Annotated in this window: 53 protein-coding genes, 14 tRNA genes and 3 rRNA genes (1 of these 70 only partly in view); 13 read left to right on the top strand and 57 right to left on the bottom strand. The window is 37.2% G+C overall.

Annotated features, from left to right (window positions below; translation table 11 throughout):
- On the bottom strand, positions 1-364 hold the 5' end (the start) of the coding sequence (locus A6J68_RS01995) for a DUF2207 domain-containing protein (RefSeq protein ID WP_000710510.1). The gene continues 1,520 nt to the left of window position 1, outside the view; only the first 364 of its 1,884 coding nucleotides appear in the window; it begins with the start codon at positions 362-364; the stop codon falls past the left edge of the window.
- A 135-nt stretch (positions 365-499) separates the two neighbouring features.
- Here A6J68_RS01995 and A6J68_RS01990 point away from each other — a divergent pair, with 135 nt between their 5' ends.
- The 4 genes from A6J68_RS01990 to A6J68_RS01975 all read left to right on the top strand — a co-directional run bounded on the left by A6J68_RS01990 (position 500) and on the right by A6J68_RS01975 (position 3,856).
- On the top strand, positions 500-2,050 hold the full coding sequence (locus A6J68_RS01990) for an ABC transporter substrate-binding protein/permease (protein ID WP_000722379.1): 1,551 nt from the start codon (positions 500-502) through the stop codon (positions 2,048-2,050).
- Between the two features lie 9 nt (positions 2,051-2,059).
- Positions 2,060-2,800, top strand: a complete 741-nt coding sequence (locus A6J68_RS01985; RefSeq protein WP_000189496.1) for an amino acid ABC transporter ATP-binding protein — start codon at positions 2,060-2,062, stop codon at positions 2,798-2,800.
- Positions 2,801-3,141: 341 nt separating this feature from the next.
- On the top strand, positions 3,142-3,372 hold the full coding sequence (locus A6J68_RS01980; protein WP_000768368.1) for a hypothetical protein: 231 nt from the start codon (positions 3,142-3,144) through the stop codon (positions 3,370-3,372).
- A gap of 367 nt (positions 3,373-3,739) precedes the next feature.
- On the top strand, positions 3,740-3,856 hold the full coding sequence (locus A6J68_RS01975) for a putative metal homeostasis protein (protein ID WP_000818733.1): 117 nt from the start codon (positions 3,740-3,742) through the stop codon (positions 3,854-3,856).
- A 91-nt stretch (positions 3,857-3,947) separates the two neighbouring features.
- On the opposite strand, the gene A6J68_RS01970 is transcribed toward A6J68_RS01975, so the two are convergent.
- The 4 genes from A6J68_RS01970 to rpmB all read right to left on the bottom strand — a co-directional run bounded on the left by A6J68_RS01970 (position 3,948) and on the right by rpmB (position 7,329).
- Positions 3,948-4,832: an SPFH domain-containing protein gene (locus A6J68_RS01970; RefSeq protein ID WP_000052520.1), complete on the bottom strand. Its 885-nt coding sequence runs from the start codon at positions 4,830-4,832 to the stop codon at positions 3,948-3,950.
- Positions 4,833-4,979: 147 nt separating this feature from the next.
- A complete protein-coding gene (locus A6J68_RS01965) occupies positions 4,980-6,644 on the bottom strand; it encodes a DAK2 domain-containing protein (RefSeq protein WP_000036700.1) in 1,665 nt (554 codons plus the stop codon).
- Positions 6,644-7,009: an Asp23/Gls24 family envelope stress response protein gene (locus A6J68_RS01960; RefSeq protein ID WP_000216444.1), complete on the bottom strand. Its 366-nt coding sequence runs from the start codon at positions 7,007-7,009 to the stop codon at positions 6,644-6,646. Before A6J68_RS01960 ends, A6J68_RS01965 begins: the two co-directional genes overlap by 1 nt.
- A 131-nt stretch (positions 7,010-7,140) precedes the next feature.
- Positions 7,141-7,329, bottom strand: coding sequence for a 50S ribosomal protein L28 (rpmB, locus tag A6J68_RS01955; RefSeq protein ID WP_001140949.1), 189 nt, complete (start codon positions 7,327-7,329; stop codon positions 7,141-7,143).
- A gap of 238 nt (positions 7,330-7,567) precedes the next feature.
- Between rpmB and A6J68_RS01950 the strand changes: the two genes are divergently transcribed.
- Positions 7,568-8,485 carry an L-lactate dehydrogenase gene (locus tag A6J68_RS01950; RefSeq protein WP_000197055.1) on the top strand — a complete coding sequence of 306 codons (918 nt, stop codon included), beginning with the start codon at positions 7,568-7,570 and terminating at the stop codon, positions 8,483-8,485.
- Between the two features lie 84 nt (positions 8,486-8,569).
- Here A6J68_RS01950 and A6J68_RS01945 read toward each other — a convergent pair whose 3' ends face one another.
- From A6J68_RS01945 to A6J68_RS01915, 7 genes are all read right to left on the bottom strand, one after another.
- Positions 8,570-9,451: a class II fructose-bisphosphate aldolase gene (locus A6J68_RS01945; RefSeq protein WP_001018987.1), complete on the bottom strand. Its 882-nt coding sequence runs from the start codon at positions 9,449-9,451 to the stop codon at positions 8,570-8,572.
- A 139-nt stretch (positions 9,452-9,590) separates the two neighbouring features.
- Complete coding sequence (argH, locus tag A6J68_RS01940) at positions 9,591-10,979, bottom strand: argininosuccinate lyase (RefSeq protein ID WP_000164580.1); 1,389 nt, start codon at positions 10,977-10,979, stop codon at positions 9,591-9,593.
- Positions 10,980-10,997: 18 nt separating this feature from the next.
- Positions 10,998-12,188, bottom strand: a complete 1,191-nt coding sequence (locus A6J68_RS01935) for an argininosuccinate synthase (protein ID WP_000514053.1) — start codon at positions 12,186-12,188, stop codon at positions 10,998-11,000.
- A 153-nt stretch (positions 12,189-12,341) separates the two neighbouring features.
- Positions 12,342-13,421: a sensor histidine kinase gene (locus tag A6J68_RS01930; RefSeq protein ID WP_001879097.1), complete on the bottom strand. Its 1,080-nt coding sequence runs from the start codon at positions 13,419-13,421 to the stop codon at positions 12,342-12,344.
- Positions 13,405-14,076, bottom strand: coding sequence for a response regulator transcription factor (locus A6J68_RS01925; RefSeq protein ID WP_000590687.1), 672 nt, complete (start codon positions 14,074-14,076; stop codon positions 13,405-13,407). Before A6J68_RS01925 ends, A6J68_RS01930 begins: the two co-directional genes overlap by 17 nt.
- 30 nt (positions 14,077-14,106) lie before the next feature.
- Positions 14,107-14,793 carry an ABC transporter ATP-binding protein gene (locus tag A6J68_RS01920; RefSeq protein ID WP_001274148.1) on the bottom strand — a complete coding sequence of 229 codons (687 nt, stop codon included), beginning with the start codon at positions 14,791-14,793 and terminating at the stop codon, positions 14,107-14,109.
- Positions 14,793-15,881, bottom strand: coding sequence for an ABC transporter permease (locus A6J68_RS01915; protein WP_000017576.1), 1,089 nt, complete (start codon positions 15,879-15,881; stop codon positions 14,793-14,795). The genes A6J68_RS01920 and A6J68_RS01915 overlap by 1 nt, the downstream gene beginning before the upstream one ends.
- A gap of 181 nt (positions 15,882-16,062) precedes the next feature.
- Here A6J68_RS01915 and A6J68_RS01905 point away from each other — a divergent pair, with 181 nt between their 5' ends.
- Genes A6J68_RS01905 through A6J68_RS01880 form a run of 6 tightly spaced genes read left to right on the top strand, consistent with a single transcriptional unit; the run spans position 16,063 to position 21,784 of the window.
- Positions 16,063-17,049 (top strand): LacI family DNA-binding transcriptional regulator, encoded by a 987-nt coding sequence (locus A6J68_RS01905; protein ID WP_000104360.1) that lies wholly within the window; start codon positions 16,063-16,065, stop codon positions 17,047-17,049.
- Complete coding sequence (gene rbsK, locus A6J68_RS01900; protein ID WP_000065861.1) at positions 17,042-17,953, top strand: ribokinase; 912 nt, start codon at positions 17,042-17,044, stop codon at positions 17,951-17,953. Before A6J68_RS01905 ends, rbsK begins: the two co-directional genes overlap by 8 nt.
- Positions 17,928-18,326, top strand: a complete 399-nt coding sequence (rbsD, locus tag A6J68_RS01895; RefSeq protein ID WP_000750738.1) for a D-ribose pyranase — start codon at positions 17,928-17,930, stop codon at positions 18,324-18,326. The genes rbsK and rbsD overlap by 26 nt, the downstream gene beginning before the upstream one ends.
- Positions 18,327-18,341: 15 nt before the next feature.
- Positions 18,342-19,820 (top strand): sugar ABC transporter ATP-binding protein, encoded by a 1,479-nt coding sequence (locus tag A6J68_RS01890; RefSeq protein WP_000687218.1) that lies wholly within the window; start codon positions 18,342-18,344, stop codon positions 19,818-19,820.
- Position 19,821: 1 nt separating this feature from the next.
- On the top strand, positions 19,822-20,763 hold the full coding sequence (locus A6J68_RS01885; protein ID WP_000794187.1) for an ABC transporter permease subunit: 942 nt from the start codon (positions 19,822-19,824) through the stop codon (positions 20,761-20,763).
- A gap of 52 nt (positions 20,764-20,815) precedes the next feature.
- Entirely contained in the window at positions 20,816-21,784 is a 969-nt protein-coding gene (locus A6J68_RS01880) for a substrate-binding domain-containing protein (RefSeq protein WP_000668255.1), read from the top strand.
- 39 nt (positions 21,785-21,823) lie between these two features.
- Here A6J68_RS01880 and gltX read toward each other — a convergent pair whose 3' ends face one another.
- Positions 21,824-23,278, bottom strand: a complete 1,455-nt coding sequence (gene gltX, locus A6J68_RS01875; RefSeq protein WP_001284498.1) for a glutamate--tRNA ligase — start codon at positions 23,276-23,278, stop codon at positions 21,824-21,826.
- A gap of 285 nt (positions 23,279-23,563) precedes the next feature.
- Between gltX and A6J68_RS01870 the strand changes: the two genes are divergently transcribed.
- Positions 23,564-24,730 carry an IS30-like element ISSag9 family transposase gene (locus A6J68_RS01870; RefSeq protein ID WP_000160598.1) on the top strand — a complete coding sequence of 389 codons (1,167 nt, stop codon included), beginning with the start codon at positions 23,564-23,566 and terminating at the stop codon, positions 24,728-24,730.
- A gap of 202 nt (positions 24,731-24,932) precedes the next feature.
- On the opposite strand, the gene A6J68_RS01865 is transcribed toward A6J68_RS01870, so the two are convergent.
- The 9 genes from A6J68_RS01865 to tig all read right to left on the bottom strand — a co-directional run bounded on the left by A6J68_RS01865 (position 24,933) and on the right by tig (position 34,165).
- Positions 24,933-26,252 (bottom strand): FAD-containing oxidoreductase, encoded by a 1,320-nt coding sequence (locus A6J68_RS01865; protein ID WP_000759712.1) that lies wholly within the window; start codon positions 26,250-26,252, stop codon positions 24,933-24,935.
- Positions 26,253-26,405: 153 nt separating this feature from the next.
- Positions 26,406-26,903: a beta-class carbonic anhydrase gene (locus A6J68_RS01860; protein WP_000214741.1), complete on the bottom strand. Its 498-nt coding sequence runs from the start codon at positions 26,901-26,903 to the stop codon at positions 26,406-26,408.
- Between the two features lie 135 nt (positions 26,904-27,038).
- Positions 27,039-28,403, bottom strand: a complete 1,365-nt coding sequence (radA, locus tag A6J68_RS01855) for a DNA repair protein RadA (protein WP_001085195.1) — start codon at positions 28,401-28,403, stop codon at positions 27,039-27,041.
- Between the two features lie 161 nt (positions 28,404-28,564).
- A complete protein-coding gene (locus A6J68_RS01850) occupies positions 28,565-29,011 on the bottom strand; it encodes a dUTP diphosphatase (protein ID WP_000049182.1) in 447 nt (148 codons plus the stop codon).
- Positions 29,012-29,073: 62 nt separating this feature from the next.
- Positions 29,074-29,159, bottom strand: a tRNA-Leu gene (locus A6J68_RS01845).
- Between the two features lie 46 nt (positions 29,160-29,205).
- A complete protein-coding gene (locus A6J68_RS01840; RefSeq protein WP_000723857.1) occupies positions 29,206-30,132 on the bottom strand; it encodes an alpha/beta hydrolase in 927 nt (308 codons plus the stop codon).
- A 108-nt stretch (positions 30,133-30,240) separates the two neighbouring features.
- Positions 30,241-31,845, bottom strand: coding sequence for a CTP synthase (locus A6J68_RS01835; protein ID WP_000170433.1), 1,605 nt, complete (start codon positions 31,843-31,845; stop codon positions 30,241-30,243).
- A gap of 272 nt (positions 31,846-32,117) precedes the next feature.
- Entirely contained in the window at positions 32,118-32,693 is a 576-nt protein-coding gene (rpoE, locus tag A6J68_RS01830; RefSeq protein ID WP_000418430.1) for a DNA-directed RNA polymerase subunit delta, read from the bottom strand.
- 188 nt (positions 32,694-32,881) lie between these two features.
- Positions 32,882-34,165 carry a trigger factor gene (gene tig, locus A6J68_RS01825; protein WP_000107752.1) on the bottom strand — a complete coding sequence of 428 codons (1,284 nt, stop codon included), beginning with the start codon at positions 34,163-34,165 and terminating at the stop codon, positions 32,882-32,884.
- A 156-nt stretch (positions 34,166-34,321) separates the two neighbouring features.
- Between tig and A6J68_RS01820 the strand changes: the two genes are divergently transcribed.
- Positions 34,322-35,164, top strand: coding sequence for a mechanosensitive ion channel family protein (locus A6J68_RS01820; protein WP_000631143.1), 843 nt, complete (start codon positions 34,322-34,324; stop codon positions 35,162-35,164).
- Positions 35,165-35,200: 36 nt separating this feature from the next.
- Here A6J68_RS01820 and A6J68_RS01815 read toward each other — a convergent pair whose 3' ends face one another.
- The 35 genes from A6J68_RS01815 to A6J68_RS01640 form a co-directional block, all read right to left on the bottom strand.
- The gene (locus A6J68_RS01815; protein ID WP_000599671.1) at positions 35,201-35,770 is read right to left on the bottom strand and encodes a TIGR01440 family protein; all 570 of its coding nucleotides are present in this window, start codon (positions 35,768-35,770) and stop codon (positions 35,201-35,203) included.
- Complete coding sequence (locus A6J68_RS01810; protein ID WP_001224405.1) at positions 35,767-36,231, bottom strand: ECF transporter S component; 465 nt, start codon at positions 36,229-36,231, stop codon at positions 35,767-35,769. The genes A6J68_RS01815 and A6J68_RS01810 overlap by 4 nt, the downstream gene beginning before the upstream one ends.
- A 9-nt stretch (positions 36,232-36,240) precedes the next feature.
- Positions 36,241-36,999, bottom strand: a complete 759-nt coding sequence (locus tag A6J68_RS01805; RefSeq protein ID WP_000857672.1) for a bifunctional hydroxymethylpyrimidine kinase/phosphomethylpyrimidine kinase — start codon at positions 36,997-36,999, stop codon at positions 36,241-36,243.
- Positions 36,962-37,738 (bottom strand): tRNA pseudouridine(38-40) synthase TruA, encoded by a 777-nt coding sequence (gene truA / locus A6J68_RS01800; RefSeq protein WP_000199170.1) that lies wholly within the window; start codon positions 37,736-37,738, stop codon positions 36,962-36,964. Before truA ends, A6J68_RS01805 begins: the two co-directional genes overlap by 38 nt.
- Before the next feature lie 70 nt (positions 37,739-37,808).
- Positions 37,809-39,056, bottom strand: a complete 1,248-nt coding sequence (locus A6J68_RS01795; RefSeq protein WP_000256869.1) for a PLP-dependent aminotransferase family protein — start codon at positions 39,054-39,056, stop codon at positions 37,809-37,811.
- A 117-nt stretch (positions 39,057-39,173) separates the two neighbouring features.
- On the bottom strand, positions 39,174-40,289 hold the full coding sequence (gene dnaJ / locus A6J68_RS01790; RefSeq protein ID WP_001066280.1) for a molecular chaperone DnaJ: 1,116 nt from the start codon (positions 40,287-40,289) through the stop codon (positions 39,174-39,176).
- A gap of 288 nt (positions 40,290-40,577) precedes the next feature.
- Complete coding sequence (gene dnaK, locus A6J68_RS01785; protein ID WP_000034648.1) at positions 40,578-42,407, bottom strand: molecular chaperone DnaK; 1,830 nt, start codon at positions 42,405-42,407, stop codon at positions 40,578-40,580.
- Between the two features lie 180 nt (positions 42,408-42,587).
- Positions 42,588-43,160 carry a nucleotide exchange factor GrpE gene (gene grpE / locus A6J68_RS01780; protein ID WP_001869793.1) on the bottom strand — a complete coding sequence of 191 codons (573 nt, stop codon included), beginning with the start codon at positions 43,158-43,160 and terminating at the stop codon, positions 42,588-42,590.
- A 2-nt stretch (positions 43,161-43,162) separates the two neighbouring features.
- The gene (hrcA, locus tag A6J68_RS01775) at positions 43,163-44,197 is read right to left on the bottom strand and encodes a heat-inducible transcriptional repressor HrcA (protein ID WP_001873813.1); all 1,035 of its coding nucleotides are present in this window, start codon (positions 44,195-44,197) and stop codon (positions 43,163-43,165) included.
- Between the two features lie 142 nt (positions 44,198-44,339).
- Positions 44,340-44,915, bottom strand: coding sequence for a glycoside hydrolase family 73 protein (locus A6J68_RS01770; protein ID WP_001231504.1), 576 nt, complete (start codon positions 44,913-44,915; stop codon positions 44,340-44,342).
- Complete coding sequence (locus tag A6J68_RS01765; protein ID WP_000739666.1) at positions 44,912-45,664, bottom strand: M15 family metallopeptidase; 753 nt, start codon at positions 45,662-45,664, stop codon at positions 44,912-44,914. The genes A6J68_RS01770 and A6J68_RS01765 overlap by 4 nt, the downstream gene beginning before the upstream one ends.
- Positions 45,661-46,353, bottom strand: a complete 693-nt coding sequence (locus A6J68_RS01760; RefSeq protein WP_000049277.1) for a histidine phosphatase family protein — start codon at positions 46,351-46,353, stop codon at positions 45,661-45,663. The genes A6J68_RS01765 and A6J68_RS01760 overlap by 4 nt, the downstream gene beginning before the upstream one ends.
- 121 nt (positions 46,354-46,474) lie before the next feature.
- The gene (locus A6J68_RS01755) at positions 46,475-46,954 is read right to left on the bottom strand and encodes a sigma-70 family RNA polymerase sigma factor (protein WP_001204193.1); all 480 of its coding nucleotides are present in this window, start codon (positions 46,952-46,954) and stop codon (positions 46,475-46,477) included.
- A 199-nt stretch (positions 46,955-47,153) separates the two neighbouring features.
- Positions 47,154-47,573, bottom strand: coding sequence for a YjdF family protein (locus A6J68_RS01750; protein WP_000784700.1), 420 nt, complete (start codon positions 47,571-47,573; stop codon positions 47,154-47,156).
- Between the two features lie 219 nt (positions 47,574-47,792).
- Positions 47,793-48,344: a nucleotidyltransferase family protein gene (locus tag A6J68_RS01745; protein WP_000161849.1), complete on the bottom strand. Its 552-nt coding sequence runs from the start codon at positions 48,342-48,344 to the stop codon at positions 47,793-47,795.
- A 789-nt stretch (positions 48,345-49,133) separates the two neighbouring features.
- Positions 49,134-49,478, bottom strand: a complete 345-nt coding sequence (locus A6J68_RS01740; protein ID WP_000073534.1) for a hypothetical protein — start codon at positions 49,476-49,478, stop codon at positions 49,134-49,136.
- Positions 49,471-49,911 (bottom strand): hypothetical protein, encoded by a 441-nt coding sequence (locus A6J68_RS01735; RefSeq protein ID WP_000716196.1) that lies wholly within the window; start codon positions 49,909-49,911, stop codon positions 49,471-49,473. The genes A6J68_RS01740 and A6J68_RS01735 overlap by 8 nt, the downstream gene beginning before the upstream one ends.
- Positions 49,912-50,061: 150 nt before the next feature.
- Positions 50,062-50,265, bottom strand: coding sequence for a hypothetical protein (locus tag A6J68_RS01730; protein WP_000840976.1), 204 nt, complete (start codon positions 50,263-50,265; stop codon positions 50,062-50,064).
- A gap of 69 nt (positions 50,266-50,334) precedes the next feature.
- Positions 50,335-50,766 carry a hypothetical protein gene (locus tag A6J68_RS11545; RefSeq protein ID WP_000761051.1) on the bottom strand — a complete coding sequence of 144 codons (432 nt, stop codon included), beginning with the start codon at positions 50,764-50,766 and terminating at the stop codon, positions 50,335-50,337.
- A 414-nt stretch (positions 50,767-51,180) separates the two neighbouring features.
- Positions 51,181-51,264: transfer RNA gene (locus tag A6J68_RS01715), tRNA-Leu, on the bottom strand.
- Between the two features lie 10 nt (positions 51,265-51,274).
- Positions 51,275-51,346, bottom strand: a tRNA-Gln gene (locus A6J68_RS01710).
- Positions 51,347-51,352: 6 nt separating this feature from the next.
- Positions 51,353-51,425: transfer RNA gene (locus tag A6J68_RS01705), tRNA-His, on the bottom strand.
- Between the two features lie 14 nt (positions 51,426-51,439).
- Positions 51,440-51,510 (bottom strand) — tRNA-Trp (locus A6J68_RS01700).
- Positions 51,511-51,516: 6 nt separating this feature from the next.
- Positions 51,517-51,597, bottom strand: a tRNA-Tyr gene (locus A6J68_RS01695).
- Between the two features lie 11 nt (positions 51,598-51,608).
- Positions 51,609-51,681, bottom strand: a tRNA-Phe gene (locus A6J68_RS01690).
- 2 nt (positions 51,682-51,683) lie between these two features.
- A tRNA-Met gene (locus A6J68_RS01685) sits at positions 51,684-51,757 on the bottom strand.
- Between the two features lie 10 nt (positions 51,758-51,767).
- Positions 51,768-51,857, bottom strand: a tRNA-Ser gene (locus A6J68_RS01680).
- 13 nt (positions 51,858-51,870) lie between these two features.
- Positions 51,871-51,942, bottom strand: a tRNA-Glu gene (locus tag A6J68_RS01675).
- A 10-nt stretch (positions 51,943-51,952) separates the two neighbouring features.
- Positions 51,953-52,026, bottom strand: a tRNA-Ile gene (locus tag A6J68_RS01670).
- A 36-nt stretch (positions 52,027-52,062) separates the two neighbouring features.
- Positions 52,063-52,133: transfer RNA gene (locus A6J68_RS01665), tRNA-Gly, on the bottom strand.
- 5 nt (positions 52,134-52,138) lie between these two features.
- Positions 52,139-52,211, bottom strand: a tRNA-Val gene (locus tag A6J68_RS01660).
- 3 nt (positions 52,212-52,214) lie between these two features.
- Positions 52,215-52,330: ribosomal RNA gene (gene rrf, locus A6J68_RS01655) — 5S ribosomal RNA — on the bottom strand.
- A 74-nt stretch (positions 52,331-52,404) separates the two neighbouring features.
- Positions 52,405-55,307, bottom strand: a 23S ribosomal RNA gene (locus tag A6J68_RS01650).
- 154 nt (positions 55,308-55,461) lie between these two features.
- Positions 55,462-55,534, bottom strand: a tRNA-Ala gene (locus A6J68_RS01645).
- Between the two features lie 54 nt (positions 55,535-55,588).
- Positions 55,589-57,137 (bottom strand): 16S ribosomal RNA (locus A6J68_RS01640).
- Together the 16S, 23S and 5S rRNA genes with 13 tRNA genes alongside form the textbook arrangement of a ribosomal RNA operon.
- Positions 57,138-57,671 lie beyond the last annotated feature (534 nt).

Here is a 57,671-nt window from a genome sequence, read left to right as displayed (position 1 = left end):
CATTGACTTTAACAGTATCACCTGCTTCACCACCATTAAACACTTTCAAACGGTAGCCATCCTCCAAATCTTCTATCTGGTAACTAACTTTCCTTACTTTACCATTAATTGAAACTTCAACCTGTGGCTTATTATTAATATCAAAATTGTCAGGTAACTTACCCGCCGTACCTAACGTGACATACTGTCCATTATAGGACGAATCAAATTGGTAAGTAACCTTCTCTGTAAAATCAGCACTATTATCATTGTGAATAGTTAGATTACCCTCATAATGAGGAATGTTATAGTCCACCTCATCTGCTTGAACTGAAACCATAAAAAAACTAAGAGCTAAACAAATAGCCAAAAAACATTTCTTCATTATCATCCTCCCTCCTTTGTTTGTATACCATTTTAACATAAAAATACAATTAATCGCTTTCAATAAGATAATGATATTGAAATCGACCTTGTTTTTCGGTAAAATAGGAGGAAGTAACTTATCGGAGGCTGTTGAATGAAAAAAATATTACTAAGTTTATTCACTGCTTTGCTTATCACCTTTGGAGGTATGACAAGTATACAAGCAGATGAATATCTACGTGTCGGTATGGAGGCAGCCTATGCGCCTTTCAACTGGACACAAAATGATAACACAAATGGTGCAGTTCCTATTGAAGGAACTGATCAATATGCTAATGGTTATGATGTACAAGTCGCTAAAAAGTTAGCTAAAAAGTTAAATAAAAAAGTTGTTGTTGTCAAAACAAAATGGGAAGGCCTTGTTCCAGCACTAACTTCTGGAAAACTCGATATGATTATTGCAGGAATGAGTCCTACCGAAGAACGTAAAAAAGAAATTAATTTTTCAAAGCCTTACTACATTTCAGAACCTACTCTAGTTGTTAACGCTGAAGGAAAATATACTAATGCTAAAAATATTAGTGATTTCAAAAATGCTAAAGTAACTGCCCAACAAGGAGTCTACTTATACAACCTCATTGATCAAATCAATGGTGTCAAAAAAGAAGTTGCCATGGGGGACTTTAATCAATTAAGACAAGCTGTAGAATCTGGTGTTGTAGACGCCTATGTTTCAGAACGTCCAGATGCAACTTCCGCTCAAACTGCTAATCCTAAATTAAAAATGATTGAACTGCACCAAGGGTTTAAAACATCTGATGCCGATACAAATATTTCCGTTGGGATGCGTAAAGGTGACAATCGTATTAATCAAGTCAATCAAGTTCTCGAAAGCATTTCTAGAGATAAACAAATCGCCTTGATGGATAAGATGATTAAAGAACAACCATCCGTTAAAAAAGAAAAAAATGGAAAACCAAACTTCTTTGAACAGATGGCAACTATTTTAAAAAACAATGGTTCTCAATTCCTCAGAGGAACAGCTACAACCCTCCTAATTTCTATGGTAGGAACTATCGTCGGATTATTTATCGGCCTTCTCATCGGTGTTTTCCGTACAGCACCAAAATCTGACAATAAGTTAAAGGCTGCCTTACAAAAATTATTAGGTTGGTTACTTAACATCTATATTGAGGTCTTCCGCGGGACACCTATGATTGTACAATCAATGGTTATCTACTACGGAACAGCACAAGCTTTCGGAGTTTCGCTGGACCGTACACTAGCAGCTATATTTATTGTTTCAATCAATACTGGTGCTTATATGAGCGAAATTGTACGTGGTGGTATTTTCTCTGTTGATAAAGGACAATTTGAAGCCGCAACTGCACTTGGTTTCACCCATGGACAAACCATGCGAAAAATTGTTCTACCACAAGTTGTACGTAACATACTCCCAGCTACTGGTAATGAGTTTGTTATCAATATCAAAGATACCTCTGTACTGAACGTTATCTCTGTTGTCGAACTCTACTTCTCTGGTAATACTGTTGCAACACAAACCTACCAATATTTCCAAACATTCACCATTATTGCGATTATTTACTTCATCTTAACCTTCACCGTAACACGTATCTTACGTTACATTGAAAAACGTTTTGATTCAGATAATTACACAACCGGTGCGAATCAATTACAAGTCTAGGAGGTTGGTATGACACAAGCTATTTTAGAAATTAAACATTTGAAAAAATCTTACGGAAGCAATGAAGTGTTAAAAGACATTTCGCTTTCGGTCAACAAAGGCGAAGTTATTTCTATCATTGGTTCTTCTGGATCAGGAAAATCAACTTTCCTACGTTCTATTAACCTCTTAGAAGAACCAAGTGGAGGAGAAATCTTATATCACGGTCACAATGTTCTTGAAAAAGGCTATGATTTAAATAATTATCGTGAAAAACTTGGGATGGTCTTTCAATCTTTTAACCTCTTTGAGAATTTAAACATCTTAGAGAACGCTATTGTTGCACAGACTACTGTTCTAAAACGTGAACGCCAAGAAGCTGAAAAGATTGCTAAAGAAAACTTAAATGCTGTTGGCATGACTGAGCAATATTGGAAAGCTAAACCAAAACAATTATCAGGTGGGCAAAAGCAACGTGTCGCAATCGCCCGAGCACTTTCTGTTAACCCAGAAGCTATACTTTTTGATGAACCAACTTCAGCCTTGGATCCAGAAATGGTTGGTGAGGTCCTTAAAACAATGCAAGATCTAGCTAAATCTGGATTAACAATGATAATTGTGACACACGAGATGGAATTTGCTAAAGAAGTATCAGACCGCGTTATTTTCATGGACAAAGGAATCATTGCAGAGCAGGGTACTCCTAAGCAACTTTTCGAAAATCCAACACAAGAAAGAACTAAGGAATTTCTACAACGCTTCTTAAAATAAAATTTATCCACATTTAAATATAGACTATTTATACCCCTACAGGTTTTGTCATTGTCATCATTACAATGGAACTGGAGGGGATTTTTTATTACCACATCTTTGATGAAATCTACGACTAGCCTCAACTATAGATCAAATTAGACAGTCGTTATTGGATTGTATACTATTAAATAAGTTACTAAATCTCATTTTTTAATTTTAATCGATATTTAATTAATTATATATTTGTTTAAAATTAAAAACATGTTGTTTTAATGAGCTTTTGATGATATAATATAGTATGCACAAAATGAACTAACCACTGTGCAAGAATAGTTTATTATCTTTGAAAGGATTTTATAATGAAACTTAAAATCAGTGTTTTAACAGCAGCTTCAGCTGTCACTCTATTATTAGCTACTTCAGCAAGTCTTGCGAAGGCAGACACAGTGTCTTATCCTTCACGTGATGCCGGATTTATCTACTCTCGTGGGTATGCGCCTTCTGAATCAAGCTATCCTTCACGCGATGCCGGGTTTATCTACTCTCGTGGATACGCTCCAAAACACTTCCTAAGTGCTTACGATAAATAAAAACTGACCTTATTAACTTAACCGATACACTTTCACAAGTATAAATTTTCATTCAATTACATTAAAAATAATTATTTAGTTTGCTGAAAAACGATCACTCATCGATCGTTTTTTTATATGCACAATGATAGCCATTAGCTACTTTCTCGTTGGGTATTTTCCTCATTCATCTTTCACTTAACATCACTTGTCAAATCTAAACCTCATTAATAAAGGTTTAATATATCTTTGAACTTATTACTTTTGATTGATATTTAATTACTTTGCTATTTATTTTTAAATTTATCAACAAAGTACTTTACCAGTTAATTTTTTTGTGGTATACTGGTGTCTGTTAACGTTAATAAATTGTCTATAGGAGGTAATCATGGCTGAAAAAACAGACCTATCGTCAGCCTATCGCAGACTTAAAAGTCCTAACATTAAAACTAGAAAACGTGCTCTGAAAATCATTCATGAGTACAAACGTTACGGTAAAAAATAACTTTTTTCCGTCTCTCCAATTATAATAAATAAGTCAGACACAAAATAACCAGAGCAAATGCTCTGGTTATTTTGCTTCTATAAAAAGTTCATTATCTTGTTTTAAGAGCAGATAAAACTTGTGTACGAATATCTTCAACACCTTCTGGGTTATTTGGTAAGAAAATCGTTTGATTACCATTAATAGCAAATGTATTTAAAGTATCTAAATATTGATTTGTTAACAAGATAGACATGATTTGTTCTTCTGTCAATGTCACGTTAGCATCTTTCAATTCTTGAATCGAATCAGCTAACCCATCTACAATTGCTTTACGTTGTTGCGCAATACCCACACCATGTAGACGATCTTTTTCTGCTTCTGCTTCTGCAGCAGTTACAATTTTGATCTTATCAGCATTCGCTAATTCTTGAGCTGCTACACGTTTACGTTGTGCAGCATTGATTTCGTTCATGGATTGTTTTACTTCTGCATCTGGCTCAACCTTAGTAATTAAAGTCTTAACAATGATGTAGCCGTATGTTGACATTTCTTCTGCCACTTGATGTTGAACTTCCAAGGCTATTTCATCTTTCTTTTCGAATAGCTCATCTAATGTAAGTTTAGGAACTGATGAACGCAAAGCATCTTCGATATAAGATTTAATCTGAGCTTCTGGCTTTATTAATTTGTAATAAGCGTCTGTAACGTTATTTTCATTGACACGATATTGTGTAGCAATATTTAAAGTGACAAAAACATTATCTTTTGTTTTTGTCTCAACTATAATTTCACTCTGTAAAAGACGTAACTGCACTCGTGCTGCAATCTTATCGATACCCAATGGTACACGAATATGAATACCGCTAGTAGCAGTCTTTTGATATTTACCAAAGCGTTCAATGATGGCTACCGTCTGTTGTTTAACAACGTATAAAGAAGTTATCAACAGAACAATCACTAAAACCAAAATAACCGTAAGAATAATTAATGACATCATAAATCTCCTTTGTATGAATGTTTTAAAACAATTCTAGCACAATTTGTCAAAATTTTCAAAATACTGATGCTTTATCATACTAAAATAGAAACTCTGATAAAATAAAAAATTAGAAGTATCTCTCCTAATTTTTTATTTTATCAATTATTCAACGCTCATGAGGTATGGATATACAGGTTGATCTCCTTGGTGGATCTCAACTTCAACATCTTCATAAGTCTCCTCAAGATATTCCGACAAGGTCTCGGCTAATGCTTGTTTACCATCTTCACCAACATAGATTGTCACGATTTCACTATCTTCATCAATCATTTTATCAAAAGTGTCTTTAAGTGCTTTTTCCATATCTGGTGTAGATACTAGAATTTTACCATCAACCATCCCAAGGATGTCGTTTTCATGAATTTCAAGGCCATCTATCGTTGTATCACGAACAGCTAAAGTCACACTACCACTAATGACATCTGAGAGGCTATTTGTCATATCAGCTACATTAGTTTCAAGAGACTTAGCAGGATCAAAAGCAAGTAAGCTAGTAAATCCTTGTGGAACTGTACGTGTCTCTACTACTGCTGCTGGAATATCAACGACATCTGCAGCTGACTGTGCAGCCATGAAGATGTTCTTATTGTTTGGTAAAATAATAACATTTCTAGCGTTTACTTTTTCAATCGCTTTTACAATATCTTCTGTAGATGGGTTCATAGTCTGGCCGCCAGAGATGATATAATCAACACCTTGTGATTTAAAAATCTCAGCTAGACCGTCACCAGCTACAACAGCAATAATACCATATTCTTTAGTTTCTTTGACAGTTTCTTCAACTTCAACCTTTTGCATTTGGGCATCATGTTGGTTACGCATGTTTTCAACTTTAACCTTCACAAGCGATCCATATTTCAAACCTTCTTGCATAACAAGACCTGGATCTTCTGTATGAACATGAACCTTGACAATTTCATCATCATTAACAACTAGTAAAGAATCCCCTAGATTGCTAAGATAACCTTGAAATTCTTCGTAGTTAAATTCCTTAACGTAAGTTGGTCCTTGCTTTAAACCAACCATGACTTCTGTACAATAGCCATATTTAATATCTTCTGTGGCTACGTGGCCTACTACAGCTTTATGGTGCTCTGCATTAACCATTTCAGTCATTGTTGCGGGAGTTGCTTTAAAATCTTCTGATGCGATATATTCCCCAGTCAGTGCTGAGAGGAAACCTTCGTAAATAAAGACGAGTCCTTGACCACCAGAATCAACAACACCAACCTCTTTAAGAACAGGTAGCATATCCGGTGTTTTAGCAAGAGCACGCTTAGCACCTTTGAGAGTTGCGCGCATAACTTCAACTGCATCATCAGTTTCTTCAGCTTTTTTTAGAGCAGCGGTAGCTGCACCGCGTGATACTGTCAAGATAGTTCCTTCAACTGGTTTCATAACGGCTTTATAAGCTACTTCAACACCATTCTGGAAAGCGTGTGCCAAATCTTGACCCGTTAATTCTTCTTTATCCTTGATACTTTGACCAAAACCACGGAATAATTGTGATGTAATTACACCTGAATTTCCACGTGCTCCCATCAATACACCTTTAGAAAGAATTTGACCAACTTCTCCAACAGTCGTCGCTGGTTTGTCCGAAACTTCCTTGGCTCCGTTTTCCATAGTCATCCCCATATTCGTACCAGTATCACCATCTGGAACTGGGAATACATTTAATGAGTTGACATACTCTGCCTGTTTACTCAGACGTGTACTGGCAGCTTGTACCATTTCTTGGAATAAACTTGTCGTAATCTTTGACACTAATCTTCTCCTACAACCTTAATACTTTGCACATAAACATTCACCATATCAGCAGATAAACCAAGCTGATTTTCGAGATTGAATTTCACTCGCTCTTGAATATTTTTTGAAACTTCACTAATTTTGACGCCGTAACTCATGACAGTATAAACATCTACTGCGATGCCCGCTTCACTAGACCTCACAACAACACCTTTTGCGTAGTTTTCCTTACGCAAAAGTGCTTGAAAGTTATCTTTGATAGCACTTTTACTTGCCATACCAACAACGCCAAAAATTTCCGTTGCTGAACCTCCAACGACAGTTGCAATAACGTCATCAGAGAGTTCAATTTGACCATCTCTTGTATTGATTTTTACAGTCATATCTACTACCTCAAAAAGTTTTTATCACTCTATTCTATCATATCTCACTATTATTGTAAAAAAATAGAGGTATCTAACTATCAAATCAGCCTTAGAAACACTAAAAAAAGCCCTAAGGCTTTCTCAGTTTATTAAACGCGTTCTACTTTACCAGATTTAAGCGCACGAGCTGAAACCCAAACTTTTTTTGGTTTACCGTCGATAAGAACAGTAACTTTTTGAAGGTTTGGTTTAACAGTACGTTTTGTTTGGTTCATCGCGTGTGAACGGTTGTTACCAGAAACTGTTTTACGTCCTGTGAAATAACATACTTTAGCCATTTTACGAGTTCCTCCTATATTGATCAATATTTACGGATGTGCTAGCACCACATACTAGACTATTCTATCACAACTTACTTCTTCTAGCAAGTTCTTTTCAAAATTACTTTTTCATTTGTTTTATCTAAATCGCTTACATATTTTTTATAATAAGACACACTTCCTTCTAATTCATTTTTTAGTTTACATTTTCTTTCAAAATATTATAATAGACAACAATAATCAAAGGAGGTTTCATATGACACGTAAAATTGGAATTATAGGCATGGGGCACGTTGGATCAACTGTTGCACACGCTCTTATTGCACAAGGTATTGGTGATGATTATGTCTTTATTGATACTAATGTTGATAAGGTTAATGCTGATATGATTGATTTTCAAGATGCTCTGGCAAATGCTACTTATCACGCTAATATAGTATTAAACGACTATGACGCGTTGTCAGATGCTGATGTTGTGATTTCAGCCTTAGGTGATATTTCACTACAGAATAACAAAGAAGCTAATCGCTTTGCTGAACTACCATTTACCAGTAAAGAAGTCTACGACGTTAGCCAAAAGTTAAAATCATCTGGTTTTAGAGGGATCCTTATTGTCGTTACTAATCCTGTTGATGCCATCACCCAGCTTTATCAAGAATATACTCAATTTCCTAAATCACGCGTTATCGGAACAGGAACCTTATTGGATACTGCTCGGATGAAAAGAGTGCTTGGTCAACGCCTACAAGTTGATCCAAGGAGTATCGGTGGTTATAATCTAGGAGAGCATGGTAACTCCCAATTTGTCGCTTGGAGTCAGGTAACTGTAAAAGGACAACCAGCTATATCACTATTAAAAGTAGAAGAATTAGAACAGATAAAAGAAGCTTCTTTAAAAGGCGGGCACACTGTCTTTTTTGGTAAAAAATATACTAGTTATGGTATCGCTACCGCAGCTGTCCGCATCGTTTTAGCTGTGTTAAATGATTCCCATGAGTTACTACCTGTATCTACCTTCTATGAGTCCGAAGGGGTTTACCTTGGATATCCAGCTATTATTGGTAGAGTAGGAATTGTAGAAAGAATTTCTCTTTCACTAAGCCCAAAAGAAGAGCAACAACTCACAGATTCAGCGGCATTTATTCGAAATTATCTTAAGCATATCAATCTTTAAAGAGTATCTATTTAATAAAAAGTCATATAATCCAAAAAAAGCTCACCATAAGTGAGCTTTTAACTATTATCTGTTTTATGTTAATTATGCTTTGTTTGCTGAACCAAACACGTCAATACGTTCTTCAACTGCTTCTGTAATTGCATCGAAACCAGGTTTCAAGAATTTACGTGGGTCAAAGAGTTTTTTCTTCATGTATTCAGCTTCGTTAGCGTTGAATTCAACAGCGTAGTCACGAGTTGCTTGACAGAAAGCTAATTGACATTCTGTGTTAACGTTAACTTTAGCAACACCAAGTTTGATAGCTTCTTGGATTTGATCATCAGGAATACCTGAACCACCGTGTAACACGATTGGGAAACCAGGAACAGCTTCAGTCAATTTCTTCAAGTGATCAAGGTCAAGTCCTTCCCAGTTTGCTGGGTATGGTCCATGAATGTTACCGATACCTGCAGCCAAGAAGTCAATACCAGTTTCAACCATAGCTTTAGCGTCTTCGATTGGTGCTAATTCACCTTTACCGACAATACCATCTTCTTCACCACCGATAGTACCAACTTCAGCTTCTACTGAAATACCTTTAGCATGTGCTTTAGCAACAACTTCGCGTGCTTTTTCAAGGTTTTCTTCAACTGGAAGGTGTGAACCATCAAACATAATTGAAGTGTAACCTACTTCAATACACTCAAGGGCATCATCGTAATGACCGTGGTCAAGGTGGATAGCAACTGGTACAGTAATACCCATTGATTCAACCAAAGTTTCAATAAGTTGTTTACAAAGTTTGTAACCACCCATGTATTTAGCCGCACCCATTGAAGTTTGGATAAGTACTGGAGCTTTTTTAGCTTCTGCTGCGCGCAAGATAGCTTGAGTCCACTCAAGGTTGTTTGTGTTAAATCCACCTACTGCATAGCCGTTATCACGAGCTGCTTGGACGAATTTTTCTGCTGAAACGATTGCCATTATTCAGGCCTCCTATTTATTTTTTGGGCGTTGCCCACTTACATGTTAATTCTAGCACAATTCTATAAAAAATGCTAGTTTTTTACTGAAAATACGTGAGAAACTTAACAGAGTTAAACGAGGTTTTTTCAGAAAGCAGTCATTCCGCTTTCAATTCTTTACGTGCCAACAGGATCTGTTCTTTAACCTGGTCAAACCCTGTTCCTCCTAATGAATTTCTTCGTTTAACTGCTGTCTTTGCAGTTAATATCTCATAGATATCGTTTTCTATCAACTCTGAAATTTCTTGATAATATTTTAAAGGTATATCCTGTAAATAAGAACCATTTTTACTGCATTCTAAAACCAATTTACCTACAATTTCATGTGCTTTTCTGAAAGGTACCCCCTTACTTGCTAAATAATCTGCTAATTCTGTTGCATTTGAAAAATCAGTCTCCGTTGAGGTCATCATTATGTGCTCATTCACAGTCATTTTCTCAAGCATATTAGCCATGATTTCAATAGCTATGCTGACTGTTTCTACGCTATCAAACATCCCTTCTTTATCTTCTTGTAAATCTTTGTTATAAGCTAACGGCAATGATTTCATAACAGTTAGTAAACTAAATAAATTTCCATAAACACGGCCTGTCTTCCCTCGAATTAATTCTGCCATATCAGGATTTTTCTTTTGAGGCATAATAGATGATCCTGTAGAGAAAGTATCTGATAATGTGATGAATTGATATTCATAACTGCACCAATTAATGATTTCTTCACAAAAACGTGATAAATGCATCATTAAAATGCTAGCATTGGATAAAAATTCTATGATAAAGTCACGATCTGAGACAGCATCAAGCGAATTACTATATGGTTTTTCAAAATCTAATAAACGAGTTGTCATATGGCGGTCAATAGGAAATGTTGTCCCTGCTAGAGCTGCTGCTCCTAATGGTGATAGATTGGTGTGTTTCATATTAAACTCTAATCGCTCTGTATCACGCGTAAACATATTATAGTAAGCCATTAGATGATGTCCAAATGAAATCGGCTGAGCATGTTGTAAATGTGTATATCCTGGCATAACAGTATAGATATGATTTTCTGCTAAATTAACTAAGGTTGTTCGTAAATGAAGCAATTTCTTCATCATTTCTTGCAATTTATCTTTCAAATAAAGGTGCATATCTGTAGCCACTTGATCATTTCGTGAACGTGCAGTATGAAGCTTACCTGCTACTTCTCCAATTTCAGCGGTTAATAAGCTCTCTATGTTCATATGAATGTCTTCATTTGATATGCTAAAAGTCAATTGACCTGCTCTGTATTTATCTTGCAGTATTTTTAAACCATCTTTTATCAAGCCTGCTTCTTCTTGACTAATAATATCCGTTTTGCCTAACATTGTGACATGGGCCATAGAAGCCTTCATATCATAGGGAGCTAACTTTTGGTCGAAACTGATTGATGCACCGAACTCTTCAACCCATTTTTCAAGACTACTTTCAAAACGACCACCCCATAACTTATGATTTTTTGTCATCCTCTTATCTTCCTTTATTTATCCTTTGTTTACTTGTGCATTAACTTGGGTTGGAAGTCCCCAGAGTTTGATAAAACCAACTGCTGCATCTTGATCAAAGTTATCAGCAGCTGTATAAGTTGCTAAGTTCTCATCATATAATGAATTAGACGAGTGGCGAGCAACGACTTTGGCAGAACCTTTATATAACTTAACTTTTGTAGTACCATTAACCACTTTTTGTGTTTCTTTGACATAGGCAATGATAGCTTTTGTAGCTGGACTAAACCATAAAGCATTATAAATAAGATTTGATAGTTCATTTTCAAGGATAGGTTTAAAATGAGACACTTCACGGACTAATGTTAAATCTTCAATTTCTTTATGAGCAGCTAACAGTACCATTGCCGCAGGACATTCATAAATTTCACGTGATTTGATACCGACTAAACGATTTTCAACATGATCAATGCGTCCAATACCATGTTTTCCTGCAATTTCATTTAGCGATAAAATCAAATCTGCTAGTGTCATTTCTTGATTGTTTATAGCTATAGGCTTCCCATTTTGGAACGTAATATCAATATATTCTGCACAATCAGGAGCTTCTTCTGGTGATTTTGTAATACCAAAAGCTTCTTCTGGCGCTTGATTCCAAGGATTCTCAAGCACACCACATTCATTGGCACGTCCCCATAAATTTTGGTCTATAGAATAAGGGTTATCTAAATCTGCTGGAATAGGTACGCCGTTAGCTTTTGCAAAAGTAATTTCCTCTTCACGATGCCACTGCCACTCACGAACAGGGGCAATTACTTTTAATTCAGGATCTAGTGCTGCAATTGCAACTTCAAAACGCACTTGGTCATTTCCTTTACCTGTACATCCATGTGCAATTGTGGTCGCACCTGTTTGATGTGCCATTTCAACTAATTTTTGGGCAATAATTGGACGACTAAGCGCTGAAACAAGCGGGTATTTTTGTTCATACATCGCATGTGCCTGTAAAGCTGGTAAAACAAAATGCTCAGCGAACTCATCTTTAACATCTAAAATATAAGATTCTATGGCACCTATTGTTAAAGCTTTATCGTGAATAAAATCAAGATCTTTACCTTCGCCAACATCCATACAGACAGCAATAACGTCATAATCTTTTTTTAACCAAGCTATAGCAACAGAGGTATCTAAACCACCAGAATAAGCTAAAATTAATTTTTCTTTTCCCATAAAAAATCCCCTTCCAAATTCCTATATTTTGTAATATTATACACTTGCTATATTTATTATCAAATATTTTTATAGTTTTTGTCTATTTTTAGTATATTTATTTCTAAACAAATAAAACAATAACTGCCAATTGGCAGTTATTGTTTTAAATAATTATGATAAAGGTAGTTCTACACAAAATTCTGTTCCAATTTCCAACTGACTGGAGACACTAATATGTCCCTTACAAAGAACAATTATACGTTTAACTATTGCTAGTCCTAATCCATTTCCTTGTTGATTATGCGACTGATCCGCTTGGTAAAATTTATCAAATATATGCTGAACATCATATTGAGAAATTCCCCTACCTTTATCAGAAATAATAACTCTCAGATAATGATTATTAGTTTCTTCCATTCGTACACTTAAGTCTACAATATCCTCGGAATATTTTATTGCATTATCTAAAAGGTTTATCCAAACTTGCATCAGCAAGTCAGAGTTTGAGTAAACAGTATATGGTTTTGAATCCAGTTGAAAATTTATCCTTTTAGCTTGCCAACGTTCTGTTAAACTAATCATTGCTTGACGAATTTGTTCATCTACACGAACAGAGGATAGCTCCCCAATAGTCTCCTGATTATCCACGCGCGACATTTGCAACATCGTATCACATAATCTTGTTAACCTTAGGCTCTCTGTTTTAACAAGACCTAATAACTCACTTTGTGTTTCTTCATCTAATTCTGGATCTTGTAATAGTTCTACAATATTAGCTACTGCAGCAATCGGAGTCTTTAGCTCATGAGAAACATTAGTGATAAAGTCTTTTCGCATATGATCCATATGAGATAAAGAAACAATCATCTGATTAATACTTTCAGATAGCTCATCCAATTCATTATAATACTCATAGGATTTACGACGATTACTGTTTCGATAAATATGCCCTTCAAAGTCACCGCCTGCAACATTGGACACAATATGGCTAATATCTAAAATTGGTTTTGTTAAATGATAAGAACCGTACCACATACTAATACTAGCTATCACAAGGCTTAAAAAAACAACAGCGAGAGCGCTAACTTGTAATACATGAGTAGTTAAGACTCCTTGAAAAAAAGTAAAAACTATTGCTGCAACTAGTAAAAGAGAAGCTAGGACTGAGAAAAGCATCGTTAACACAAACATTAATGTGAAATAAAATCTTAACGGAAACCGAAATCGCCTTAGCTTAGTCATTTTTTGCACGATACCCTACCCCTCTCACCGTTTCAATCTTAAAATCTGGTAAGTGTTCTACTTTTCGTCTAATTTTATTGATGCAAGCATCTACCACCCGCTCATCTAAATCAGTATCCATTCCCCAAATACTATCCAATAGTTCTAAACGTGTGAAAATCCTATTAGGATAGCTAAGTAAGTGGAAAAGAACCCTAAATTCTTTCTGAGGAAATACAATTTCTTGCTCAAAATATTTCAAGCTTAATTCATCTTCATTAAGACAAGTATTCCCAATAATTAGCTGATGTTGAGCTACAATATTAGCTCTCCTCAAGAGTGCCTTAATACGTAAAGCTAATTCTTGTAACTGCACAGGCTTAACCATATAATCATCTGCACCAAGGCCAAACCCTTTTGTCATATCTTCCATTTGTGATTTTGCTGTCATAACAATGATTGGGACATTGTAAGCAGCTGACCTGAGTTCTTGAATTAATTGATAACCATCCATCATGGGCATCATGATATCAGTTATAATCAATTGTACTTCTTCTGTATCTAGACAATTTAGAGCTTCTTGTCCATTTGAAGCAGTGATAAATTGGTAGCCCTCTTGTGTTAATTTTGTGGTAATGATTTTTTGTTGAACAATGTTATCCTCTACAACTAATATTTTAATCATTAAATCACCTCTAGCTTATTGTAACACAAGTTAGAAGTTTTCTTTAACTAATTTCCCGTCCTTTAAACGATAAACGGTATCTACTAAATCTAGAACGCGCTCATCGTGTGTCACCATAATAGCTGCAGTATTATGTGATTTAACTTCCTGACGAATAAGTTCTGTAACTTGACGCCCACGTTCTTCATCAAGGCTAGCTGTTGGCTCATCTGCCAAGATAACCTTAGGATGATTAATAAATGCTCTAGCAATTGCTGCGCGTTGCTTTTGTCCTCCCGATAATTGGTTAGGGTATTTATGTGCACACTGCTCTATTCCTAAATCTGATAATAATTTATTAATTTCTTCCAAGCTTGTTTTCTTATCATAGTGTTTTGCAAATCGAGCCTCTTGTTGCAACTGTTCTTGGATTGTTAAATAAGGAAGCAGTTGATGACTTTGAAATATAAAACCTAGTGCTTCACGGCGCAATTGTGTTCTTTGTCTTTGAGACAAATCCGTAACGTTCTCATGATTGACATACAAACTACCTTGATCTGCACCAAGAAGTAACCCTGCAATGGATAAAAGTGTGCTTTTACCTGAACCTGAGGGTCCCAGTATAGCTACAAACTCACCTGCAGAAACTGATAAATCTAAATTATCTAATATTGATAAAAGCTCATCTCCATCTGGATAGTGTTTTGAGATGTGTTTTAATTCTAAGATTGCTGACATTATTCTCCTCCCCCATTAATAACTTCGACTGGGTCGATTTTAGCAACTTTTACAATTGACAAAGCACTACTAATCATTGCAATGACTAAAAATACAAACGATACTAGAATAATATTTTGCCAATTAATAACAAATGGCATTTGAGCTGGTAATACATAAGAGAGAGCAATCGCCAATCGATCTCCAACAATGATACCAAACAGTGCCAATATGATGACTTGACTCAATTGAAATAGGGCAATCTCTGACATTTTTGTCCCAATAGCTTTCATGACGCTAAATTCATGACGTTTTTGAAGTGTGATGATGTAGAAAAAGACACCTAAAATACCAGCTGAAGCTACGACAAGGACCCATAAAATCATATTCAAAGTGGATTGTTCAGCACTATAACCAGGAATATGTTGAATGACATCTTTTTTACTAACAGCTTCTAATTGAGTTGGTAAATGAGATATACTTTTATCATTTTTCATAACTAATGCCTGAGGTAAGAACTGGTATTGAGGATTAATCTTTTTATTAATTTCGGTATAAATGTCTTTATCAATAAATGCCACAGGTCCGTGACCATACATACTATTATGGACAAATCCAACGACTGTTAGTGATATAGATGATGACTTATCAATCACTTTATCACCTAACTTTATCCCTTCAGCTTTTAAACTATCATTTAAAATAATAGCTTTTTTGTAACTTGTCAGTTGTTTTCCCTCAGAAAGTGTAGGTGCCATAAAAGAATCTTTATCAATAGCAAAATAAGAAATATCAATTTTCTTTTCATGTCCTTGTCGAGTTAAACTCGAACGTTGAATATTTAAAGTGGTACTATCTTTTAAATTCAAACTGTTTAAATCTGTCTGATCTTTAGTTGTCAATACAGATGATGTAATCACTTGTTCAGCACCTTCATTCAAAATATAGGTTTGAGCTGGGTTATTTTCAATAGCAGCACTAACAGCTCTACCTAAACCGTTTGCTAAACCTGATAAAAAAACTACCATGAACATCATAACAATGATTAGCAATTCAATCAGGAGGTATTTTTTCTTATAAAAGGTTAATTCTTTCCAAGCATGTGACATGGTTTTTCTCCTTTGATCTTTTGATGTGAACATAGTATCACAGCTTTATGACTTGAATATGACCTCTAAAAATAATGATATTTTATCATTAAATTATTTAAAAAATAGCTTGACAATTTTTTAGTAAGCGATTACAATTCTAATTATGAAACCGTTCCCACAATAAAAGAAAGGAGTTTCTATGAGTACGATTAGACAAGTCGCCGAGAAAGCTGGCGTATCAACATCTACTGTCTCAAGGTATATATCCCAAAATGGTTACGTTAGTCAAAAAGCAAGTCAAAAAATCGAGCAAGCTATCCGCGAACTCCATTATGTTCCAAATTTCCTTGCACAATCTCTGAAAACCAAAAAAAATCAACTTGTTGGATTACTACTTCCCGATATTTCAAACCCTTTCTTTCCAAGACTTGCTAGAGGAGTTGAAGAATTTCTAAAAGAACAGGGTTATCGTGTCATGCTTGGCAACACAAATAACAAGAGCCATTTAGAAGAAGAGTACTTAAATGTGCTATTACAAAGTAATGCTGCAGGGATTATTACAACACACGATTTCACCAAAAATCATCCTGAAATAGATATTCCAGTTGTAGTTGTTGACCGCGTTAATCAAGAAACACAGTACGGCGTTTTCTCTGATAATAAAGAGGGAGGAAAATTAGCAGCTCAAGCTATTTGGACAGCAGGTGCTACCAATATATTACTCATTCGTGGTCCGCTAGATAAAGCTGATAACCTTAATCAAAGGTTTCAAGGAAGCCAAAATTACCTATTAAACAAAGGGGCTCGTTTTGCTATCGAAGATAGTGCCAGTTTTGATTTTGCAGAGATTCAAATTGAAGCGAAAACTTTACTTGACCACCATCCAGATATTGATAGCATTATCGCTCCATCTGATATACATGCTATTGCCTACCTACACGAGATTCTTAATCGAGGGAAGCGAATCCCTGAAGATGTACAAATTATTGGTTATGATGATATTTTAATGAGCCAATTTATCTACCCTTCGTTGTCAACTATTCACCAATCATCATATATTATGGGACAAAAAGCAGCTGAATTAATTTTCAAAATTACTAATCAATTACCTATTACCAATAAGCGTATTAAATTACCCGTTCATTATGTCGAACGTGAAACCCTAAGGAGGAAAATAGATGAGTAACATTGTCATTATCGGTAGTATTTCCATGGACTTAGTTATGGAAACCAATCGTATCGCCAAAGAGGGAGAAACCGTATTTGGCCAACGTTTTTCAATGGTTCCAGGAGGTAAAGGTGCTAATCAGGCTGTCGCTATTGGGCGTCTTAGCCAAGATCGAGATAATATTACTATTCTTGGTGCCATTGGCGAGGATTCTTTTGGTCCCATTCTTTTGGATAATTTAAACAAAAACCATGTTACTACGGATTTTGTGGGAACGATACCATCTTCTTCAGGTGTTGCCCAAATCACTCTTTATAATAATGATAATCGAATCATTTACTGTCCTGGAGCCAACGGAAAAGTTGATACTAAAAAGTGGTCTCAGGAGTGGTCAATAATTAAAGAAGCTGATTTAGTTGTATTACAAAATGAAATTCCTCATCAAGCAAATATGAAAATTGCTAATTTTTGTAAAGAACATAGTATTAAATTACTCTATAATCCTGCACCATCTAGAAAGACTGATATTGAGATGCTCGATAAGGTCGATTATTTCACACCAAATGAACACGAATGTCAAGAGCTGTTCCCAAACCAAAAACTAGAGGATATATTAGCCACATATCCTGAAAAACTAATTGTAACACTCGGCACAAAAGGAGCCATCTACTCTGATGGAAAAGAAAGCCATTTAATTCCTGCCTTAGAAACTAAAGCTGTTGATACAACTGGTGCAGGTGATACTTTTAACGGTGCATTCGGTTATGCTATCTCGAAAAAATTTAAGATTGCTAATGCCTTACGTTTTGCAACTCTAGCTGCTCACTTATCCGTGCAAAAATTTGGTGCACAGGGTGGCATGCCTACAATTAAAGAAATGGAGGACAACCAACATTATGAAAAAGACTGGTATATTAAATAGTCATCTCGCTAAATTAGCAGATGACCTTGGGCATACTGATCAAGTTTGTATTGGAGATCTGGGTCTACCTGTTCCAAATGGCATTCCAAAGATTGATTTGTCTTTGACCTCTGGAATACCTAGTTTCCAAGAGGTACTTGATATCTATTTAGAGAATATCTTAGTTGAAAAAGTCATTTTAGCAGAAGAAATCAAGGAAGCAAATTCGGATCAATTATCAAGGTTATTAGCTAAACTTGATAACTCTGTTAACATAGAGTACGTCAGTCACAATCATTTAAAACAAATGACCCAAGATGTCAAAGCAGTTATTCGTACAGGTGAAAATACACCGTATTCAAATATTATTCTACAATCTGGTGTTATCATCTAGAAAGGAGTTTAGTCCATGAAAATTGACATGAGGAATATCTCCAAATCCTTCGGTACTAATAAAGTTCTAGAGAAGATTGATTTGGAATTACAATCTGGTCAAATACACGCACTTATGGGTGAAAATGGTGCGGGTAAATCAACCTTAATGAACATTCTAACAGGACTTTTTCCAGCAAGTACAGGAACTATTTATATTGATGGCGAGGAACGAACTTTTTCAAACCCTCAAGAAGCAGAGGAATTTGGTATTAGTTTTATTCACCAAGAGATGAATACTTGGCCGGAAATGACTGTCTTGGAAAATCTCTTTCTTGGACGTGAAATCAAGACAACTTTTGGCTTACTCAATCAAAAATTAATGAGACAAAAAGCACTTGAAGCTTTTAAAAGATTAGGTGTGACTATTCCCCTAGACATCCCGATTGGTAACTTGTCTGTTGGACAACAACAAATGATTGAAATCGCCAAAAGTCTCCTAAACCAACTCTCTATTTTGGTAATGGATGAACCGACTGCTGCTTTAACAGATCGTGAAACTGAAAATCTTTTCCGAGTTATCCGAGGTTTAAAACAAGAAGGAGTGGGCGTTGTCTATATCTCCCATCGAATGGAGGAAATTTTTAAAATCACTGACTTCGTAACCGTCATGAGAGATGGTGTCATTGTAGATACAAAAGAAACATCACTCACAAATTCTGACGAATTGGTTAAAAAAATGGTTGGCCGAAAATTGGAAGATTACTATCCTGAAAAACATTCTGAAATTGGGCCTGTTGCTTTTGAAGTTAGTAACCTCTGTGGAGATAATTTCGAGGACGTTTCCTTTTATGTCCGTAAAGGCGAGATTCTTGGATTTTCTGGATTAATGGGAGCTGGGCGTACTGAAGTTATGCGAACTATCTTTGGAATTGATAAAAAGAAGTCTGGTAAGGTGAAAATTGATAACCAAGAAATCACTATTACTAGCCCAAGCCAAGCTATCAAGCAGGGCATTGGTTTTTTGACCGAAAATAGAAAAGATGAAGGTCTCATCCTAGACTTCAATATCAAGGACAATATGACTCTCCCTAGCACTAAAGATTTTAGCAAACATGGTTTCTTTGATGAAAAAACAAGCACAACATTTGTGCAACAATTGATTAATCGCCTCTACATTAAATCAGGGAGACCAGATTTAGAGGTTGGAAATCTTTCTGGAGGTAACCAACAAAAGGTCGTTCTCGCTAAATGGATTGGTATTGCTCCTAAAGTCTTAATTCTTGATGAGCCAACACGTGGTGTTGATGTCGGAGCTAAACGAGAGATTTACCAATTAATGAATGAACTAGCAGACAGAGGTGTTCCAATTGTCATGGTATCATCAGACTTACCTGAAATTCTAGGTGTTAGTGACCGCATCATGGTAATGCACGAAGGTCGAATCAGTGGAGAACTCAGTCGAAAAGAAGCTGACCAAGAAAAAGTTATGCAGCTAGCCACAGGAGGTAAGTAAAGTGAAAAATATGATGAAATATATATCAGAGTTAACAACCCTGATTGCATTAGCTGGTTTAATGGTTATTATCACACTCATTAATCCTAATTTCCTCACAACCAATAATCTACTCAATTTATTATTACAAGTAACTGCAAATGGTTTTATCGCTTTCGGGATGACCTTCGTTATTTTGACTGGCGGTATTGATTTATCAGTCGGGTCCATATTAGCCCTATCTAGTGCATTAACAGCTGGATTAATCGGCCACGGAGTACCCGTTGGTATTGCTATCGTTTTATCTGTTGCCTTAGGTGGCATCTTGGGAATGCTAAACGGACTCTTCATTTCTTACGGAAAATTAACACCATTTATCGTTACACTGGCAACAATGACTATCTTTAGAGGAGCAACGCTAGTTTATTCAAACGGCAACCCAATTACCGCTGGATTATCCGATAGTTTTCTATTCCAATTTTTGGGACAAGGCTATATTGTTGGTATCCCATTCCCAGTCATTCTCATGTTTCTTACTTTTATTATTTTGTATATTTTGTTACATAAAACAGCCTTCGGGAAATCTGTTTACGCTTTAGGAGGTAATGAAAAAGCAGCGTATATCTCGGGTATTAAGTTAAACAAAGTTAAAATTATCATCTACACTATCTCAGGTATCATGGCTTCCATTTCTGGGTTAATTATCACATCACGCCTTAGCTCAGCACAACCAACAGCTGGAGCAAGTTATGAGATGGATGCTATTGCCGCCGTTGTCTTAGGTGGAACGTCTTTATCTGGTGGGAAAGGACGTATCATTGGAACATTGATTGGTGCTCTCATTATTGGTGTCCTGAACAATGGATTAAACATCATTGGTGTCTCTGCATTTTGGCAACAAGTTGTGAAAGGTATCGTTATTTTAATGGCTGTTTTACTTGATCGCTTTAAAGTAGCAAAATAGTCTTTACTCTAATTTCTATAAGTTCATTATATTTTATCTAAAGGAGTTTCAAATGAAATTTGGAAAAAAACTTGGCTTTCTAGCCTTATTGATGTCTATTGTCCTCATTCTCGGTGCATGTGGTAAAACTGGACTTGGAAATTCTTCTGGGAATTCTACAAAAAATGTAACCAAAAAATCTGCTAAAGATTTGAAACTAGGTGTATCTATTTCAACAACTAACAACCCCTACTTTGTTGCGATGAAAGACGGTATTGACAAATATGCGAGCAATAAAAAAATAAGCATTAAGGTAGCTGATGCTCAAGATGACGCCGCACGTCAAGCAGATGATGTTCAAAACTTTATTAGTCAAAACGTAGATGCTATTTTGATTAATCCCGTTGACTCAAAAGCTATTGTAACAGCTATTAAGTCTGCAAACAACGCTAATATTCCTGTTATTCTAATGGACCGTGGTAGTGAGGGAGGCAAAGTATTAACTACTGTCGCTTCAGATAACGTTGCTGCTGGTAAGATGGCTGCGGATTATGCCGTTAAAAAACTAGGCAAAAAAGCAAAAGCCTTTGAATTATCTGGAGTACCAGGTGCCTCTGCTACTGTAGACCGTGGTAAAGGATTTCATTCAGTTGCAAAATCTAAACTTGACATTCTTTCAAGCCAATCTGCCAATTTTGACCGCGCCAAAGCTTTGAATACTACACAAAATATGATTCAAGGACATAAAGATGTCCAAATTATTTTCGCACAAAATGATGAAATGGCACTTGGGGCTGCACAGGCTGTCAAATCTGCTGGCTTGCAAAATGTTCTTATCGTAGGAATTGATGGTCAGCCAGATGCCCATGATGCCATTAAAAAAGGTGATATTTCAGCCACTATTGCACAACAACCAGCTAAGATGGGAGAAATAGCTATTCAAGCAGCAATTGATCATTATAAAGGCAAAAAAGTAGAGAAAGAAACGATTTCTCCAATTTACCTTGTTACCAAAGACAATGTTGAAAAATACAATTGGTAAAAGTACACAAAAAGTCGTGAAAATTCACGACTTTTTATATTATAATTTTGCTAACATATTATCGATATGTTGAACTGATTTTTCTTTACCTAATAAATAAATAGTATCTGGTAACTCTGGTCCATGCATTTCACCAGAAACCGCAATACGAATAGGCATAAATAGGTTCTTACCTTTGATGCCTGTTTCTTTTTGAACAGCCTTAATTTGAGGGAAAATAGTATCTCTAGTGAATTCTTCGTCAGAAAGCGATACTAACTTTTCCTTAAAAGCAGATAAGACTGTTGGGACTGTTTCTGCTGCCATTACTTCTTTTTCGGCTTCTGTTAATTCTGGAAAATCTGCAAAGAAAAGGTCTGTTAATGGTACAATCTCATCAGCCGATTTTAATTGAGGTTTATAAAGCTCAACTAATTTTTCAGCTTTGTCTGTAAGTCGACCAGCTTCTTCTAAGAATGGTTTGCAAAGTGCAAAAACACTCTCAAAATCAGCATTTTTTAGGTAATCATTACTCATCCAATCCATCTTCTTCTGATCGAATGCTGCTGGTGATTTGCTAAGACGATTTTCATCAAATAGATTAATTAATTGCTCGCGTGAGAAGATTTCTTCTTCTCCACCAGGATTCCAACCAAGAAGGGCAATGAAATTAAAGACAGCTTCCGACATATAACCTTTTTTACGATAGTCTTCGATAAATTGAAGAGTATTTGTGTCGCGTTTTGATAATTTCTTACCAGTCTCTGAGTTTATAATCAATGTCATGTGACCAAATTGTGGCGCTTCCCAACCGAGTGCTTCATAAACCATTAATTGTTTTGGCGTATTTGCAATATGGTCATCGCCACGAATAACATGCGAAATTTGCATGTCATGATCATCAATGACTACTGCGAAATTGTAAGTTGGATAACCATCTTTCTTCTGAATAACCCAGTCTCCGCCGATATTAGAGCCTTCAAACTCAATGTCACCTTTTACCATATCAGTCCACTTATAAATCCCAGATTCATTAACAGCAAGGCGTACTGTCGGAATGATGCCTGCTGCTTCACGTTCTGCAATGTAAGCTTCTTTTTCAGTTTCTGACATTCCGATAAATTCGTTGATATAGCGAGGTGTTTCGCCTGCCAATTCTTGGCGTTCACGCTCTGCTGCTAATTCTTCCTCAGTCACATAGGACTTGTAGGCTTTACCTTCTGCTAACAACTGATCAATATAACGTTGGTAGAGCTCAAGGCGTTCTGATTGACGATAATTTTCATGTGTTTCAGGGCTTTCATCCCAGTCCATACCTAGCCAACGTAAGTTCTCCAATTGAGAGCGTTCACCATCTTCGACGTGACGTTTTCGGTCAGTATCTTCAATACGAATAACAAAATCCCCACCATGATGGCGAGCATAAAGGTAGTTAAAGAGCGCAGTACGCGCATTTCCGATGTGTAACAATCCTGTTGGACTTGGTGCATAACGCACACGAATCTTATTAGCCAAAATTCTACTCCTATATTTTCTGATAGTAAACTTTTTCAGTTTAACTGAATTAGTCAAGGGGGCAAAACATCATTCAAACTCTTACAGATGATTGCCAATCAACCCTATTATACCACTAAATCACTAAAAATGATAATCAGTAATAATAGTCACACTAATTTTCGATAAAAAGTAATTTCTCAAAGTAAGTTCCGTCTGCCCTCCAAAACCGGAAGTTAGTGTGAAAAGGATTTTTATGGTGGAATTAAGTCTGAGACGTTTGGGTTAGAAATGAGTTTATCCATCATGACAAAACACAAACACCTAACTCTCTCAGACCGTAATGACATCCAATCTGGTTTGGATAGAGGAGAAACCTTTAAAGCCATCGGGCTTAATCTACTGAAACACCCTACTACTATCGCAAAAGAAGTCAAACGAAATAAGCAACTAAGAGAATCAACCAAAGACTGCCTAGACTGTCCGCTACTAAGAAAAGCTCCCTATGTTTGTAATGGGTGTCCAAAGAGGAGGATCAACTGTGGTTACAAGAAGACCTTCTATCTTGCTAAGCAAGCTCAAAGAAACTATGAAAAACTTTTAGTTGAATCTAGAGAAGGAATCCCTTTGAACAAAGAGACCTTCTGGAAAATAGATAGAGTGCTTTCTAATGGGGTCAAGAAGGGCCAACGTATCTATCATATCCTCAAAACCAACGATCTAGAAGTGAGTTCTTCAACCGTTTATCGACACATCAAGAAAGGCTACCTATCCATCACACCAATCGACCTACCCAGAGCTGTGAAGTTCAAAAAAAGGCGAAAGAGCACACTCCCTCCTATTCCAAAAGCGATTAAAGAAGGGCGACGGTACGAGGATTTTATAGAACACATGAACCAATCAGAGCTGAACTCCTGGCTTGAAATGGACACGGTTATTGGACGGATTGGTGGAAAGGTCCTTCTCACCTTCAATGTCGCCTTCTGTAACTTCATCTTTGCCAAACTGATGGATTCTAAGACAGCTATCGAAACTGCTAAACACATACAGGTCATTAAGAGGACACTCTATGATAACAAGAGAGACTTCTTCGAACTCTTTCCTGTTATCCTAACGGATAATGGTGGGGAATTCGCTAGAGTGGATGATATTGAGATAGATGTTTGTGGACAGTCTCAACTCTTCTTTTGTGACCCTAATCGGTCTGACCAGAAAGCAAGAATCGAGAAGAATCATACCCTCGTGAGAGACATACTGCCTAAGGGGACTTCCTTCGACAACTTGACTCAAGAGGACATTAATCTGGCACTATCTCATATCAACAGCGTTAAGAGACAGGCTCTAAATGGTAAAACGGCTTATGAGCTATTCTCTTTTACTTACGGAAAAGACATCGCAAGTATACTCGGTATTGAGGAAATTACTGCGGAAGACGTCTGCCAATCTCCCAAACTATTAAAAGACAAAATCTAACCTAATCAACTAACTGATACAACCTAAACGTCTCACACTAACTTCAACCATAGCGGAACTTAGTCTGAGACGGATTTTCGTTGGTTTTTATTGGTTTTTATCAGACTAAATTCCATTTCTACTAGAGGTGGAACTTACTTTGAGAATTTAGCTTTTCGATAAAAAAAGTAAAGCAAAATTGCCTTACTTTTTAAAAATATTCTTAAAAGTTAAACAAATCATTAAAATTCTCTACCATTGTTGGGTGAGTGAAAATTTGTTTTTGGAAATAAGTATATGGGATTTTATTATCCATTGCCATTGTGATGATATTAATTAATTCATGGGATTCTGCACCAAATAAGCGAGCTCCCAAAATAAGATTTGTCTCAGTATCTACCACAACTTTAAAAATACCTCTAAGGTCATTATTAACATGTGCACGTGGCATGGCAGAAACAAGAAGGCTATTAGATTTAACTTGATATCCTTTTTCCTTAGCGGTCTTTTCATCTAGACCTACCGTTGCTAAAGGAGGATTTGTAAAGGTTGAAGTCGGTACTGCTCCTCGATTTTTTAGAGAATAATCCTTATCACCATTCAAATAATTTAAGACAATACGTGAGTCATCTAAAGAAATATATGTGAATTGAGGGCCGCCATTAACATCACCAACTGCAAAAATATTCTCAACAGAAGTTTGGCAATATTCATCAACAGCAATAGCTCCACGTTCTGTCAATTTAATATCTGTATTTTCAAGTGCTAAACCTTCTGTATTTGGCTTACGTCCTGTTGCATATAATACTGCATCAAAGCTTAATTTTTCATCCTCAAAGCTAATAACAACGTTTTCATCTTCATTTTGCACAGATTTGATATCGGCTGATAATTTAAAAGATATCCCCATCTCTTCTAAATAATCTTGAGCCATCTCTGATAATTCCTCTTCCTCACGCGCAAAGATACGAGATTGACTATCAATAACTGTCACTTTGCTCCCTAATTCGGAATATAAAGTCGCAAATTCAAGCCCAATATTACCGCCTCCAATGATACCTAACCGTTTAGGAAGATGAGCCAATTCTTGGATTGCCGTTGAATCATAAACATGTTGAGAATCAGCTAATCCTGGAATTGGTAATTGTACTGACTTAGCACCAGTATTGATAATAATAACATCAGCTGTAAGTTCTTGTTTGTCAGCTCCTCCTGTTAATTCGACCACTTTATTTGATATAAAGCGAGCTTTAGCATTATAAACATCCACAGTGTCTTTATTATCCAACATAGCAAAATTTTTAGCACGTAAACGACTTGTAACTTCATTTCTAGTAGTCATAGCTTCTTGAAAATCGTGATTTTTGCTAGCTGATACTAAAAGCGTTTTTGTCGGAATACATCCAATGTTGATACATGTTCCCCCATACATTTTATCGTCTTCTTCGACCATTGCAACGCTTTTACCTTGTGTTGCTAATTTTGCTGCTAATGTTTTACCTGCTTTACCAAAACCAAGAACAATGACATCATATTTTTTCATTTTAAATTTCCTCCGCTTTTATAATATAGTTTCAGTATAGCAAAAGATGTTTCCTCTGTCTGAATTCCAGCATAAGGCATGATAAGCCTAACTGTTACCTTTAAATCTAGTTTTCTAAAATAAAAAAACCCATCGCTAAGGACAGGATTTTTTCTATTTAACTTCCACCATACGACCAGTATCTACATCATAAATAGCACCAGAAATAACAACATCATTTGGGATTAATGGAGAAGCATGTAATTTTGCCACATCTTCACGAACGCTTTCTTCAATATCATTAAAAGGAAGAAAATCATGTCCATGCATATCAACACCCAAATCTCTCTGTAATTGAGCAGCAAAAGCTTCGTTAGTAAACGTCTGTGCTCCACAATCTGTATGGTGTAGAACAACGATTTCTCGTGTTCCTAATTGTTGTTGCGAAATAACTAAAGAACGTAGAACATCGGCTGTAACTCGTCCACCAGCATTACGTAAAATATGAGCATCTCCTAAAGCTAGCCCTAGAGCTTGAGCAACGTGTAAACGAGAATCCATACAGGTTACAATAGCAACCTTTGTCTTTGGCTTGATAGGTAGATGAGCTGTTCCATGTAAGTCAGCATAGGCTTGATTGGTTTTTAAAAAGTTATCAAAATAAGTGGTCATAGAGATCTCCTTTGTTAGTGTAACATCATTCGATATTTACTAAATACCAACCCTTTTATATTATCATTTTGCCCATTATTTTTCACGAAATGTCTCTCGCCACCAAAAAAGATTCGGCTGAACCGAATCTAATCATTATGTTGAAAACACTGCTTTTAAGACCTGACTAACAGTTGTCACACCAATAACATCAATGCCTTTAGGTATTTCAATCCCAGCTAGAGAATTCTTTGGTGCGTAAATTTTAGTAAAGCCCAATTTACTAGCCTCATTAATACGTTGCTCAATACGTGTCACGCGACGAATCTCACCAGTGAGTCCAATTTCTCCAATAAATGATTCTTGTGGATTTGTGGGTTTTTCTTTGTAACTGGAAGCAATAGCTACAGCAACAGCTAAATCAATTGCTGGTTCATCCAATTTAACACCACCCGCTGATTTTAAATAGGCATCTTGATTTTGAAGCAATAAACCACAACGTTTTTCTAGAACTGCCATAATAAGACTGACACGATTAAAGTCAAGACCTGTGGTTGTGCGCTTAGCATTTCCAAAAACAGTTGGAGTCACTAAAGCTTGAACCTCTGCTAAAATAGGCCTTGTTCCTTCCATAGTAACAACAATAGCAGATCCTGTTGCACCGTCTAAACGTTCTTCAAGAAAAACTTGACTTGGATTCAAAACTTCAACTAGACCACCCGACTGCATTTCAAAGATACCTATTTCATTGGTCGAACCAAAACGGTTTTTGACTGCCCGTAAAATACGGAACGTGTGATGACGCTCCCCTTCAAAATAAAGAACCGTATCCACCATATGTTCTAGCATTCGAGGGCCTGCTAATGTTCCCTCCTTAGTCACATGACCTACAATAAAAGTAGCAATATTATTAGTTTTAGCTAACTGCATCAACTCAGCGGTCACTTCGCGAACTTGGCTAACAGAGCCTTGGACACTTGATACTTCGGGACTCATAATAGTTTGTATAGAATCAATAATAAGAAAATCTGGTTTAATCTTCTCAATCTCCGACCGAATACTTTGCATATTAGTCTCGGCATAAAGGTAAAATTCATTATCGATATCGCCTAGACGCTCACTTCGTAACTTAATCTGTTCTGCAGATTCCTCACCTGAGACATATAATACTGTACCTTTATTAGCTAGCTGAGTTGATACTTGTAGTAATAAAGTAGATTTACCTATCCCAGGGTCTCCTCCAATCAGAACCAAACTTCCTGGTACAACACCGCCTCCTAGAACACGGTTAAATTCATCCATATCAGTCTTAGTTCTAGAATAGTTAATTGAGGAAACATCTTTTAACTTCGTCGGTCGGGACTTTTCACCGTTCAAACTAACTCGTGCATTTTTAACTTCTTGAACTTCAACCTCTTCTACAAATGAAGACCAGGCTGAGCAATTTGGACAACGTCCCAAATACTTAGGTGATTGGTAACCACACTCTTGACAGGTGAAGACTGATTTTTTCTTAGCCACTCAGGCCTCCTTTATAACTTCTAAATTAATATGATAGCTTGGTACCAAATAACTAGTACACTCATTATATCACACCAAGTTAGAGAAAATATAAGTTTACTCTCATCAAAAAAGGCTAAGAAGTAAGTCTAGCCTTTTCTAACATTATTCGTAAAATAATTTTATTTTCCAGTACTACCAAAACCACCTGTACGCATTCCTGTAGCCTGATCGTCATCTGCCAATAAGAATGGGGCAAAAACAGCCTGAACAATCCGTTCCCCTTCTTCTAAAATAACAGCCTGATCAGTAATATTTTGCATCTGTGCAAAAATATGTCCTTCATTGACTTGGTTATTATAGTAGTCACCATCAATAACACCAACTGAATTTATTAGGACAATCCCTTTTTTACGTGGATTCGATGAACGATCATAAAGGTACAGGACCTCCCCTGGTTGCATGTGTGCTTTAATACCGGTCGGGACCAATGTAATTTCACCAGGTTCAATAACCGTTTTTTTAGCTACTTTTAAATCATAGCCAGCTGCGTGAGCTGTTTCTCGTTTTGGTAATAACTCTTTATTGCTAAATTGGCTAACTAATTCAAAGCCACGTACTTTTGACATGTGATACTCCATCTTTATCTTAAATATGCAAAAAGTCGAGTTCCAAATGAACTCGACTAGTCTGCGGAGAGAGGGACTTGAACCCTCACGACCAAAAGCGGTCACAAGATCCTTAGTCTTGCGCGTCTGCCAATTCCGCCATCCCCGCTTAACAACATAATAAATTATATCAACTTATCATATTGTTGTCAATATTATTTTTCATATTTTTTCAAAAAACTAGAGATACGTTTCTCATATTTTTCTGGCTCTGTTTCAAAAGATTTCGCATGTTTTGCCCCTTTTACAATATAAAGCTCTTTCTTACCTGCTGTAGCTTTATAGTTGTCATAAACCATACTTGTTGGAACAAAATTATCCTTATCACCATGAATAAAGAGGGCTGGTAAATTATTCTTTTTCAATTGTTCGACACTACTTGCTTGTCCATACGAAAAACCTGCTCTGATTTTAGAAATTGTTGAAACTTCATATAAGAGTGGGAAGGCTGGTAAACCATACATCTCTTTAGCCTGAAATTTTAATTCATCCCAAACACTAGAATAACCACAATCTTCAATGATATTAACAACCTGACTAGGTAATTTTTCACCACTAGCCATCATGACTGTTGCTCCACCCATTGAAACACCAAATAAAGTAATTTGGCTTGATGGATTCTTATCCACTATCATTTCTGTCCATTTGATAATGTTCTCGCGGTCGTTCCAGCCATAGCCTATCAACTGCCCATGACTTTCACCATGTGCAATGTTGTCAGGCATAAGAACATTGTATCCTAACTTATGAAACAGCCAACCATATGCCTTCATATTCTCTTTGCTATTCGCAAAACCATGAACGACAACAACTGTCTTATGAGTTTTCTTAGCAGCAGGAACATACCAAGCAACTTGCTTTATATTTTGGTTTGTCATTTCTATTTTTTGCTTTAATAGCTTATCAAAGGATTTATCATAAGCATATAAAGAGTTTCCAGGCTTACGTTGACCATTTGAAATAAAGGATTTATCATCTCGAACTTGGGCAACGTGGAAAAAATAAAAACTAGCTGCTACACTAATTAAAAACAAAATAACAACAATCATTTTAATAAACTTTGATAATCGAATCTTTTTCATGCAACCTATTATACCTTATTTTTAGAAAAAGAAAAGAGCTAATGATACTTTGATAGTGAAACTATCTAAAAAAATAAAATCGCCTCCTAATACTGGGAGGCGATAAAGTTATTTCATATTTTCAACTGCTGCTGTTACAAAAGCTGTGTAAAGCTCTTCAGCATGGTTAGGACGTGATTGTAGTTCTGGATGGTATTGTGCTGCAACAAAGAATTTTTTCTCTGGTAACTCAACAACTTCCATCAAACGATTATCCGGTGATACCCCTGAGAAGACAAATCCAGCAGCCTCAAATTGCTCACGGAATTTTGTATTAAATTCATAACGGTGACGGTGACGACGTTGGACAACTTCTTGATTATTATAAGCTGCCGCAGCTCTTGAACCTGCTTTCAATTTACATGGATATAGACCAAGGCGAAGTGTACCACCCATATCTTCAATATCGATTTGATCACGCATGATATCAATGATTGGGAACGGTGTTTTAGGGTCAAGCTCTGCTGAATTAGCTCCATGAAGGTTTAAAACATTACGCGCAAATTCGACACAAGTTAGCTGCATTCCGAGACAAACACCAAGCATTGGAACATCATTTTCACGTGCATAGCGAATTGCTTCAATTTTACCCTCACTACCTCTTTGGCCAAATCCACCAGGAACGATGATACCATCTGCATCTCCGACAAGTTCTTTAATATTATCTTCTGTCACTTCAGCAGCATTTACCCATTTTAGGTCAATAGCAACATCGTTGACGTACCCTGAGTGCTTAAGGGCCTCCACAACTGAAAGGTAAGCATCAGGTAATTCAACATATTTACCAACCAATGCAATTTTAACTTTTTTCTCAAGGTTCATTACTTTATCAACCATTGCTGACCATTCTGTCATATCAGCAGCAGGTGTCTCAAGCTTCAAGTGATCACAAACAATTTGATCCATATTTTGAGCTTGCATGTTAAGTGGAATTTGATAAATATGGTCAACATCAAGGGACTCTATAACAGCCTCTGGTGCAACATCACAAAATTGTGCCAATTTATTCTTAATACTTTGACCTGCTGGTTGCTCTGTACGGATAACAAGCATATTAGGTTGGATACCTAGGCCACGTAACTCTTTAACAGAATGTTGAGTCGGTTTTGTTTTCATTTCGCCGGCAGCCTTTAGGTATGGTAATAACGTTGTATGAATGTACATAACATTATCAGAACCAACATCTGCCTTCATTTGACGAAGTGCTTCTAAAAACGGAAGGCTCTCAATATCTCCAACAGTACCGCCAACTTCAGTAATAATAACATCTGAATCTGTAGTTGTCGCAGCACGTTTGATTTTTTCTTTCAAAGCATCCGTAACGTGTGGGATAACTTGAACAGTTGCACCAAGGTATTCTCCACGGCGTTCTTTTTTAAGAACTTCACTATAAATCTTACCCGTTGTAACATTTGAATACTTGTTTAAGTTAATATCAATAAAACGCTCGTAGTGTCCAAGGTCAAGGTCAGTTTCTGCACCATCATCTGTAACATAAACTTCCCCATGTTGATAAGGGCTCATTGTCCCTGGGTCAATATTAATATATGGATCAAATTTTTGAATTGTCACCTTTAGCCCACGGTTTTTTAGTAAGCGCCCAAGACTTGCTGCAACAATCCCCTTACCAATAGAAGAGACCACACCACCTGTAACAAAAATATACTTTGTCATTAAAAACTCCTTAAATTAAATGTTAATCTAACAGTTAGTTTACGGGTAAAACCCAAAACACATGATTGATAAATAATACCAGCTTCTCTAGTCAAAACTAGTAGAAACTATCTGATCAAGGGCCTACTCAGAAAACTATCTGGAACCATTCTGTATCTTTCCCAAAAACAAAATAGCCCCCTATCACTAGGGAGCTTTATCTGACCTCATAAGAGGTGCCCGAATAATAGTTTAAACTATATCTGACTATTTGTCAAATACAAAATCCCCATCTAAACCTCTTCTTCCTCTTCTTCCTCTTCTTCCTCTTCTTCGTTGATTTCTACATCCTCATCTAAATCTTCATCAGGAATGATTTCATTAATCTCAGAATCATACGATTCTACCTCTGATTTTTCATCGTCAGGGTTTTCTTCATCATATTCTAAACTTGGTGTTTCTTCTGTGAAATCTTCATCTTCTGGATCATCATCATTGTAATCAATAGCATCTTCATCACCATCCATGAAAGCATTGACACGTTTCTTCTTACGTTTTGGAGCGCCATCTTCATCTTCTTCAAGAGTGATGATTTCCTCGTCAATTTCATCGATAGCATACCATGAACGAAGTCCCCATTTGTTTTCGCCAAGTGGAATAAAACTTCCGTCTGTATTCAAATCTGAATAGAAAAATGGCAATGACTCACGGATTGCTGAGTCAGATTTTCCAAGGTAGGTTTGAATATCATTTACCAAATCGCTGAAGTACATTTCGTTATCACGACCACGTTGCTCTAAAATAGCGCGAGCAACTTCAATCATCGAAAGTTCACTTTTTTCTTGCCCAGCAAATACTTCTAATTCCAAAGTTATTCTCCTTAATTGTGTAAGACTATCATTTTGTTTAGCAATATTCTTTATAGATAGAAAATAGATAAGTCATATTTTCAAATTTTCGCTATTTACTATTTTACGCTATTTTTAGCTATTCGTCAAAAGAATAATCACAAATAAAAAGACTGGGAAGCCCAATCTTTTCAAAATTTAATAAGCAATTATTTTACAGTAGCTGAGCTAGTGATAACGTCAACCGCTTTTTTCATTGCAATATCATGTTTAAGCATATCTGCTGAAAGTAGACCGCGTACTTGGTCAGCTTCCATATTATATTCTGAAGCAAGATCTGTGATTTCTTTTTCGATTTCTTCATCTGTTGCTTCAAAGCCTTCTGCAGCTGCAATTGCTTCAATAACAAGGTTAGTTTTAACGCGTTTGTCAGCATCTGCTTGGTATTGCTTATGAAGGTCTTCTTCAGTTGTACCTGTTAATTGGAAGTACATTTCTGGTGAAATTCCTTGACGTTGCATATTACCCATGAACTCATTCATAGCACGATGTACTTCATCATGGACCATTTCTTCTGGTAATTCAACAATTTCTGCATTGGCAACAGCTAATTCGATTGCTACACCTTCAACTGCATCATCAAATGCAATTTCTTTTGCTGATTCTAGCTCTTTGCGATATTTCGCTTTCAACTCATCAAGTGTTTCAACTTCATCATCAATATCTTTTGCAAGTTCATCATCAAGTGCTGGAACTTCTTTAGTTTTTACTTCATGAATTGTTGTAACAAATTTAGCATCTTTACCAGCAAGATCTTCTGCTTGATAATCTTCTGGGAATGTTACATTAACGTCTACAGTTTGACCAGCTTTAGAACCTACTAATTGTTCTTCAAATCCTGGGATAAATTGACCTGAACCAAGTTCAAGTGAGAAGTTATCTCCTTTACCACCATCAAATTCAACACCATCAACTGAACCTACAAAGTCAATAACAACTGTATCACCTTGTGCTGCTTCACCATCTTTAACAGTCAATTCTGCAAGGTTGTTACGCTCACGTTCAACTTTAGCATCAACTTCTTCATCTGAAACTTCTTTTGAAGCATCAACTTCTACTGAAAGGTCTTTGTAATCCCCAAGTTTAACTTCTGGTTTTGTAACAACTTCAGCTGTCAACTTCCAATCTTGACCTTTTTCCATTGATACAACATCAATTTTTGGTTGAGCAACAACGTCTAAACCAAGTTCTGCAACAGCTGCTTCGTAAGCCTTTGGCAACACTAAATTCAATGCATTTTCGTAGAGTGCTTCTTCACCAAATTTTTGGTTGAAAACTGTACGAGGCATATGTCCTTTACGGAATCCTGGAACGTTCAAATCTTTTTTAACTTTGTTGAATGCTTGATCAAGAGCTGGCTTGATCTCATCTTGACTAATTGTAAATGTGATAATACCACGGTTTGTAGCTTTATTTTCAAATGATGTAGACATTAAGTCATTTCTCCTTAAAATTATTTAGATACAGTTTAGTTTACCATAATTTAAAACGTTTTACAAAGTTTTTATGCAAAAAAGAAGCTTTAAACTGCTTAACGATAAGCTTTTAAAATACTTGCTCTATGGCTTTTTTTTTACTAGACTATTACTATGATTACTTTAGAAAAATTTATTGACCATCTTAATGTAGAGGAAGTTTTATTTACTTTCTTCACCAAACTAATATCAATCTTATTATTAATCATTGCATTCGTTATCGTTAGGCAAGTCATCAATTATCTTTTCGAAAAGACTGTTAATCGCTCACTCGCCTTTTCTAGACAAAAAGTAGCTCGTCAAAAAACATTAGCTAAACTTTCTCACAATGTTTTAAACTATACCCTTTATTTCTTTCTATTCTATTGGATTTTAAGTATATTGGGCGTTCCAATTTCTAGTTTATTAGCTGGGGCTGGTATTGCTGGGGTTGCTATTGGACTTGGTGCTCAAGGCTTCTTATCAGATGTTGTCAATGGCTTTTTTATTCTGCTAGAAAACCAATTTGATGTTGGTGATATTATTAATGTTGGTGCTGTATCAGGCACTGTTACTAATGTTGGGATACGCACCACACAAATTCATGATTTCGATGGAACCTTACACTTCATTCCTAATCGTAATATTACAATTGTCAGCAATAAGTCTCGTAGCAATATGCGTGCTCAAATTGATATTCCTTTATTTGTTCATACAAACCTTGATCAGATTTCTGATATTGTAACAAAAATCAATGAAGAGTATGTTTCAAAACATCCTGCTATCGTTGGAGAGCCTACTGTTTTTGGTCCTACAACCAATGCTAATGGTCAATTTGTTTATCGTATTAATATCTTCACGCAAAACGGTGCTCAGTTTGACATCTATGCTGAATTTTACAAACTTTATCAAAAAGCTATTCTTGAAGAAGGTATTGACTTACCAACATACAATTTCTCCAATAACCACTCTCGTTGAGATAAACAATAAACCTCTGCATAGCAGAGGTTTATTTTAAAATTTACGGATTGGATCGCTCGTATATCCTGCTCTAGCACCGCCAATTAATTTAGGACGACTAGCTAGTGCTGTAACGTGTGCCCCTCCCAACTCACGACTAATTGGAATCAAGGGAACTTGTACTCTCTTGATATGCATTCCAATAGAAGTATCTCCAATATCAATTCCAGCATGTGCCACAATTTCTTCAACCTCAACTGGTGATGTCATCAACTTAAAAGCTGCAACCTGACCACTACCGCCAGCATGTAGATTAGGAACAACATTAACGACTTCCAACTGTTGACGTTCAGCCAATTCTGCTTCAACAACCAACGCCCTATTAACATGTTCACAACCTTGAACTGCTAAATAGATGCCGCGTGAATGTAACTCTTTGAGGATAACTTCAACGATAATTTCACCAATTTCAGAACTAGAATTTTTTCCAATTAAACCACCAGAAACCTCACTAGATGATAGACCTAGTACAAAAATTTGACCTTTTTTAAGAGCACTACGCTCAATAATATCAACTACAATAGCTTTAGTTTCCTGCTTTAACTTATTATAATCTAGTATCATTTCTTCACTCTTTCTAGAGACTTATTAAGAGCAAAACCAACGACCATACCAACCATATTTTGCATAATATTGCCAGGAATATCTGGTAAAACAGCTCCCCAACCATACATCAATCCACTAGCTATAGCATAACCTAATACCATAACAAGAGTTGCACTAATAAGACCTAAAAGACGTCTTCTACCTGGTAAACCCGCTAAATACCCTTGCGCCCCATGAATCAATAAACTAAAGAACATCCAATTGGGATAACCTTTCAATAAATCAATTAAAAAACCAGCTAAGGCACCTACCACAGCCCCTTCTTTTTTGCCAAAGTAAAAGGCAGCAAAGAATATTCCAGCATCTAGTAATGTCAAAAAACCTGTTGGTGTCGGAATACTTATAAACATCCCCAATACAATAGATATAGCTGTTACAATTGCCAATTGAACCAATTGACTAGTTTTCTCTTTCCTCATTAAAATCTCCTAAAAATGTTGGACAACTCCGTACTTATCCGATGCTTTAATAGCTTGATAGACGAAACCTTTAGACATTTTGACTGCATCTTCTACATTTTTACCCATAGCTAATTGGCTGGCAATACTTGACGCAAATGTACATCCAGCACCTGTATTATTGGCATCTACTACAGGAAAAACATAGGTTTCAAAACGTTCACCATCATAGTAAAGGTCTGTAGCCTCTTCAGCATTTAAACGGTTGCCCCCTTTGATAACAACATGTTTAGCCCCCATATCGTAAAGTTTCTCAGCAGCAATTTTCATTTGATCTAAGTTTTCAATTGAAAGACCCGTCAATAATTGAGTCTCTACTAAATTAGGAGTAATCACATCAGCATATGGGAAAAACGCAATTAGCTGCTCACGTAATTGGCTAACTTCTAAATCATGATTTTCTTTACAAACTAAGACTGGGTCTAAGACTACTGGACATTCTTGTTTTGATTTTACAAATTCCAAAACAACTTGTGCTGTTTCTACATTGGGAAGCAATCCTAGTTTAATAGACCCAAACTCTACATCTTTTAAACTTTCTAGTTGCTGCTTTAGTATAGATGCCTCTATAGGAATGACTTCAAACCCTTTATCTGACATTGCTGTTAAGCATGTTACTGCCACAAAACCATGTAATTTATTAACAACGTAAGTTGCTAAATCTGCATGCAAGCCGCCGCCAGAGAAAATATCATTTCCTGAAATTGCTAAAACATTCCTCGTCTTCATAAATAATCTCCTTCAAATATAAACCATTTCCTGCCGCAGTTGGACCTGCTAAATCCCGATTTTTAGCCTGTAAAATTGTTTTGATTTGGCTAATAGGCATGCGTCCATTACCAATTTTTAGCAGGGTACCAACCATATTACGCACCTGTTTATACAAAAAACCATTTCCTGTAAAGGTAAAAATTAAAAGATTTTTAGACGCTTCAAACTGAATTTTCGCATCAAAAATAGTACGTACTTTATTTTCTACACTCGTACCTGAAGCAGTAAAGCCTGTAAAGTCATGGGTGCCTACTAAATCTTTAATAGCTTCTTGCATAAGCTCAATAATGACAGGATAAGGGTAATGTGTTGCATAGTTTCTCATCATAGGATTTTTCGGCCTACCGATATCTACTAAAAACTCATAAGTTTTAATGTGTTTATCATATCGACAATGAAAATCATCAGACACTTGCTCTACTTTAACAATATCAATATCGTCTGGACACTGTGTATCTAAACCAAAGCGTAATTTTTCTACATCACGCGCCTGTGGTAAATCAAAATGAATAACTTGTCCATAAGCATGAACACCAGCATCTGTGCGACCAGCACCATAGATTATCACATCGTTCCCGCTATTTAGGCGCTTAAGAGTTCTCTCAATTTCTTCTTGAACTGTCCTACAATTTGGTTGTCTTTGGAAGCCTGAAAAAGCTGAACCATCATAAGAAATCTGTGCCTTATACCTTGTCATGGGTTTATTTTACCACCTTTCATTTATGAAAACTATAATATCTATTTTAAACTGTCCCCCTACAATTATACTACAACGATCCCAAGAACTGCTTTAAGCAGGAATCATTTTTTACTTGTAAGAGAGATTGATGCGATTTTTGACAAAAATAATTTTCCAAAGTATCGCCGTATTGCCGTAATATTTTGAAGTTATCGAGTTTCGAACAATCAAATAATACACTATCGTGATGTAAACTATATGGGGGTAGATTAGGGTGATCAGCTAAAATAGATTTTGAATTTGCAAGGTCTTTCTGATAACGATATTTCAAATATTGACTATTCTTAGCATAAAGGCCATTTTCAATATAAAGCGCTAATGCTTTTTGTAAAATCAGATTAGTATCATAATCCATCAACTTCTTGTAAGCCATAAATGTTGATTTTAAAGCTTGTGGTAAACAAATCGCAGCTAATCTTAAAGCAGGGAAAATAGCCTTTGAAAAAGATTTTAGATAAATAACACGCCCGTGAGTATCATAATAATGTAATGGTGACTGACTTGCAAAATCAGACATATAGTCATCTTCCACAATATAAACATCATACTTCTCTGCCATCTCTATTAATCTTTTCATCTCTACCGGATTATAGGATGTTCCCAAAGGATTATGCATGCGAGGTATAACATAAAAAAACTTAATTGATTGTGTCTGGAAAATCTCCTCTAAGCGCTGAAAATCAATTCCATGAGTACCTCGAGGAATAGTTTCATAGGGTAAATTTTGTGTTTTGATTAGTTCAATCATACGAGGATAAGTCGGTTCTTCTATTAAAACTCGAGATTTTCGATTTGGAAAGGTAACCTGTGTCAAAATAAATAATGCCTGTTGAGTACCAGCCGTAATAACAATATCATCAAGGGGAACATAGACCCCTGTTTCTTCCATTAATTTAGCCACTGCTTTACTTAAATCAAGAAGACCTTCTTGACGATAGTAATAATTGAAAAGGTAATCTTCCCTACCAATAAGGGTCTCATTCAAACACAATCTAAAATCATCATAAGCTATATTTGCAATCTCAGAGTTTGGTAAACTAACCCCTTCTTCAACTTCCTCTTGATGAGAATCAAAGACGTAATAGCCTGACCTAGGCTTTGCATAGATATAATTATCAAAACGCAATTCCATCAAAACTCGTTGCACTGTATCTTTGTTACAGGAAAATTGATTAGCTAACTGTCTTATAGATGGTAGGCGATCTCCTGGAGCCAACTTACCATTTTGTATAGAAGCTATCAAATATGAGCGAATCTCTTCAACTTTGGTTACCATAAAAATTGTCCCCCTACAATATTAGATTCATTGTACTGTAAAATTTAGGTTCAAGCAATCCCTCTAGCAATAACTACAAAAAAGTCTAGAATACTTTCGATTCTAGACTTTTATTTTTTAATCAACATCTAAAGCATCTTTGACTTTATCAAAGAAACCTTTCTTCTTCGGATGTACCATCTTATCTCCACTTGCCTCTGCAAAAGCGTGCAATGCCTCTTTTTGAGCATCATTCAATTTAGTAGGAGTTACGATGTTAACAGTAACATGCTGATCACCTTGTCCACCCCCTCGAAGTTTAGGGGCACCTTTTCCGCGAAGACGGAACGTTTTTCCTGTCTGAGTACCAGCAGGAATTGACATTTCTACCGCTCCATGGACAGTAGGTATATCAATTGTATCACCCAAAGCAGCTTGGACAAAGCCAATATTCAAAGTATAATAAATTGTTGATCCATTACGCTCAAACTGTTGGCTTGGGAGAACGTTAATAATAACAAAGAGATCACCATAAGGACCACCATTGAAGCCAGCTTCTCCTTGTCCTGTTAAACGAATTTGTTGCCCAGTTTCAACTCCTGCAGGTATTTTAACTGATACTTTATGCGTCTTCTTCTCATGACCAGTTCCATGACATGTTGGACATTTCTCTTTGATTTCTTGACCACTACCCTGACAAACATCACAAGTCACTTGGCGACGCATTGTTCCTAGAGGTGTTTGTGTATCAACATTAATCACACCCGAACCATGACACTTTTGACAAGTCACAGGGCTAGTACCTGGCTTAGCTCCACTTCCTGAACAAGTATGACATGATGACTCCCGATTATAAGATACTTCTTTTTCAGCTCCAAAGATAGCTTCTTCAAAACTTAAATTAACACGATATTGTAGGTCATCTCCTTGACGTGGTGCATTAGGATTGCGCATCCCTCCTCCACCAAAAAAGCTTGAGAAGATGTCTTCAAAACCACCAAAGCCACCACCATCGAAGCCACCAAAACCGCCATTTGCCCCAGCAGCGCCATATTGATCATAGGCAGCACGTTTTTGTGTATCACTCAAGGTTTCATAAGCTTCTTGAACCTCTTTATATTTTTCCTCTGCTCCCGCTTCCTTATTAATATCTGGATGGTATTTCTTAGACATCCTACGGTAAGCTTTTTTTATTTCGTCCTGAGAAGCATCTTTTGAAACGCCAAGACGATCATAAAATTCTGTATTGTTCATTATCTAATCCTTTATATTTTGTTCATATACTACACTTGAAGAGATTAACAATTATTCTTGCCCAGTTACAGCTCTAAATAGTTAACATATATATGACACTTAATAAAACAGACGGAGCGAGGCGCCCCGCCTATTTATTATTAATATGTTTTTATTTAGTGATAGCGAAATTAGCTTATGTAATCTGAAACTTATCTAGATTATTGAGCAACCCCTATCACGAAGAACTTTACTATGCTAGTATAGTTTTCATGCTTATATTCAAATGAATCTGAACAATATTAATAATTATTTCTCAGTGAATTCGCCATCTACAACATCATCACCCTTGCTTGATGAATCAGCTGATTGTGCACCTTCAGCCCCTTGAGCTGCTTGTTGTGCTGCAGCTGCTTGTTCGTAAAGTTTAACTGCAAGAGCTTGTGCTTTTTCGTTAAGAGCTTCAAGTTTAGCTTTCATGTCGTCAAGGTTACCTGATTCTTGAGCTTTTTTCAACTCATCAAGTGCTGATTGCGCTGCATCGCGTTCTGTATCAAAGCCTTTACCTTCAGTTTCTTTAATAGTTTTTTCTGTTGCAAAGATGGCTTGGTCAACTTCATTTTTAAGATCAACTTCTTCTTTACGTTTTGCATCTGCTTCAGCATTTGCTTCAGCATCTTTCATCATTTTATCAATTTCTTCATCAGTTAATCCTGAATTAGATTGGATAACAATGTGTTGTTCTTTTTGAGTACCGAGATCTTTAGCTTTAACAGATACAATACCATTTTTATCGATATCAAATGTTACTTCAATTTGTGGGATTCCACGAGGTGCAGCTGGGATATCAGTCAATTGGAAGCGACCGAGTGTTTTGTTATCTGCTGCCATTGGGCGTTCACCTTGAAGAACATGGATATCAACGGCTGGTTGGTTGTCTGCTGCTGTTGAGAAGACTTGTGATTTAGATGTTGGGATAGTTGTGTTGCGGTCGATCAATTTAGTGAAGACACCACCCATTGTTTCAATACCAAGTGACAATGGTGTTACGTCAAGAAGTACAACGTCTTTCACATCCCCAGTGATAACACCACCTTGGATAGCAGCACCCATGGCAACCACTTCATCAGGGTTAACAGATTTATTTGGTTCTTTACCAGTTTCAGCTTTTACAGCTTCAACAACTGCTGGGATACGTGTTGATCCACCAACGAGGATAACTTCATCAATTTCTGACAATGACAAGCCTGCATCTGAAAGAGCTTGACGAACTGGAGTTTTCGTACGTTCAACAAGGTCACGAGTGAGATCGTCAAATTTAGCACGTGATAAGCTCATCTCCAAGTGAAGAGGACCAGCAGAACCAGCAGTGATGAACGGTAATGAAATTTGAGTTTGAGTTACACCTGAAAGGTCTTTTTTAGCTTTTTCAGCAGCATCTTTCAAGCGTTGAAGAGCCATTTTGTCTTGAGAAAGATCAATACCATTTTCTTTCTTGAATTCTTCTACCAAGAAATCAATAATTTTCTGGTCAAAGTCGTCACCACCAAGTTTGTTATCACCTGCTGTTGCAAGAACGTCGAAGACACCATCACCTAATTCAAGGATTGATACGTCAAATGTACCACCACCAAGGTCAAAAACTAAGATTTTTTCATCCTTGTCAGTCTTGTCCATACCATAAGCAAGTGCGGCTGCTGTTGGTTCGTTAACGATACGTTCTACTTCAAGACCTGCAATTTTACCAGCGTCTTTAGTTGCCTGACGTTGTGCATCGTTGAAGTAAGCTGGAACAGTAATAACTGCTTTTTCTACTTTTTCTCCAAGATAGTCTTCAGCATAACCTTTAAGGTATTGAAGAATCATTGCTGAAATTTCTTGAGGAGTATATTCTTTACCATTTGCAGAAACTTTTTCAGAAGTTCCCATCTTTGATTTGATAGAGATAACAGTATCTGGATTTGTTACCGCTTGACGTTTTGCAGCATCACCCACGATAATCTCACCATTTTTGAATGATACTACTGAAGGAGTTGTACGATTGCCTTCTGGGTTAGCAATGATTTTTGATTCAGTCCCTTCAAGAACTGCTACTGCTGAGTTTGTTGTACCTAAGTCAATACCAATAATTTTAGACATGTTAATACCTCTTATTTTATAATACTTTATTACTTTTTATTTCAATTTATCTTAGTAAGCACTCGAATTATTTTACTTCCAATTCTAAGCAATCACTATAGTTTAATCAGCAAGCTGAATAGCTTCTAACTTGCTATCTAGTTTACTGTCATTACGGACAAAAACGAAAACTCATTTACCTTAGTTATAGACAACTACCATCGCTGGTCTTAGCAGACGCTCGTGCAATTTATATCCCTTTTGAAAGACTTCTGCAATGCTATCGGCTGGATGTTCATCATCGGCTGGGAGGGTCTGAACTGCCATATGAAAGTTGTGGTCAAATGAGTCGACTTCTACTTCTTCTACGCCTTCTTCCTTTAGTGCTTGAATAAGGCTATCACGAGTCATTTCTAAACCTTTTTTAACATCATCTGTCAACCCTTCAACAGCCAAGGCACGTTCTAGATTGTCAAGCGATGGTAAGATTGCTTTTGCCAGATCCTGAGAACGATAGCGTTGAAGTTGTTGACGTTCTTCACTAGAGCGACGCTGTATATTCTGCATTTCTGCATGAGCACGCAAGTATTTATTTTCAAACTCATCAGCACGCTCGTTTGCGAGTTCTAACTCTGATTTTTCAGGAATTTCTTCAATAACTTCCTCAACTATCTCTTCAGTTTCAGTGGCTTCCACTTCTTCCTGTAAATCGTCTTTTTTAATTTCTTCTGACACTGAGTGCCTCCTTTTAAATAACTTATTGAATACTGCCATTATCAGTGAACTTCATAATGGTTAGAATTTAGGTATCGATAATAATCACCTAATTTAGCAGCCAATACCTTTCCGATAATGTTTACCAAACTAACAGACCTACGATAATCCATATCAATAGGACCAATCAAACTCAGGAGTCCAAATCCACGGTAAGGAATCAAAAATTTGTGAGTTAAAACTGACACATCTGCAAGTGCGGCTTCTTGACTATCTGCCACTTGGACAGAAGCCATCTCACTCTCTTTCAGACCTTGCCTCAAAGAAATTGCTACTTGCTGCTCATTATCCAAAAACTGATACGTTGATAGATCTGAATATGTTAAAGAATTTACCTTGCCAGCTACAAATACCGTTTCCAAAAACAGCTCTGAAAAAACATAATCAAATAGTTGTAAAACATTATCCGTAGTTACAAAATACTTCTGAACGATCTGAGGAATTTCTGTCCTCAACTTATAATGAATATCCATGACACTACCATCCAGCAAGCGCTCCTCTACGATAGCTTTAAATGCTATCAAGTCACGTGTCAAAAAGTTTCTTGGAATAGCAAACTGCACTGTCACTGGCTTAGATTCATCTAAAGTCATGACTGCTAGAGCATCATGGTTGCTAAGCTGAACAACATCAAACCCTGTCAAACGTTGACGAGCTGGCTCCACATCTAAAATAACGGATGTATAGCCCGTCATCTCCGATAAAATATGACTAGCTTTTTGAAGCATGTCTTCTAATTTGAATGCTTCAAAGTCAAAAGCTTTTATAACATGATAAATATCTTGCTCATCAATACTATCTAGTCTAAGGGAGTGCTCTACAAAATACTTAAAACCAGCTGGACTCGGCATCCGTCCACTAGAAGTGTGTGCTTTTTCCAATAACCCCAACTTCTCTAGTTTTGCCATATCATTACGAATAGTGGCGCTACTAGAATCAATCGTTCTCTGTAAAGCTTTAGACCCTACTGGTTCATGAGTTTGTGTAAATAACTCAACGATTAAATTCAAAATATCATTTTGACGTTGTGTAATCACAAAAACATCACCCCTCTCGGTCTTTCTGAAATTAGCACTCTTACACATCGACTGCTAACTATGATTTTATTATACTCCTTTTTAAAAGATAGTCAAGGAAAAAACATCAAAAATTAGCACTCTTATTCAAAGAGTGCTAATATCACTTATCATATCTTGTTAAATCATACAAATCAATGATTTCCGTCATTTTTTTAGCGTACTTTTTGTCATTATCAAAACCACTATCTTGTAATTTTTGCACTAAAGTTTTTGGATTTTTAACAGACACCATTATAGTATATGAATCTTTTTTGCCTGTCGCTCCAGATTTTATATGAGCAAGGTAATCATACATTGAATACTTCCAAGATTTATAATGAGTAAATTGCTTTTCCTGTTTTTTTCCTGTACTACTATCATTTAAGGTAATTGAGGGCGTTCCTGGTTCTGCAAGCAAACCAAACAGATTATGATACTTATTAGCTAATATTTTCTCTCCGAAATCAGAATCCAAAGCCGCCTGTGCAATAATAAATGAAGGACGAATACCGTACGACTTTCCTAGATCTTGCGCATCTGGCACAATTTTTTGTATAAATTCTTCTTTGGTGTAGGTAACACTCTGCCTAGAATTAGCATCTACTTTTCCCTTATGGTTTAAAAGCGGAAAAAGAATAAAGAAAAAGAAAATAAAAGTAACAACAATAAAATTTAGCAAGGAAAAACGTTTCCTCATTGGTTATTCTCCTTTAATAAAGTTATGTATTCTTCTAATGTTAAATGATGTTTGACCATATATTTTGCAGACTCTACCCCAACATAGCGGTAATGCCAATCTTCATAACCTACCCCTGTTTCTGCTGTTTTACCATCCGGAAACCGTAAGACAAAACCATATTGTGGAGCTATCTTTTTCAACTGACTGACTACTCTAGGATCGCTCTCATTCAAAGAATCTACAGTACTCATATCCATCGCTAATCCAGTCTGGTGTTCACTAGCACCTGCAGGCTGAGAGTAAGTTTTTACCAACTTTTCTGCTTGTCCCCTCGTCAAATTAGGGTTACTAGTCATCTCTTGAGTAACATAAGAATTGAACAACTTCTCCTGATAGGCAACACTACGATAACCCGAAATTAAATGTTCTCGTGAATCAATTGCTCTAGCAGCCTCTAAAAACTGAGTAGCTTGCTTCGTAATACGTTTATCCAAATAAATATTTTCAACAGGCACCACATCTGGACTTAATTCTTCATGTTTATGGTCACGATTGACCAAAATCAAGTTCCAATCTTTTGATGATACAGCTGGTAATCGTAATTTCTTATTTCTTTTTTGAGAGGATGTCTTTTTTATATCCTCATTCCTCAACTTTTGAGATGATGATTGTTGACTGTTAGGCTTCAATAAAGCAAAAAGACTAAAGCATAGTATCGCAAGTAGAACACCAACTAAACTGAATCGGATAATTTTATTTTTTTTCATTGCAATGTTTTTTCTAAAATTTCTCTTCCTTTTTCTCGATAGGACATATCCCCAATAGATTGAATAGAAAATGTTCCATCTTCAAAATCAACGACTGAGACACTACCATTATCTAAGCCTAAACTACGAGGGGTACTATGGTCGATTAACCATAAAAAAGTCGCAATAGTCATCCCATGACTGACAACAATCGCATTACCTCCCCCAATATCCTCTATTTTTTTAGCTATAGCAGTGAAGCCTGACAGAATACGGTTACTCAATATTGCCCACGGTTCTGCCCAGCCAGCCGTATCAACTTGACAAATCAAATTAGCAATTTCTTCGTGTGTCAAATGGCTCATATCTCCGTTTGAAACTCGAGGCAGAACGCCATTAAAAAGGTCGCCATCATATCCTCCATCCAAACTACCAAAGCACCACTCGCGGATTCGTTTATCTCTCGTATAGGGAATATTTTCTTGTTGCACTTCCCTGAGAATAATTTCCATAGTTTGTAAAGTACGTCCACTATCACTAGAAAAAGCCTCTTTAAAACTAATATTTGAAGCCTTTAGTCCCCAACCAAGCTCTTTAATCCCGAGTTCTCCAAAAGTAGTTAAAGGAGTATCACTCCACCCCTGAGCACGACCAATTGTATTAAACATTGTTTTACCATGACGAGCGATATATAAACGAACTTTACTCATACTGACACCTCACAAGCATTTTATTATATTATAACAAAAAACAAAGGCTTTCACAGGAATATATCAGCGAACTTTCCCTATAAAAAAATTCTGCAGCTATCTACTGCAGAAATAAAATCGATTAATCCGCTTTAAAAGCATTGAAAAAAGGTTGAATATTTCGTATGAATTTTTTCTTCCCCGCAAAACGTTCACCATTAATCAGTTTTTCAAATTTTTCTTTATCAATATCTGACAAAGTTTCTTCCACTTTTGTTAAAGTATCACGATAAGCAATATAGTCATCTAAAACTAGTCCTTTACTCTTAACATAATGACTAACTTCACTGATTTCTTCATAAGGCATTTTATTAAATTGTCGCTTTTGACAATCTTGGTGTCTTAATACATCGTTTAAATAATTTGAAAATTTTGTTTTAAAGTAAATGAATAGTTTGCTTTCATTATCCAATAAATACGGATGCTCTTCAAGCAACCTAAAAAGTACAATACGTCCTTCTTGAATCCAATCATCATATTCCCAAAGTTGAACAAAATAATTTCTTCTCAGCTTCATTACGATTGGCTTTACTTTATCAAACAACTCCTCAAAATCTCTCAAAACAACTTATTCCTTTCTTAAACATATACTAAGTATAAAAAAAGTAAGGTGATAACAACATGACAATGGTGTCCTTTAAGGAAATGATTTTTTCCCAAAACACATTAATTGAGCATTATCAGACTATTTAGTAACTCATATTAGTTAACATATAAAAAGCTTGAGATGATACTCTCAAGCTTTTTATATGATGACACAATCAATGCCCTTTTTTCTTTTGGTAACGTTTTTCTTGTTTTAATTGGTACCGATGCTTTCTTAACTCATTTTTCTTACATTTCTGACTTAATTGACGTTCGTTTTTTATACTCATATGAATAGTTTTCATCGCCAATTGCGCTTTTGTAGATACTACTGGCTTACGTTTTTCTCTATTAATTTCTCTTTGCATTCTTTTAGGACTTTTTTTGTGTTCATTCGTACGCTTTAGAGAAATATCCGTTTTAACAAACTCGTATTTTTTTATCAAATCATTAAGTTTATGATTTATAAAATTAAAAACATCATCATCTTTAGGTTCTTTTCCAAAAAAATACCGAAAAACTTTGTAATCACCATCATCATCGTACTCAATCAAACCCAACCAAAAATTACCATCAAAATAGACTGTCATTTTCATACAGCCCCCTCCTTTAAATATTAAATTGCAATGGACGACCTGGAGGGAAGGTTACTGACGTTCACTGAACGCTTGCAGACTACCAACTGCAACGTGTTTTTATGCTATAACGATTATAACACAGTACACTATGATTATCGATAAACGACCTTATTAAAGGTCTATACTATTTGTCAGTCTAAAAATTTAAAAGCTGTTAAGCCAACTCCAGTAACGTTATCATTTTTTTATGATTGTTAAACGAGGCCAAATATTATTCCATTTCTTCTTATCCACTCGCTTCAAATAAACATTATAACGTAATAGATCCTCTTCAAAATATGGCGTAGGACTAACAATGAAATTTAATATTTCCTCTTCACCATAAGGGAGGTAAAGTTCGAGTTGATTTCTATCATCTAACCTTTCTCCCACTGCAGTACACTTTTCAGGAAATTTCGAAATAGCATCTTTAGAGCTAGTATACTTTGGGGTATTAGGAGAATGAGTGTTCATGTAAAATTCATTTTTAAGTTCCCAATCGTACTGTGGATAGTTATCCTTTAATTGTTGTTCTAATACCACCGTTTCTTCATAAGAAATATTTTTATCAAAAAATACAACATCAATGTCTGATGTCAATGTCTCATTTATTCCAGAAAGTTTATTCCATATAAAGTTTCTCAATGTGCCAGCACACAGCCAACAATCATTCAGTGGAAGAGATTTTATTATAGCTAAAATCTTCATTATATCAGAATTACATAAAATCATATGATAAATTTTAGTCATTTTATCTCCTTTGCTACATCTCCAGACAATGTTTAAATTTTAATCTTATTATATACCATTATTAGATCAGATAGTAAGATCAACAAGAAATACATCCTTAAATTTTAAACAATTTTTAGTTATTACAATCACGTGATTGAATGCTCCAAGTGTCAATTTAAGATAATTATTATCCCATATATTAAGCAAGAAGAATAATCATCAAGTTAACATATTAAATCAACCAGATAAAGGGATCGCTTTTGATGAAAAGAATTACATTGATGATTTATTGACAAACTGGAATATTAAAAGTATCATTTGATACCAGAATAATTACATAATTAATAAACCATTACTCAGAAAGAATAAAAACAACAATATTGTTATCTCGCCTAATACAAACAATAAACTTACATTTAGTTCACTAAAAATATTTAGCCTATTTCATATGTACAAGGTTATCAAAAGGATATTTAAAACTATGTACCAATATATGACGTTAGATACTAGGTTAAAATATTTTAACTTCTACAGTTCTTTTAAAGATGTCTTCGAAAATACTATAATGGAGCGTACATACTCCAAAATATTAAATTAAAAATAATGAAAATAAACCTTAAGTAAAGGTACATATAAACAAAGTAACTTAGAATGAGGAATCCCGATAACCTTATTTTTAGAAAAATAAAATGTCACTTTTAAAAGTAAACAAACCTTGATTTAACAAGGTTCGAGCTTTAGAAGTTAACTTAAACACTGAGCAATGATGAGCTTTTAGTGATTATAGAGCCACTGCTTCATCATCTTTCAGTAACCTTTCTGATAGGAATTAGTAACACAATGCTCAGAGTGATAACCGCCATTGACATCAGGAACGCGAACCTCTACTTTTTCATCAATAGATTTTAAGGACTTATCTGGTTGCAGGTAGACAATACCATCATTGGGGAGGTTCTGACCGCCTTCGATAACTTTTTTTCCTTTCTTAACAGATTTTGAGAAATCCAATTCAACAGAACTACCTGAGTTCAGTTGTCGTAGCAACTTAGGATTCAATTCATTATATGTAAAGTTACTTGGTCTTTTTGTGTATGTTGATTCTGCTAAAGTAGCAAATAGGTTATCAAAACTTTCTAAGTTCCAATTACTCAAATAATTTACCTCCAATTCGTATAGGTTGTCCTAAATACATATTTTTTAGGTCTAGCCGTCCTTTTTCTATATCAATATCAACTCTCCAACTTGATTCAGAATCATTATTAATCTCCCCAAAAAGTAAAATCCCCTCTCCTCCTCCTTGAGGTGTACCATTTCCCCCTTTACTCCATCGAACATCATTCCAATCAATTTGTACAGATTCTATCTTTTTATTCTGAGATTTTACAAAATCAATTATTTCTTGTTCATGCTCTTTGAGATAAGCTAATTGTTCTTTTTTTGTCATTTTTTTATCTTTCTTCACTTCTGATTGCTTGCTACTTTTTGTTTCATTATACTGACTTTTATGTTCACTATTCATTTGACAGCCTCCTAGTATCATACCAATAAGAACTATTGGTATGATACTTTTTATATGTTTTTTCATTATTTGCACCACCTATTTTATATTTGTATTATCATTAAACCAATAAACAATAAAAAATTACTAGCTTAAGAAATATAAATAGCATCTCTAATATTTTACTCGAAGAATTTTATCTATGAAAACTTCAATTTTTTCAGTTTAATAAACAGTTTATAAGGACTTATTAGGCTGAAGATAGACACTCCCATCATTTGGGAGATTTGAGCCACCTTGGGTGATTTGATTTCCTTTCTTAACATCTTTAGAAAAATTAAACTTAACTGACTCCCCATTTTTTAACTTTTCTCTTTGAAATTCAGTTAATTCTTCTAAAACAAAAGAATTCGATCGAACTGTATTAGCACTTTCTGCCATACTTCAAAATATATCTTCAAATTCCTTAAGATTCCAACATCCCATTATATACCTTTCTTACTGTTATTATTAATCTTCAATAGTTGATAAATTATCTGAGCCAACTGAGTCAATATTAGGCATTTGATTATCACCCAATGTGAAATTTAGAGTAAAATTGGTTAATTCACTGCCATTTGCATAACCCCAAATTAATAATAGCTGCTCTCCGCCTTGAGGGGTTCCATTACTAGCTTCCACTATACGCACACTATTCCAATCATACTTAATTTCGCTAATATCTGGATTTTGGGTTTTGACATATTCAGTTAATTCTTTTTCATACTTTTTGAGATAAGCTACTTGTTCTTTTTTTATTACTTTTTTACCTTTCTTTACTGCTGACTGTTTGCTATTTTTTACTTCGTTTGACTGACTTTTAGATTCACTATTCATTTGACAACCTGCTAGTAACATCCCAATAATAGATATGGGAATTAACCATTTTACATATTTTTTCATCATGCTCTCTTTTCTTAGAAAATAAACTTCCCATGTCAAGTATCTAATAAAAATAATTATTATTTACCAGTATTTTAAAACTAATATTAGTATAACAAATTTTCACGAGTTTAATTTTTTAGTCGTAACATATACACTGAAAAATCTTATTATTTTATACTACCTATCTATCATTCACAAAGACTTTTATTACTTCAGAACCTATGACATTTAGGAGTCCTGTTTGAATTTCATTTAAATGTTGAGTCTCCACTAACTCCTGAAAAATTTCCTTATTATTTCTGCTTGTTTTAAAACTTCAATAACAATTGCAATAATGAAAAACAAATATAAGTAATTTTCAGTAACTTTTTCTTAAAATTACCAGTACAAAACAAAAAAAGACAAGGTTTAGAAACCTTGTCTTTTAAAGTATACCGGCGGCCGGGGTCGAACCGGCACGTCCGTGAGGACACTGGATTTTGAGTCCAGCGCGTCTGCCAATTCCGCCACGCCGGCTATCTTAAAACTGGGGTAGCTGGATTCGAACCAACGCATGAGGGAGTCAAAGTCCCTTGCCTTACCGCTTGGCTATACCCCATGAAAAGGCGAGTGATGGGAATCGAACCCACGAATGTCAGAGCCACAATCTGATGTGTTAACCACTTCACCACACCCGCCATATTAGAAAAAACACGGGCAGTAGGAATCGAACCCACACTGAAGGTTTTGGAGACCTTAGTTCTACCTTTAAACTATGCCCGTTTACTATGGAGAGAGAGGGATTCGAACCCCCGAACCCGAAGGAGCGGATTTACAGTCCGCCGCGTTTAGCCTCTTCGCTATCTCTCCTAAGGTATAAATGGCGCGAGACGGAATCGAACCGCCGACACATGGAGCTTCAATCCATTGCTCTACCAACTGAGCTACCGAGCCTATTGCGGGAGCAGGATTTGAACCTACGACCTTCGGGTTATGAGCCCGACGAGCTACCTAGCTGCTCCATCCCGCGATATCTTTAAAGGAGGATGTGGGATTCGAACCCACGCACGCTTTTACACGCCTGACGGTTTTCAAGACCGTTCCCTTCAGCCGGACTTGGGTAATCCTCCATATAACAAAAAATAGTCCGTACGGGATTCGAACCCGTGTTACCGCCGTGAAAAGGCGGTGTCTTAACCCCTTGACCAACGGACCATATTCTTGATGGGCACGAGTGGACTCGAACCACCGACCTCACGCTTATCAGGCGTGCGCTCTAACCACCTGAGCTACGCGCCCAAGCAAATGCTTGGTTTTTACTTTCTTATAAAGTAAAGCGGGTGACGAGAATCGAACTCGCGACAACAGCTTGGAAGGCTGTAGTTTTACCACTAAACTACACCCGCTTCTATGGGAGTTAACGGGATCGAACCGCTGACCCTCTGCTTGTAAGGCAGATGCTCTCCCAGCTGAGCTAAACTCCCTTTGCTAAGCGACTACCTTATCTCACAGGGGGCAACCCCCAACTACTTCCGGCGTTCTAGGGCTTAACTTCTGTGTTCGGCATGAGAACAGGTGTATCTCCTAGGCAATTATCACTTAACTATTGAGTCTTATTCACTCAAAATTGAATATCTATAGTCTAACAAGAAACCGTAACGTTGTCAATATCTCTTTTTGGATAAGTCCTCGAGCTATTAGTATTAGTCCGCTAAATGTGTCACCACAATTACACTCCTAACCTATCTACCTGATCATCTCTCAGGGCTCTTACTGATATAAAATCATGGGAAATCTCATCTTGAGGTGGGCTTCGCACTTAGATGCTTTCAGCGCTTATCCCTTCCCTACATAGCTACCCAGCGATGCCTTTGGCAAGACAACTGGTACACCAGCGGTAAGTCCACTCTGGTCCTCTCGTACTAGGAGCAGATCCTCTCAAATTTCCTACGCCCGCGACGGATAGGGACCGAACTGTCTCACGACGTTCTGAACCCAGCTCGCGTGCCGCTTTAATGGGCGAACAGCCCAACCCTTGGGACCGACTACAGCCCCAGGATGCGACGAGCCGACATCGAGGTGCCAAACCTCCCCGTCGATGTGAACTCTTGGGGGAGATAAGCCTGTTATCCCCAGGGTAGCTTTTATCCGTTGAGCGATGGCCCTTCCATACGGAACCACCGGATCACTAAGCCCGACTTTCGTCCCTGCTCGAGTTGTAGCTCTCGCAGTCAAGCTCCCTTATACCTTTACACTCTACGACTGATTTCCAACCAGTCTGAGGGAACCTTTGGGCGCCTCCGTTACCTTTTAGGAGGCGACCGCCCCAGTCAAACTGCCCGTCAGACACTGTCTCCGATAGGGATTGCCTATCTGGGTTAGAGTAGCCATAACACAAGGGTAGTATCCCAACAACGCCTCAAACGAAACTGGCGTCCCGTTATCATAGGCTCCTACCTATCCTGTACATGTGGTACAGATACTCAATATCAAACTGCAGTAAAGCTCCATGGGGTCTTTCCGTCCTGTCGCGGGTAACCTGCATCTTCACAGGTACTAAAATTTCACCGAGTCTCTCGTTGAGACAGTGCCCAAATCATTACGCCTTTCGTGCGGGTCGGAACTTACCCGACAAGGAATTTCGCTACCTTAGGACCGTTATAGTTACGGCCGCCGTTTACTGGGGCTTCAATTCATACCTTCGCTTACGCTAAGCACTCCTCTTAACCTTCCAGCACCGGGCAGGCGTCACCCCCTATACATCATCTTACGATTTAGCAGAGAGCTGTGTTTTTGATAAACAGTTGCTTGGGCCTATTCACTGCGGCTGATCTAAAATCAGCGCCCCTTCTCCCGAAGTTACGGGGCCATTTTGCCGAGTTCCTTAACGAGAGTTCTCTCGCTCACCTGAGGCTACTCGCCTCGACTACCTGTGTCGGTTTGCGGTACGGGTAGAGTATATGTATCGCTAGAAGCTTTTCTTGGCAGTGTGACATCACTAACTTCGCTACTAAACTTCGCTCCTCGTCACAGCTCAATGTTAAAGATATAAGCATTTGACTCATATCACACCTCACTGTTTGACCAGACACTTCCAATCGTCTGGTTTAGTTAGCCTACTGCGTCCCTCCATCACTATATACTCTAGTACAGGAATATCAACCTGTTGTCCATCGGATACACCTTTCGGTCTCTCCTTAGGTCCCGACTAACCCAGGGCGGACGAGCCTTCCCCTGGAAACCTTAGTCTTACGGTGGACAGGATTCTCACCTGTCTTGCGCTACTCATACCGGCATTCTCACTTCTATGCGTTCCAGCGCTCCTCACGGTACACCTTCTTCACACATAGAACGCTCTCCTACCATGACACTTTTGTGTCATCCACAGCTTCGGTAATATGTTTTAGCCCCGGTACATTTTCGGCGCAGGGTCACTCGACTAGTGAGCTATTACGCACTCTTTGAATGAATAGCTGCTTCTAAGCTAACATCCTAGTTGTCTGTGCAACCCCACATCCTTTTCCACTTAACATATATTTTGGGACCTTAGCTGGTGGTCTGGGCTGTTTCCCTTTCGACTACGGATCTTAGCACTCGCAGTCTGACTGCCGATTATATCTCGTTGGCATTCGGAGTTTATCTGAGATTGGTAATCCGGGATGGACCCCTCACCCAAACAGTGCTCTACCTCCAAGAGACTTAACATCGACGCTAGCCCTAAAGCTATTTCGGAGAGAACCAGCTATCTCCAAGTTCGTTTGGAATTTCTCCGCTACCCACAAGTCATCCAAGCACTTTTCAACGTGCCCTGGTTCGGTCCTCCAGTGAGTTTTACCTCACCTTCAACCTGCTCATGGGTAGGTCACATGGTTTCGGGTCTACAACATGATACTATGGCGCCCTATTAAGACTCGGTTTCCCTACGGCTCCGTCTCTTCAACTTAACCTCGCATCATATCGTAACTCGCCGGTTCATTCTACAAAAGGCACGCTCTCACCCATTAACGGGCTCGAACTTGTTGTAGGCACACGGTTTCAGGTTCTATTTCACTCCCCTCCCGGGGTGCTTTTCACCTTTCCCTCACGGTACTGGTTCACTATCGGTCACTAGAGAGTATTTAGGGTTGGGAGATGGTCCTCCCAGATTCCGACGAGATTTCGCGTGTCTCGCCGTACTCAGGATACTGCTAAGGTTAATCTATCATTTTAAATACGAGGCTGTTACTCTCTTTGGCTTACCTTCCCAGGTAATTCTTCTATAATGATTAATCCTATATCGCAGTCCTACAACCCCGAAGTGTAAACACTTCGGTTTGCCCTCCTGCCGTTTCGCTCGCCGCTACTAAGGCAATCGCTTTTGCTTTCTCTTCCTGCAGCTACTTAGATGTTTCAGTTCACTGCGTCTTCCTTCTCATATCCTTAACAGATATGGATACTAGTCATTAACTAGTGGGTTCCCCCATTCGGACATCTCTGGATCAGCGCTTACTTACAGCTCCCCAAAGCATTTCGTCGTTAGTCACGTCCTTCTTCGGCTTCTAGTGCCAAGGCATCCACCGTGCGCCCTTATTAACTTAACCTTATTAAACTAGTTTCTTTAAAACTAGAAAACTCATTAAATATTCACAGCGTTTTCGGTTTATTTTCTTGTTACTTTCTACAATCTATTTCTAGATCGTGGAATTTGATATAGATATTCAATTTTCAATGAACAATTTGAACCTTTCGATTCAATGGAGCCTAGCGGGATCGAACCGCTGACCTCCTGCGTGCAAAGCAGGCGCTCTCCCAGCTGAGCTAAGGCCCCACAAGACCTCTCAAAACTAAACAAGACGCAAATGGCAGGTTTCCTTATCCTTAGAAAGGAGGTGATCCAGCCGCACCTTCCGATACGGCTACCTTGTTACGACTTCACCCCAATCATCTATCCCACCTTAGGCGGCTGGCTCCTAAAAGGTTACCTCACCGACTTCGGGTGTTACAAACTCTCGTGGTGTGACGGGCGGTGTGTACAAGGCCCGGGAACGTATTCACCGCGGCGTGCTGATCCGCGATTACTAGCGATTCCGACTTCATGTAGGCGAGTTGCAGCCTACAATCCGAACTGAGATTGGCTTTAAGAGATTAGCTTGCCGTCACCGGCTTGCGACTCGTTGTACCAACCATTGTAGCACGTGTGTAGCCCAGGTCATAAGGGGCATGATGATTTGACGTCATCCCCACCTTCCTCCGGTTTATTACCGGCAGTCTCGCTAGAGTGCCCAACTTAATGATGGCAACTAACAATAGGGGTTGCGCTCGTTGCGGGACTTAACCCAACATCTCACGACACGAGCTGACGACAACCATGCACCACCTGTCACTTCTGCTCCGAAGAGAAAGCCTATCTCTAGGCCGGTCAGAAGGATGTCAAGACCTGGTAAGGTTCTTCGCGTTGCTTCGAATTAAACCACATGCTCCACCGCTTGTGCGGGCCCCCGTCAATTCCTTTGAGTTTCAACCTTGCGGTCGTACTCCCCAGGCGGAGTGCTTAATGCGTTAGCTGCGGCACTAAGCCCCGGAAAGGGCCTAACACCTAGCACTCATCGTTTACGGCGTGGACTACCAGGGTATCTAATCCTGTTTGCTCCCCACGCTTTCGAGCCTCAGCGTCAGTTACAGACCAGAGAGCCGCTTTCGCCACCGGTGTTCCTCCATATATCTACGCATTTCACCGCTACACATGGAATTCCACTCTCCCCTTCTGCACTCAAGTCCTCCAGTTTCCAAAGCGTACAATGGTTAAGCCACTGCCTTTAACTTCAGACTTAAAGAACCGCCTGCGCTCGCTTTACGCCCAATAAATCCGGACAACGCTCGGGACCTACGTATTACCGCGGCTGCTGGCACGTAGTTAGCCGTCCCTTTCTGGTTAGTTACCGTCACTTGGTAGATTTTCCACTCCTACCAACGTTCTTCTCTAACAACAGAGCTTTACGATCCGAAAACCTTCTTCACTCACGCGGCGTTGCTCGGTCAGACTTCCGTCCATTGCCGAAGATTCCCTACTGCTGCCTCCCGTAGGAGTCTGGGCCGTGTCTCAGTCCCAGTGTGGCCGATCACCCTCTCAGGTCGGCTATGTATCGTTGCCTTGGTGAGCCTTTACCTCACCAACTAGCTAATACAACGCAGGTCCATCTCACAGTGAAGCAATTGCTCCTTTTAAATAACTAACATGTGTTAATTACTCTTATGCGGTATTAGCTATCGTTTCCAATAGTTATCCCCCGCTATGAGGCAGGTTACCTACGCGTTACTCACCTGTTCGCAACTCATCAGTCTAGTGTAAACACCAAACCTCAGCGTTCTACTTGCATGTATTAGGCACGCCGCCAGCGTTCGTCCTGAGCCAGGATCAAACTCTCATTAAAAGTTTGAGCTTTGCTCTTTTCTGTCTCGCTGACAGATTTATTGTTTTTTGTCATTGACGGATTTACAATGTAAATCCACCCTGCACATTCGTTCGTCTTGTTCAGTTTTCAAAGGTCTTTGCCTCTCTTGAGACAACTTCTATATTCTAGCAAACTTATTCTGCTTTGTCAACCACTTTTTTTAAGTTGTTAACTACGCGCTACTAGAAACTGCTCTCTCGAGACAACTTATTCATTATACTAAATATTTCTACTTCCTGTCAATACTATTTTTGTATTTTATAAATTTAGTATAGACATAACTATTCCTCTATATTCAATTAAGAGAAATTATATAACCACTATTGAGAAATGTAGTCTAGCTATTAAACTCTTTGCTCATCGAAAATATCCAATAAATATAATACATAAAACGCCTGCTTACGAAATATAAACAAAATTGTTTGCATTTCGTAAACAAGCGTTACCTATTTAACAATATATGATGAGTGTTCCCGCTGAGAATAATTCTCAGCGGTAGACCAGAGCTAGACT

The sequence above is a fragment of the Streptococcus sp. 'group B' genome, assembly GCF_002073795.1.
In the GTDB taxonomy this organism is placed as follows: domain Bacteria; phylum Bacillota; class Bacilli; order Lactobacillales; family Streptococcaceae; genus Streptococcus; species Streptococcus agalactiae.
Note: the sequence above shows the minus strand (reverse complement) of the source record. Positions and strands in the feature narration are given on the sequence as shown.

Bases quoted from the DNA above. Each gene is read 5' to 3' on its own strand.
- A6J68_RS01990 (WP_000722379.1), top strand. From the start codon at position 500: ATGAAAAAAATATTACTAAGTTTATTCACTGCTTTGCTTATCACCTTT.
- A6J68_RS01985 (WP_000189496.1), top strand. From the start codon at position 2,060: ATGACACAAGCTATTTTAGAAATTAAACATTTGAAAAAATCTTACGGA.
- A6J68_RS01980 (WP_000768368.1), top strand. From the start codon at position 3,142: ATGAAACTTAAAATCAGTGTTTTAACAGCAGCTTCAGCTGTCACTCTA.
- A6J68_RS01975 (WP_000818733.1), top strand. From the start codon at position 3,740: ATGGCTGAAAAAACAGACCTATCGTCAGCCTATCGCAGACTTAAAAGT.
- A6J68_RS01970 (WP_000052520.1), bottom strand. From the start codon at position 4,832: ATGTCATTAATTATTCTTACGGTTATTTTGGTTTTAGTGATTGTTCTG.
- A6J68_RS01960 (WP_000216444.1), bottom strand. From the start codon at position 7,009: ATGACTGTAAAAATCAATACAAGAGATGGTCAAATTGAACTCTCTGAT.
- rpmB (WP_001140949.1), bottom strand. From the start codon at position 7,329: ATGGCTAAAGTATGTTATTTCACAGGACGTAAAACAGTTTCTGGTAAC.
- A6J68_RS01950 (WP_000197055.1), top strand. From the start codon at position 7,568: ATGACACGTAAAATTGGAATTATAGGCATGGGGCACGTTGGATCAACT.
- A6J68_RS01945 (WP_001018987.1), bottom strand. From the start codon at position 9,451: ATGGCAATCGTTTCAGCAGAAAAATTCGTCCAAGCAGCTCGTGATAAC.
- argH (WP_000164580.1), bottom strand. From the start codon at position 10,979: ATGACAAAAAATCATAAGTTATGGGGTGGTCGTTTTGAAAGTAGTCTT.
- A6J68_RS01935 (WP_000514053.1), bottom strand. From the start codon at position 12,188: ATGGGAAAAGAAAAATTAATTTTAGCTTATTCTGGTGGTTTAGATACC.
- A6J68_RS01925 (WP_000590687.1), bottom strand. From the start codon at position 14,076: ATGATTAAAATATTAGTTGTAGAGGATAACATTGTTCAACAAAAAATC.
- A6J68_RS01920 (WP_001274148.1), bottom strand. From the start codon at position 14,793: ATGTCAGCAATCTTAGAATTAAAACACATCTCAAAACACTATCCAGAT.
- A6J68_RS01915 (WP_000017576.1), bottom strand. From the start codon at position 15,881: ATGTCACATGCTTGGAAAGAATTAACCTTTTATAAGAAAAAATACCTC.
- A6J68_RS01905 (WP_000104360.1), top strand. From the start codon at position 16,063: ATGAGTACGATTAGACAAGTCGCCGAGAAAGCTGGCGTATCAACATCT.
- rbsK (WP_000065861.1), top strand. From the start codon at position 17,042: ATGAGTAACATTGTCATTATCGGTAGTATTTCCATGGACTTAGTTATG.
- rbsD (WP_000750738.1), top strand. From the start codon at position 17,928: ATGAAAAAGACTGGTATATTAAATAGTCATCTCGCTAAATTAGCAGAT.
- A6J68_RS01890 (WP_000687218.1), top strand. From the start codon at position 18,342: ATGAAAATTGACATGAGGAATATCTCCAAATCCTTCGGTACTAATAAA.
- A6J68_RS01880 (WP_000668255.1), top strand. From the start codon at position 20,816: ATGAAATTTGGAAAAAAACTTGGCTTTCTAGCCTTATTGATGTCTATT.
- A6J68_RS01870 (WP_000160598.1), top strand. From the start codon at position 23,564: ATGACAAAACACAAACACCTAACTCTCTCAGACCGTAATGACATCCAA.
- A6J68_RS01865 (WP_000759712.1), bottom strand. From the start codon at position 26,252: ATGAAAAAATATGATGTCATTGTTCTTGGTTTTGGTAAAGCAGGTAAA.
- A6J68_RS01860 (WP_000214741.1), bottom strand. From the start codon at position 26,903: ATGACCACTTATTTTGATAACTTTTTAAAAACCAATCAAGCCTATGCT.
- A6J68_RS01850 (WP_000049182.1), bottom strand. From the start codon at position 29,011: ATGTCAAAAGTACGTGGCTTTGAATTAGTTAGCCAATTTAGCAATAAA.
- A6J68_RS01840 (WP_000723857.1), bottom strand. From the start codon at position 30,132: ATGAAAAAGATTCGATTATCAAAGTTTATTAAAATGATTGTTGTTATT.
- A6J68_RS01835 (WP_000170433.1), bottom strand. From the start codon at position 31,845: ATGACAAAGTATATTTTTGTTACAGGTGGTGTGGTCTCTTCTATTGGT.
- tig (WP_000107752.1), bottom strand. From the start codon at position 34,165: ATGTCTACATCATTTGAAAATAAAGCTACAAACCGTGGTATTATCACA.
- A6J68_RS01820 (WP_000631143.1), top strand. From the start codon at position 34,322: ATGATTACTTTAGAAAAATTTATTGACCATCTTAATGTAGAGGAAGTT.
- A6J68_RS01815 (WP_000599671.1), bottom strand. From the start codon at position 35,770: ATGATACTAGATTATAATAAGTTAAAGCAGGAAACTAAAGCTATTGTA.
- A6J68_RS01810 (WP_001224405.1), bottom strand. From the start codon at position 36,231: ATGAGGAAAGAGAAAACTAGTCAATTGGTTCAATTGGCAATTGTAACA.
- A6J68_RS01805 (WP_000857672.1), bottom strand. From the start codon at position 36,999: ATGAAGACGAGGAATGTTTTAGCAATTTCAGGAAATGATATTTTCTCT.
- truA (WP_000199170.1), bottom strand. From the start codon at position 37,738: ATGACAAGGTATAAGGCACAGATTTCTTATGATGGTTCAGCTTTTTCA.
- A6J68_RS01795 (WP_000256869.1), bottom strand. From the start codon at position 39,056: ATGGTAACCAAAGTTGAAGAGATTCGCTCATATTTGATAGCTTCTATA.
- dnaJ (WP_001066280.1), bottom strand. From the start codon at position 40,289: ATGAACAATACAGAATTTTATGATCGTCTTGGCGTTTCAAAAGATGCT.
- dnaK (WP_000034648.1), bottom strand. From the start codon at position 42,407: ATGTCTAAAATTATTGGTATTGACTTAGGTACAACAAACTCAGCAGTA.
- grpE (WP_001869793.1), bottom strand. From the start codon at position 43,160: ATGGCAGTATTCAATAAGTTATTTAAAAGGAGGCACTCAGTGTCAGAA.
- A6J68_RS01770 (WP_001231504.1), bottom strand. From the start codon at position 44,915: ATGAGGAAACGTTTTTCCTTGCTAAATTTTATTGTTGTTACTTTTATT.
- A6J68_RS01765 (WP_000739666.1), bottom strand. From the start codon at position 45,664: ATGAAAAAAAATAAAATTATCCGATTCAGTTTAGTTGGTGTTCTACTT.
- A6J68_RS01760 (WP_000049277.1), bottom strand. From the start codon at position 46,353: ATGAGTAAAGTTCGTTTATATATCGCTCGTCATGGTAAAACAATGTTT.
- A6J68_RS01750 (WP_000784700.1), bottom strand. From the start codon at position 47,573: ATGAAAATGACAGTCTATTTTGATGGTAATTTTTGGTTGGGTTTGATT.
- A6J68_RS01745 (WP_000161849.1), bottom strand. From the start codon at position 48,344: ATGACTAAAATTTATCATATGATTTTATGTAATTCTGATATAATGAAG.
- A6J68_RS01735 (WP_000716196.1), bottom strand. From the start codon at position 49,911: ATGAAAAAACATATAAAAAGTATCATACCAATAGTTCTTATTGGTATG.
- A6J68_RS01730 (WP_000840976.1), bottom strand. From the start codon at position 50,265: ATGGCAGAAAGTGCTAATACAGTTCGATCGAATTCTTTTGTTTTAGAA.
- A6J68_RS11545 (WP_000761051.1), bottom strand. From the start codon at position 50,766: ATGAAAAAATATGTAAAATGGTTAATTCCCATATCTATTATTGGGATG.